This is a genomic window from Bifidobacterium italicum, assembly GCF_002286915.1.
GTDB lineage: Bacteria > Actinomycetota > Actinomycetes > Actinomycetales > Bifidobacteriaceae > Bifidobacterium > Bifidobacterium italicum.
The window spans coordinates 1-57,671 of the sequence record NZ_MVOG01000005.1 but is presented as its reverse complement, the minus strand read 5'-3'; the positions used below and the strand labels follow the sequence as shown (position 1 = coordinate 57,671).

44 protein-coding genes, 3 tRNA genes and 3 pseudogenes (1 of these 50 running past the window's edge) are annotated in these 57,671 nt (G+C 65.7%); 20 read left to right on the top strand and 30 right to left on the bottom strand.

The genetic code is table 11. The features are described from left to right. A protein-coding gene (locus tag B1400_RS01795) for a phosphotransferase enzyme family protein (protein WP_095612763.1) crosses the window boundary here: on the top strand, positions 1-4 show its final stretch. The gene continues 932 nt to the left of window position 1, outside the view; only the last 4 of its 936 coding nucleotides appear in the window; the start codon falls outside the window, past its left edge; the stop codon is at positions 2-4. Positions 5-95: 91 nt separating this feature from the next. Here the strand turns inward: B1400_RS01795 and B1400_RS01790 are convergent, their stop codons facing one another. Beyond that, positions 96-689 (bottom strand): NADPH-dependent FMN reductase, encoded by a 594-nt coding sequence (locus B1400_RS01790; RefSeq protein ID WP_095612762.1) that lies wholly within the window; start codon positions 687-689, stop codon positions 96-98. Between the two features lie 246 nt (positions 690-935). Here B1400_RS01790 and B1400_RS01785 point away from each other — a divergent pair, with 246 nt between their 5' ends. Continuing rightward, positions 936-2,684, top strand: coding sequence for an ATP-binding protein (locus tag B1400_RS01785; RefSeq protein WP_095612761.1), 1,749 nt, complete (start codon positions 936-938; stop codon positions 2,682-2,684). A 90-nt stretch (positions 2,685-2,774) separates the two neighbouring features. Next, the gene (locus B1400_RS01780; protein WP_162288159.1) at positions 2,775-3,578 is read left to right on the top strand and encodes a MerR family transcriptional regulator; all 804 of its coding nucleotides are present in this window, start codon (positions 2,775-2,777) and stop codon (positions 3,576-3,578) included. Positions 3,579-3,614: 36 nt separating this feature from the next. On the opposite strand, the gene B1400_RS01775 is transcribed toward B1400_RS01780, so the two are convergent. Beyond that, the gene (locus B1400_RS01775; protein ID WP_095612759.1) at positions 3,615-4,358 is read right to left on the bottom strand and encodes a M48 family metallopeptidase; all 744 of its coding nucleotides are present in this window, start codon (positions 4,356-4,358) and stop codon (positions 3,615-3,617) included. A gap of 151 nt (positions 4,359-4,509) precedes the next feature. Here B1400_RS01775 and B1400_RS01770 point away from each other — a divergent pair. Both B1400_RS01770 and B1400_RS01765 read left to right on the top strand, forming a co-directional pair. Continuing rightward, positions 4,510-4,583 (top strand) — tRNA-Ile (locus tag B1400_RS01770). A gap of 32 nt (positions 4,584-4,615) precedes the next feature. Then, positions 4,616-4,688, top strand: a tRNA-Ala gene (locus B1400_RS01765). A gap of 123 nt (positions 4,689-4,811) precedes the next feature. On the opposite strand, the gene B1400_RS01760 is transcribed toward B1400_RS01765, so the two are convergent. The 5 genes and pseudogenes from B1400_RS01760 to B1400_RS10105 form a co-directional block, all read right to left on the bottom strand. Beyond that, positions 4,812-5,612, bottom strand: coding sequence for a transglutaminase family protein (locus B1400_RS01760; RefSeq protein ID WP_095612758.1), 801 nt, complete (start codon positions 5,610-5,612; stop codon positions 4,812-4,814). A gap of 69 nt (positions 5,613-5,681) precedes the next feature. Beyond that, positions 5,682-7,781: pseudogene (locus B1400_RS01755) on the bottom strand (circularly permuted type 2 ATP-grasp protein); the annotation flags it as partial. 241 nt (positions 7,782-8,022) lie between these two features. Beyond that, positions 8,023-8,424: an ester cyclase gene (locus tag B1400_RS01750; protein WP_201260176.1), complete on the bottom strand. Its 402-nt coding sequence runs from the start codon at positions 8,422-8,424 to the stop codon at positions 8,023-8,025. Between the two features lie 62 nt (positions 8,425-8,486). After that, complete coding sequence (locus tag B1400_RS01745; protein ID WP_235607261.1) at positions 8,487-9,725, bottom strand: hypothetical protein; 1,239 nt, start codon at positions 9,723-9,725, stop codon at positions 8,487-8,489. Positions 9,726-9,743: 18 nt separating this feature from the next. Next, positions 9,744-9,827, bottom strand: a pseudogene (locus B1400_RS10105) (zinc ribbon domain-containing protein); the annotation flags it as partial. 597 nt (positions 9,828-10,424) lie between these two features. Here B1400_RS10105 and B1400_RS09575 point away from each other — a divergent pair. Further along, the gene (locus tag B1400_RS09575) at positions 10,425-12,650 is read left to right on the top strand and encodes a DUF2207 domain-containing protein (protein WP_095612755.1); all 2,226 of its coding nucleotides are present in this window, start codon (positions 10,425-10,427) and stop codon (positions 12,648-12,650) included. A gap of 133 nt (positions 12,651-12,783) precedes the next feature. Here B1400_RS09575 and mscL read toward each other — a convergent pair whose 3' ends face one another. Beyond that, positions 12,784-13,269, bottom strand: a complete 486-nt coding sequence (gene mscL / locus B1400_RS01735) for a large conductance mechanosensitive channel protein MscL (protein WP_095612754.1) — start codon at positions 13,267-13,269, stop codon at positions 12,784-12,786. Between the two features lie 534 nt (positions 13,270-13,803). Between mscL and B1400_RS01730 the strand changes: the two genes are divergently transcribed. The 3 genes from B1400_RS01730 to trhA all read left to right on the top strand — a co-directional run bounded on the left by B1400_RS01730 (position 13,804) and on the right by trhA (position 17,563). Beyond that, positions 13,804-15,033, top strand: coding sequence for an MFS transporter (locus B1400_RS01730; RefSeq protein ID WP_095612899.1), 1,230 nt, complete (start codon positions 13,804-13,806; stop codon positions 15,031-15,033). 226 nt (positions 15,034-15,259) lie between these two features. Further along, a complete protein-coding gene (gene gdhA / locus B1400_RS01725; RefSeq protein ID WP_095612753.1) occupies positions 15,260-16,606 on the top strand; it encodes an NADP-specific glutamate dehydrogenase in 1,347 nt (448 codons plus the stop codon). Positions 16,607-16,717: 111 nt separating this feature from the next. Next, a complete protein-coding gene (trhA, locus tag B1400_RS01720; RefSeq protein WP_095612752.1) occupies positions 16,718-17,563 on the top strand; it encodes a PAQR family membrane homeostasis protein TrhA in 846 nt (281 codons plus the stop codon). 540 nt (positions 17,564-18,103) lie between these two features. On the opposite strand, the pseudogene B1400_RS09885 reads toward trhA, so the two are convergent. The 8 genes and pseudogenes from B1400_RS09885 to dnaA form a co-directional block, all read right to left on the bottom strand. Further along, positions 18,104-18,499: pseudogene (locus B1400_RS09885) on the bottom strand (VanZ family protein); the annotation flags it as partial. A 354-nt stretch (positions 18,500-18,853) separates the two neighbouring features. Continuing rightward, positions 18,854-19,339: a DUF3566 domain-containing protein gene (locus tag B1400_RS01710; protein ID WP_235607278.1), complete on the bottom strand. Its 486-nt coding sequence runs from the start codon at positions 19,337-19,339 to the stop codon at positions 18,854-18,856. 152 nt (positions 19,340-19,491) lie between these two features. Next, positions 19,492-22,239: a DNA gyrase subunit A gene (gene gyrA / locus B1400_RS01705; RefSeq protein ID WP_095612750.1), complete on the bottom strand. Its 2,748-nt coding sequence runs from the start codon at positions 22,237-22,239 to the stop codon at positions 19,492-19,494. 73 nt (positions 22,240-22,312) lie between these two features. After that, entirely contained in the window at positions 22,313-24,364 is a 2,052-nt protein-coding gene (gene gyrB, locus B1400_RS01700) for a DNA topoisomerase (ATP-hydrolyzing) subunit B (RefSeq protein WP_407641058.1), read from the bottom strand. A 230-nt stretch (positions 24,365-24,594) separates the two neighbouring features. Continuing rightward, positions 24,595-25,101: a DUF721 domain-containing protein gene (locus B1400_RS01695; protein WP_201260178.1), complete on the bottom strand. Its 507-nt coding sequence runs from the start codon at positions 25,099-25,101 to the stop codon at positions 24,595-24,597. Next, the gene (recF, locus tag B1400_RS01690; RefSeq protein WP_095612747.1) at positions 25,101-26,252 is read right to left on the bottom strand and encodes a DNA replication/repair protein RecF; all 1,152 of its coding nucleotides are present in this window, start codon (positions 26,250-26,252) and stop codon (positions 25,101-25,103) included. Before recF ends, B1400_RS01695 begins: the two co-directional genes overlap by 1 nt. Before the next feature lie 83 nt (positions 26,253-26,335). After that, positions 26,336-27,460, bottom strand: a complete 1,125-nt coding sequence (dnaN, locus tag B1400_RS01685; protein WP_095612746.1) for a DNA polymerase III subunit beta — start codon at positions 27,458-27,460, stop codon at positions 26,336-26,338. Between the two features lie 462 nt (positions 27,461-27,922). Further along, positions 27,923-29,551, bottom strand: coding sequence for a chromosomal replication initiator protein DnaA (dnaA, locus tag B1400_RS01680; protein ID WP_095612745.1), 1,629 nt, complete (start codon positions 29,549-29,551; stop codon positions 27,923-27,925). Between the two features lie 350 nt (positions 29,552-29,901). On the opposite strand from dnaA, the gene rpmH reads away from it, so the two are divergent. The 5 genes from rpmH (at position 29,902) to B1400_RS01655 (ending at position 32,482) form a co-directional block, all read left to right on the top strand. Then, positions 29,902-30,036, top strand: coding sequence for a 50S ribosomal protein L34 (gene rpmH / locus B1400_RS01675; protein ID WP_095612744.1), 135 nt, complete (start codon positions 29,902-29,904; stop codon positions 30,034-30,036). A 23-nt stretch (positions 30,037-30,059) separates the two neighbouring features. Next, positions 30,060-30,410, top strand: coding sequence for a ribonuclease P protein component (rnpA, locus tag B1400_RS01670; RefSeq protein WP_095612743.1), 351 nt, complete (start codon positions 30,060-30,062; stop codon positions 30,408-30,410). 23 nt (positions 30,411-30,433) lie between these two features. Further along, positions 30,434-30,718: a membrane protein insertion efficiency factor YidD gene (gene yidD, locus B1400_RS01665; RefSeq protein ID WP_095612898.1), complete on the top strand. Its 285-nt coding sequence runs from the start codon at positions 30,434-30,436 to the stop codon at positions 30,716-30,718. 10 nt (positions 30,719-30,728) lie between these two features. Further along, a complete protein-coding gene (gene yidC, locus B1400_RS01660; protein WP_095612742.1) occupies positions 30,729-31,733 on the top strand; it encodes a membrane protein insertase YidC in 1,005 nt (334 codons plus the stop codon). 206 nt (positions 31,734-31,939) lie between these two features. Then, a complete protein-coding gene (locus B1400_RS01655) occupies positions 31,940-32,482 on the top strand; it encodes a Jag family protein (protein ID WP_095612741.1) in 543 nt (180 codons plus the stop codon). 112 nt (positions 32,483-32,594) lie between these two features. Here B1400_RS01655 and fucO read toward each other — a convergent pair whose 3' ends face one another. From fucO to B1400_RS01640, 3 genes are all read right to left on the bottom strand, one after another. Further along, positions 32,595-33,746: a lactaldehyde reductase gene (gene fucO / locus B1400_RS01650; protein WP_095612740.1), complete on the bottom strand. Its 1,152-nt coding sequence runs from the start codon at positions 33,744-33,746 to the stop codon at positions 32,595-32,597. Between the two features lie 115 nt (positions 33,747-33,861). Beyond that, the gene (locus tag B1400_RS01645) at positions 33,862-34,476 is read right to left on the bottom strand and encodes an HAD family hydrolase (protein WP_095612739.1); all 615 of its coding nucleotides are present in this window, start codon (positions 34,474-34,476) and stop codon (positions 33,862-33,864) included. 151 nt (positions 34,477-34,627) lie between these two features. After that, complete coding sequence (locus B1400_RS01640) at positions 34,628-35,383, bottom strand: aminotransferase class III-fold pyridoxal phosphate-dependent enzyme (RefSeq protein ID WP_157909608.1); 756 nt, start codon at positions 35,381-35,383, stop codon at positions 34,628-34,630. Here B1400_RS01640 and B1400_RS09790 point away from each other — a divergent pair. The 5 genes from B1400_RS09790 (at position 35,341) to B1400_RS01620 (ending at position 39,619) form a co-directional block, all read left to right on the top strand. Further along, positions 35,341-35,544 carry a hypothetical protein gene (locus B1400_RS09790; RefSeq protein WP_162288156.1) on the top strand — a complete coding sequence of 68 codons (204 nt, stop codon included), beginning with the start codon at positions 35,341-35,343 and terminating at the stop codon, positions 35,542-35,544. The genes B1400_RS01640 and B1400_RS09790 overlap by 43 nt on opposite strands. Positions 35,545-35,595: 51 nt before the next feature. Further along, on the top strand, positions 35,596-36,111 hold the full coding sequence (locus B1400_RS09570) for a hypothetical protein (RefSeq protein ID WP_157909607.1): 516 nt from the start codon (positions 35,596-35,598) through the stop codon (positions 36,109-36,111). A gap of 161 nt (positions 36,112-36,272) precedes the next feature. Then, entirely contained in the window at positions 36,273-37,046 is a 774-nt protein-coding gene (rsmG, locus tag B1400_RS01630; RefSeq protein WP_095612738.1) for a 16S rRNA (guanine(527)-N(7))-methyltransferase RsmG, read from the top strand. A 259-nt stretch (positions 37,047-37,305) separates the two neighbouring features. Next, positions 37,306-38,250, top strand: coding sequence for a ParA family protein (locus B1400_RS01625; protein WP_162288158.1), 945 nt, complete (start codon positions 37,306-37,308; stop codon positions 38,248-38,250). A gap of 1 nt (position 38,251) precedes the next feature. Beyond that, complete coding sequence (locus tag B1400_RS01620) at positions 38,252-39,619, top strand: ParB/RepB/Spo0J family partition protein (RefSeq protein ID WP_095612736.1); 1,368 nt, start codon at positions 38,252-38,254, stop codon at positions 39,617-39,619. A gap of 118 nt (positions 39,620-39,737) precedes the next feature. On the opposite strand, the gene trxB is transcribed toward B1400_RS01620, so the two are convergent. From trxB to B1400_RS01600, 4 genes are all read right to left on the bottom strand, one after another. Then, positions 39,738-40,688 (bottom strand): thioredoxin-disulfide reductase, encoded by a 951-nt coding sequence (gene trxB, locus B1400_RS01615; protein ID WP_095612735.1) that lies wholly within the window; start codon positions 40,686-40,688, stop codon positions 39,738-39,740. Positions 40,689-40,821: 133 nt separating this feature from the next. Beyond that, complete coding sequence (locus B1400_RS01610; RefSeq protein ID WP_235607259.1) at positions 40,822-44,793, bottom strand: murein biosynthesis integral membrane protein MurJ; 3,972 nt, start codon at positions 44,791-44,793, stop codon at positions 40,822-40,824. Further along, entirely contained in the window at positions 44,790-47,054 is a 2,265-nt protein-coding gene (locus B1400_RS01605) for a DUF6049 family protein (protein WP_095612734.1), read from the bottom strand. The genes B1400_RS01610 and B1400_RS01605 overlap by 4 nt, the downstream gene beginning before the upstream one ends. Position 47,055: 1 nt before the next feature. After that, entirely contained in the window at positions 47,056-47,721 is a 666-nt protein-coding gene (locus B1400_RS01600) for an NUDIX hydrolase (RefSeq protein ID WP_162288157.1), read from the bottom strand. 126 nt (positions 47,722-47,847) lie between these two features. On the opposite strand from B1400_RS01600, the gene B1400_RS01595 reads away from it, so the two are divergent. Continuing rightward, the gene (locus B1400_RS01595) at positions 47,848-49,272 is read left to right on the top strand and encodes a CCA tRNA nucleotidyltransferase (protein ID WP_095612732.1); all 1,425 of its coding nucleotides are present in this window, start codon (positions 47,848-47,850) and stop codon (positions 49,270-49,272) included. A gap of 174 nt (positions 49,273-49,446) precedes the next feature. On the opposite strand, the gene B1400_RS01590 is transcribed toward B1400_RS01595, so the two are convergent. The 7 genes from B1400_RS01590 to B1400_RS01560 form a co-directional block, all read right to left on the bottom strand. Further along, a complete protein-coding gene (locus B1400_RS01590) occupies positions 49,447-50,073 on the bottom strand; it encodes a LytR C-terminal domain-containing protein (protein ID WP_095612731.1) in 627 nt (208 codons plus the stop codon). Positions 50,074-50,119: 46 nt separating this feature from the next. Continuing rightward, complete coding sequence (locus tag B1400_RS01585; RefSeq protein WP_095612730.1) at positions 50,120-51,052, bottom strand: 4-(cytidine 5'-diphospho)-2-C-methyl-D-erythritol kinase; 933 nt, start codon at positions 51,050-51,052, stop codon at positions 50,120-50,122. Then, a complete protein-coding gene (gene rsmA, locus B1400_RS01580) occupies positions 51,049-52,047 on the bottom strand; it encodes a 16S rRNA (adenine(1518)-N(6)/adenine(1519)-N(6))-dimethyltransferase RsmA (RefSeq protein ID WP_095612729.1) in 999 nt (332 codons plus the stop codon). Before rsmA ends, B1400_RS01585 begins: the two co-directional genes overlap by 4 nt. Positions 52,048-52,153: 106 nt before the next feature. After that, on the bottom strand, positions 52,154-53,701 hold the full coding sequence (locus tag B1400_RS01575; RefSeq protein ID WP_095612728.1) for an aggregation-promoting factor C-terminal-like domain-containing protein: 1,548 nt from the start codon (positions 53,699-53,701) through the stop codon (positions 52,154-52,156). Positions 53,702-54,240: 539 nt separating this feature from the next. Further along, positions 54,241-54,314: transfer RNA gene (locus B1400_RS01570), tRNA-Thr, on the bottom strand. A gap of 132 nt (positions 54,315-54,446) precedes the next feature. After that, a complete protein-coding gene (locus B1400_RS01565; protein ID WP_095612727.1) occupies positions 54,447-55,406 on the bottom strand; it encodes a DsbA family protein in 960 nt (319 codons plus the stop codon). A 119-nt stretch (positions 55,407-55,525) separates the two neighbouring features. Next, the coding region (locus B1400_RS01560) for a serine/threonine-protein kinase (protein ID WP_106408290.1) at positions 55,526-57,671 on the bottom strand (2,146 nt) is incomplete at its 5' end.

The window sequence follows — 57,671 nt, the reverse complement described above, 5'->3', positions numbered from 1 at the left end:
GTAGTCGCTCGGAGAATAAGGCCGCAAGACGTTCCCATAAGCGAGACACGGTCAGCACGCGCTTTTCGACGGCGAACCGGGCCCATCCCGATGCGCTACTGCCCGACGACCATGTCAATGAGCGCGTCGGCCTGATTGCGGATCGAGGCCTTGGCTGCGTCGTCAAGGTCAAGCCTATCGCTGACGAACATCTCACGGTTCAACGCCACGCCGGTGAACGTCGCCGGAGCGATGCGCATCTTCAACGCCTTGAGCACCGGCAGCCACGTCGCGAAGCAGTCACGCGCGCAACTCGAGCCGGCGGCGCCGCTCATCGTCATCATCTTGCCGACGATCGGCGACGGCGAACCATCCTGCGCCGGCCGCGACAGCCAATCGAACAGATTCTTGAGCGGCCCCGGCATGCCATGGTTGTATTCGGGAGTCGCGATCCAGATCGCGTCGGCTTCGGCGACCTCAGCGCGAACTGCCGCCACTGGCTCGGGCGTCGGGAATTCCTCGTCCTGATTGAACACCGGCACCTCACGCCAGTCGAGCATGCGCACATTCGCGCGGTCGGCGAGCTCACCGGCGGCGAACTGCGCGAGCTGCCTGTTGAACGATTTTTCGCGCAGCGATCCGACGATCATCAGCACCGTGGGCAGGCTGCCGTCATGTTCCTCGATGCGCACCTCATTGATCGATTCCATCCTCGGATTCCTTTCATATGCTCACGTCGTATACTCATGACCGAAATAGCCGAATGGCTGTATTATCAGCCGTCGCATCGCACGCCGGCAACCCGTCACGCCCTCAGCTGACCGTGCGTAGACGACCACGGCTCGATTCCCTCATCACAGTCACACTGTCACATCACTGTCATTCACACTGTCACATCACTATCACATGATAGTGTGATGATAGTGTGATGACAGTGTGACAGACAGTGAGGCATTATGGCGATCATCGAAGAACCGCTTGCTCAAGCCATCGAACGGCTTCGGGACCAACACAATGACGATGCCGACTATGAAGCGAAAAGCTGTGCCACAGATCTGAGCAAAAGCGTCTGGGAGAGTGTGAGCGCGTTTGCCAATACCGACGGCGGCACACTGCTTCTCGGCGTCGACGAACGCGAGAATTTCACCGTTCCGCCGCAATTCGACGCGGACAGAACCATCAATCAATTCATCGACGGCATGGGTGACGGCAACCGGGACGGAGCCAAGCTGGTTTCGCCACCCAAATACTCCATTCATCGTGATACCGTCGACGGCGAACACATGGTGGCCGTGCAGGTGCGCGAGAACGCGCTCGCACAAAAACCCTGTTACGTCAAAACCAAGGGGCCGAGCTCCGGCAGCTACAAGCGCCAGGATGACAAGGACCTCCCATTGTCGCCGACAGAACTGTTCGAGATGCGCAACGTCTATGCATCGAGCGAAGCGGATCGCATATCCATCACCGATGCCGATCGCAGCGATCTCGATGATGCCACCGTCGCCGCCATCATCGACGCGTACCGCGGCATGAAAGCGCTGCGCGGTGCGCAAAATGAGACTCAGCAACTCGAACGACTGAACATCCTCGACAAAAGCGGCCATGTGCGCCTCGCTGGATTACTTATCGCCGGCATATATCCGCAGCAGTTCTTCCCTCGACTGTACGTGGATGTCGCCGTTCATCCGGGGATCGACAAAGCCCAGAATGACGAAGTCCGCTTCCTCGATCGCGTGCAGTGCGATGGCCGACTGCAGGAGATGGTCGATGACGCGGTAAAGGCTACGTTGCGCAATCTGCGCACCTATTCACTCATCGAGGGCACCGGAAGGCACGATGTACCCGAGATTCCTGCCGGGGTACTGCGCGAGGCAATCGCCAACGCTGTCGTTCATCGGGAATACGACGCATTGTTCCATAACGATCCGGTGAGCGTCGATATCTATTCCGACCGCGTGGAGATTTCAAGCCCCGGCGGATTGTGGGGCGGCAAAACGCTGCAGAATCTCACCGACGGCGTCTCCAAGTGCCGCAACGCAACCTTGATGCAACTGTTGCAGCATACGCCACTGCTGCGTGGCGACGATAAGGCAGGTCCTACCGTGGAAGGGCAGGGCTCGGGTATCCGTTTCATGATCAGCCAAATGAAAGACCGTTCCCTCGCACAGCCTGACTTCAAACCGGCCTTCGATCGTTTCCGCGTGGTTCTGTATCGCGGCGGCGCCGAACTCGCCATGAACCAGCAGTGGGTGCGCAACCATGTGGGGCACGATCTGCCGGGGCGCGAAAGCTCGGTGTTGCATACCGTGCGCGCGCTTGGACGGGCAAGCGTCCACGACATCCGGGATCGGCTCGGACATGATTCCGATGACATCCGTACAATGCTGTCCGCGTTGGCGGAGGACGGCCTCGTCAAACAGGTGGCCACAGATACGTACGAACCCTTGGAAGCACCGGCGACCACCGATGCCGACGACGCCCCAACGGCACCCCCCGCAGCGGCGACATCGAGCCGGCAAGCCATCATCGACGCAGTTCCCGCATCCGGCACAATCAGCGCACGCGAGATCGCGGAGACCACCGGTCGAAGCCTGCAGACGGTACGCCGCCTCCTGCGCGAGCTTGTGGACGACGGCACCATCACCGCAATCGGGAAAAAGCAGAGCCGTTCGCGCGCCTACACACGCGGACGCACCACCGAGTGACGCTCATCGCCAGCCGCGCACCACCCACCACTCCACCGACACGCCGTCGATGTTGACCCTCACATCATGTCAGGCCGTAGCGTGGCAGTCATGCGAACGAATCGAGGACAAACGGCAGCGCACGGCGCGATGCTGACGATCGGCGAAACGGCGTCACTGTGCGCGGTCAGCGTACGGATGCTGCGCCATTGGGAGTCGGTCGGCCTGCTGCGCCCCGAACGGGACGGCAACGGCTACCGGCTGTACGGCGAGCGCGACATCGCACGTATCCGACGGATCCAGCTGTACCGCGACCTCGGTCTCAACTCTGAGCAGATCAGCGCCGTCCTCGGACAGCCGACGAAGGAGACGCTCGCACTGCTGCGCGCACACCGCGACCGCATCGAACAGCGCATCGCCGAACTACAGGAGACGCTGCAGGACATCGACGCACTGAGCGGGCACGCGCGGCACGACACCGCATCAACGCAATCAACGGACAAGGAGAACGGCATGCACGATCCAACCACCGACGAAGCACACGAACGTTGGGGAGACAGCGCACAATGGATGGAGTACGCCGAGTACCGCACCCGCACCGACGACGCGCAGCAGCAAGCGGACCGCGACGCGATGCAGACGGTCGAACGCGAACTCGCGCAGGCGATGCGCCGCGGCGTCGAGCCGGGCAGCGACGAGGCGAACGAACTCGCGTTGCGACATCGGGAATCGCTCACGTGGTATCACGTGACGCCGTCGATGCACGTATGCCTCGCGACGATGTACACCGCCGATCCGCGATTCCGCGCGCATTACGACGCCATCGAGCCGGGACTCGCCGATTGGCTGCGCGCGATCATCGAAACGCAGGCCGCCACGGAGGGCGTCGACGTGGAGCATGCGCGCTGGGAGTGACTCAACGCAGCCATGATGCCGCGTTCAGCGCCGCGCTCAACGCTGCACTTGCGGCACCTCGAAGATCGTGCAGCGATTGAGCTCGCGACGCAGCTCCCTCCATTTGGGCAGCGCGTCGGTCATCCTGGTCTGGAAGGCGGCGCCGTGCCCATGCTCCCACAGATGCGTCATCTCATGCACGAGTACATATTCGAGGAACTTCGGGTCCATCAGTCCGAGTTGCAGATTCAGGCGGATCCGCGACGTCTTCGGCGTACACGAACCCCATCGCGACGTCATCGCACGCACGGTGATCTTCGACGGCGAACGGCCGATGATCGGCGTCCACTTCTCCAGCAGCGCCGGAATCCGCTGTTCGATCGAACGCCGCGCCTTCTCGACATACCGTTCGTTCCACGTGAAACCAGCGGCGGTATCGACTGCCTCGCGCGCGACGGAGACCTCGGTTCCGGTGGCGGCGATTGACGGCGACGGCACTGAAGGATCCACATCCGCCGACGCGAAGGTGCGCGAGCGCGCGACCGCCATCTTGCGCAACGCATCGTCGACCCACTCACGGCGGTCGCGCACGAAATCGACGATCGTCCGTTCGGGCATGCGCGCGGGGGCGGTCACCTCGACGGCGCCATACGGCGGCTTGATGCGCAGATACATGTTGCGGTTGTTTTTGCGCAGCACCGTCACCTGCAGCCCGTCGACGTTGAGCGTCTCGCGCGAGATCAGCGCACGCTGCGACGGCCTGGAGAACGAACGGGCACGGGGCATTCCACGAAACGACATACGAGCATTATCGATATGCATTCGGACATATGTTCGAATGCATATCGGACGAAAGACGCAGCCCGCGACGACACGCCGAACGATGATCAATTTGCGCAAGTACACTCCGAAGAGTATTCTCTTTATCTGTTGCGTCTAGCGCAATCGGATCGGGCCCGTAGCTCAGGTGGTTAGAGCGCATCCCTGATAAGGATGAGGTCGGAGGTTCAAGTCCTCCCGGGCCCACGTGGGGAGCATTCTCACGTGTTCCCCCGTTCGGGGCTATAGCGCAGCTGGTAGCGCATCTGCTTTGCAAGCAGAGGGTCCCCGGTTCGAACCCGGGTAGCTCCACTCGCGGTAACCGTTGAAAACATTGGGTTTTCAGCGGTTTTTCTGTTTTATCCGGCAGCTGCGAGGCCTGTTCGGGCAGACTGCGACGGCGCAAGCATCACGCTCACGCTGCGCACAACCGCCCTACACGAGGCTCTCATGCACGGACGCGTTCACCCACTGGGTCTGCGCCACATTGTCGCCGGAGAAGACGCCGATGTCGAGCATGCAGTCGCGGTAATCACGGCCATGCGCGATGGTGATGTAATTGTCGTCGACCATACGGTTATGCGTGGGGTCCAGACCGACCCAACGGCGGTCGCGATACACCTCGACCCACGCATGCGTCGCCCCTTCCCCGTCGAGCAATCCCGCGATATAGCGGGCGGCGATGCCAAGGTCGCGGCATACGGCGAGCATCACATGCGCATAGTCCTGGCAGACGCCCTTGCGTTGCGCGAACGCCTCTTCGGCGGTCGTCTGCACCGTGGTGGATCCGGGAGTGTAGTCGAACGACCGATACACCTCATCCATGATGACACTTGCACGGTCCAGCTCATCGGCGCCATCCCCCAATGCATCGATTCGGGTGCGGCAGCGCACGATCAGCGCTTCGATCGCCGGCCCCGGCTTCGTCAACGCGGACGGGAAGCGGTACAACGGCTTGAACGGCTCCTCCTTGATGTTCGCGTTGTCCACGAACGCGATGCCGGTCACACGATAGCCGAACTCGCTGTGCGCCTGCGGCATGTAGCCGGTCATGACGAGCGAACCGAAGGAATCGATCGTCGACTCGAGCTCCACCTGCGGCTCCATCTGCACATCGACGTCGATGACCTGCTGACGAGGACCGGTCACCGGGGCGCAACGCAACTGGAAACGGTGTTCGGTCACCGGCGCGCTGAACGTCAGTTTCATCTCATACGCAAAGGTCAATTTCTTCACGCGACACACCTTATATCATGCACACAGATGCCCAGTCGAATCGGTCCGCAGACCAGACAGCATGGCGGCCAAAGCCTCGGAAATCGGCGCGTAGCCGCGCACCGAGGTCTGTTCGACGAGCCACACCAAACCGGATTCAAGGCATTCGGGCATCTGCAGACCATCCAGCACCTGCACATAGGTGGTCATCTTGCGCAGCGGCGCGTCGAGCTCCTGCGCCGAAAGCCCGAAACGCGTATACAGATCCACCCGTTCCAGATACTTGCCGAGGAACAGCAGCGCCTTGAGCGGCGCGTCGATCTGCGAATCCTCGATGCCGCCCCAGAAGGACAGGATGAGGTCGGCGAGGTCGCGATGATCATACAGATCGTCGGCATGCGAGGAATGCGCGGCGGCCTCGTCGATCCCACCCATCGCCAGCTCGATGTACTGCAACAGCCGCGAGCCGAGCTCCGGACGCAGCGGCACGGCGTTCGTGAACGCGCGGCGGATGGCGGAGCGAATCGAGTCGGGATTCTCGCCGTCATAAAGGAACGACGTGATGAACGTGTCGAAATCAGCGAAATCCTGCGGAAGGTCGAGCGCGCTGGCGAACGGGCGGAACGCGTCGACGTCGGTGTCCATGACACGGTCATAGAACGGCAGGAACGTGTTCAACGTCGTGAACACGCGCTCGCTGTAGCGGCCGAGCCAATATAAGTTCTCCACTTTCGACTTCGTGATGAGGGCGCTCGAACGCGCGGCGGCCGATTGCGCGGACGTGCGGACGCTGGCCGGCTTGATCAGTTCGACATGCGGCGACGTGTCGTACTCCACACCAGTGTCCTTCGCGAGCACCCATGTGTCCTTGAATCCGCCGCCCTGCGACGAATTGACGATCATCTGCCCCGGCACGGACGAGTAACGGGTGAGACCGGAATACCAGACATGCGTGTTCTGCCCTGTGAGCACGAACGCGCGCAGATCGCATTTTCTGGGCGTGCGCTCGCCCGTGTCGGGATCGATGACGTCGATGTCCTTGAATTGGATGACTTCCTGCGCGATGAAACGGCGTGGCTCCTCGGCGATCTTCGTGGCGAGGTCGCGACGCTGCCCGCGGTCGAGCGACGAACCGAACACGACGCCGTAGCCGCCTGCCTCGGCGACGTCCTTGATGACGAGCTCGCCGAGTCGGTCCATGATCTCCTTGCGATCCTGTTCGAACAGCGGCATGTAGGTGGGCGCGTTGTTGAGCAATGGCTCCTCATGCAGGTAATAGCGGATCATCTGCGGCACGAAATAGTAGATCGCCTTGTCATCGGCAACGCCGTTGCCCGGCGCGTTCACGATGGCCACATTGCCGGCGCGGTAGGCGCTCAGCAGCCCGGGGACGCCGATCACCGAATCAGGGTTGAACGCAAAGGGGTCAAGGAACTCGTCGGACAGACGTCGGTACAGGACGCCGACGCGGTGGCGACGCCCGGCGTAATCAAGGAAGAACAGCCGGTTGTCGACGACCTCGAGGTCTTCGGGGAACACAAGCGTGGCACCGGTCTTCTCGGCGAGATACGCGTGTTCGAAGAACGCCGAGTTGTAGCGGCCCGGCGACAGCACGACGGCCATGCCTTCGGTCGAGACGAAAGCCATCGATTTGCGCAGCAACCGCGGATAGTCCCGGTTGTCGCGCACGCGCACGTCGCGAAACAATCGCGGCGTGGTGCGGCGCTCGATGTCACGGGCGAACAGTGGATAGCTGGCGCCGGAGGGGATGCGCAGATTGTCCTCGAGCACCCACCAGGCGCCGTCCTCGCCCTGTACGAGATCCTCGCCGGCGATGTGCGCGAAGACGCCGCCGGGAGGCGTCACGCCGTTGACCTGCGGGAAATAACCGGAACAGGTGTAGACGAATTCCTCGGGAATGATGCCGTCGCGCACGATGCGCTTGTCCGAATAGATGTCGCGCAGATAGGCGTTGAGTGCGTTCACGCGTTGCTTGAGACCGGCTTCGAGCTGATCGAACTCATCGGAGCCGAGGATGCGCGGGATCGGATCGTAGGGAAAGAGCTGATCCTGGTATTCACCGTTCTTGTAGATGCCGAACCGTACGCCGTTGCGCGCCAGTTCGCGATTGAGCGCGTCGCGCCTGTTGACGAGTTCGTCCGCCAATTGCTGTGCCGCTGAAATGACCATGGCCTTCTCCCATCCATTCCATATTTATGCATGTACATGCCCTCTGTATGGATTATCGCGTCCTGTAGTAGTGCTGCGTTCCGGTATAGGAAGAGGAAATTACCTGTAACCATTGATTTTGTTACGGTTATGCTTCGCCGTCATGGGCGTCTGCATGAGCCAGGACGCGCACGGAGCTAATCTGTGAGCGATATCCAATGCGCGGATGCCGCCCAACGGCCCCGGCATCGACGACCGTCGTCTACTCGGTGAGCATCGCGACGATCTGCGCTTCGGGCCAATATCCCCACGACTCCACGATCATCCCGTCGACGACGCGGAAGTTCTCGAGCGCCTCGAACGCGATCCGGCGTCCGGTCGGCGCGACCCCGCAGCATTCGCCGATCTGACGGCCCTCATACCGGATGCGCGTGGACACCATCGCACCGTCTGCGAACACGTCCTCAAACGTCAGCCGCAAATCGTTGAACATACCCTCGACGACGCGCAGGATCCCCACGGCATCCGCGTTGCTGCGCGCTCCAGCAGGACTGTGATCCACATAGTCCTGCGCCACGAGATCCATTACACGGTCATAATCGTGATCGATATATCCCGCGGTGAAGAACTCGCGCACCACCGCTGTTGTTTCATCCATCGCCATATCGTCCATCCTTACTTTATGCCTCACTTTATGCGTATTCGGCATCCCTATCCGCGCAACCCTCATCTGTCCGCGCCGCCGCGGGCATACGGTGCCGTCAGCGTCGGCGCCGTCTCCTCCAGAATCGGGTCGCATGAGGCATGGTTGGTCTCCGGATACGTTAGTTCGATCATGCTGATGGCCTTCTCCCCGATGACCTCCCTCACGTAATGCACATCGCCGTCCTGCGCCCAGGTGGCGACCATGACGTCGCCTTTGACAAGACTGTAGCTGACGTCATGCTCGCTCTTGTACATCGCGAGCTGCTGCTGCGGCGTCGTGTCCAGAGTGTTATGCATCGCGCTGACGGTGATGCGCATGTCCAGATCCTTGTTCACGAACGTCCGGCCGGCTCCGTTGTCCGGGGCGGGCGTCACGATCGCGAAATCCTCGGGGATCCGCACGCCGAATCCGTAGCGCGCGTTGATGTATTCCCGCTTGCCGTCCTTCGGATAGGACAGCCAATCCCCGTCGATGTTCTCGCCGTCTGCGCGCGTAGACGAAGTCGTCGATTCCTGATCGTCGTTCGTCCGCTGCGCCTTGCGCGCCTCCTCTTCGGCCGCCTGCCGCTCCTCCTCTCGCTTCTCCTCGGCGGCTGCATCGGCGGCTTGCTCATCGGCTTTCTGCTGCGCCTTGCGCGACGCCTTCACCGCCTCGGCCGCCTGGGCGACGGCCTGCGCATCCTTGCGCTGTGCGTCGGCGCGCGAACGCGCCTGCTGCGTCACGTAGTCGAGCACGTCCTTATGCGCGTCCGCCGCGCAGGTCAGGCCGATTTTGTCTCCGGAGAGCTTGTGATAGCGATCGATTGCATCCTTGAGTTCCTTGACCGTATCCTCGTCTGCCACATCATCTGCCGACAACGTTTCCAGTTCATGCGCCTCATCGACTTCCCGTTGTGCGGCCGCATACTGGTCCTCGAGTTCCCGCACGGCGGCGTTGCAGGACTCGCGTGCTTGCGACAATTCCGATTGATGCCGCCGATTCCAGATGAAACCGCCGACCGTCCCGATGACGATGACGACGGCCGCGATGATCGCCGTGATGATGACGGCCTTTCCGGCGCCACGCGCATGCCGACCGTCATGAGGCGGTTCAGGTTGCGGCGCCGGGGCCGGCACATTCACGACTGGCGGCGCGGACTGTGTGGCCGGCGTGGACTGTGCGGGCGGCGCCGACGGTGCAGGCGGCACCGACGGCACGAAGGTCGCCGTCTCATCCATGAAGGACGTCATGCCCGTCGCGACACGCGTCCGATCCGGCATCGGCGCATCCTCAAGCGGCATCCCGCAATTCGTGCAGACTGCGGCATCCGCCGAGACGTTCATGCCGCAATTCGGACACGATTCCCATTCCGACTGCACCATCCTTGTCCCCTTCCCTATCCGTTCGCGGCCTGCTCACCACGACAGCCTCCGCTCCTTCCCGCCAATATACCGCCGTTCCAACCCATCAAGCCTCCGCCGTCCCATCCGTCTCCGTCCCACTTCATCGACCACCTCGACGATTCCACCCACGGACCGGTCTGTCCGCGTCCCAACTCATCGGCACCATCGACGAACCGACCCGCAAAAGACCCCATCTCCGACCCAATCCGTCGAACCTCCCGATGAACCGACCCACTGCGTCCCAGCCCATCGACACCGCCGACGAATCCACCCACAACCAAGCCCATCTCCGGGCCATTCCGTCGAACCGTCCGACAAACCGACCCACTGCGTCCCAACTCGTCGGCCAACCCGACGAGCCCACCCGCAAAAGACCCCATCTCCGACCCAATCCGTCGAACCTCCCGACAAATCGACCCACGCGACCACCTTGCGCCTACAACGGCATTCTCAGGAGATGGACTTGCAGCCGCGCTCCGCTCCCCCGTATGCCACAATCTTCATCATTTACAACATCGAACGTCCACACGAGCAGAGGCCGGGCATGCATACCCAAGAAAGGCGCCGGCAACCATCATGAGCAGCAGCACACATTCCCGGCGGTCATGCAAGCACAATCTTCTGCTGGCCGTCGTCACGACGATCCTCACCGCCCTCCTCCTCGGTTTCGCCGGCACCGTCATCCTCGCCGGTATCGCGAACAGCGGCCGTGACGCGCGCATGGCCTACCGCACGCTCGACTACGACGTCACCGTGCAGGACGACGGCAGCCTGCGCATCGTCGAGACGGTCGACGTGCGGCTCGACAAGCAGAAGAACCACAAGCCGTGGCGTCAGATCTACCAGCGCTACACGCTCGACTCCAACCAGCTGACCGGCATCAGCGGCATATCGGTGGAGCATCTCGACACCGGCGACATCTACACGCAGGGCGACATCGTGCAGCCGAAGGACGTGCGCCGCGCCCACGGCTGGAACAGCGAGCACGCCGGCACTTGGTACATCGCGAACGTCGAGAATCCGAAGTCGAAGCAGTCGCCGCTGACCGGGTACACATCGATCGCACCGACCGACAACGTGGCCGATCCGCATAGGCAGACGGTGGAGATCGGCTGGAACATCCCGGAGACGAAACGCGCGTCGAGCATGCGTTTCCGCGTCGAGATGACCTTCGACAACGTTGCGACCTCCTACGACGACGTCACGAAGTTCCAGTGGGAGCCCGTATCGAAGGACAACTCGGTGCCGATCGGCACGCTCACCGCACGCATCCACTACCCGCAGCCGCTCGATGACGCGAATTCATGGGCTTGGCTGCATTTCGAGGGTCCTGATTCGTCGATCGGTCGCATCGACGACGGTTTCGAGTTCCGCGCGCACGACGTCCGCTCGCGCATGTACGTCGACTATCTGAGCATGACCGCGAACGATGTCACGCCGTACGTCATGCGCATGGCGGACACGGCGACGAAGGACGCGACGATCGCCGCCGAAGCGCAGGCGCGCGCCGACTGGGACAGCAGACGCACACGCGACGCCCGGCTCACGATCGCCGGCATCGCCATCGGCGGCGCGCTGTGGCTCGTCTGCGTCGTCATGATGGTTCTGCAATGCCTGCGCATCCTGCGCGGCATCCGCTACCGCGGTCCGATCGAATACTGGCGCGGCGCGCCGGCGATCAGCCCGGGCGCGGCGGCGCGGCTGTACAACATCGTCGTCGACTACGGCAACGGCGAGGCCGCGACGGCGCCTGCGATGGCGGCCACGCTGATGGCGCTCGTCAACAAGCGCATCATCGCCGTCTTCCCCGGCAAGGTCTCGCTGTACAACGGCGAGGACGGGCGACCGCCGCTCGACCTGACGTCGGCGACGCCGTCGATGGCAATGGCACGGCTCAACGCGCTCGACGAGGAGCATCGGAGCAAGGCGATGAAACGGTGCACCTTCGTGCTGCTGCCCGCCGCCTTCGACCAGCGTGACCCCTACACGACGCGGCTGTGCGCGTCAGAACGGGCGCTGCTCGACATCCTGGTGGAGATCGGCGAGCGGACGGGGAGCAACGTCTTCGACACGAAGCAGATGAACAAGGCGGTGCGTAAATGGAAGCAGGCGCGCAAGCGTTTCCAGCAGTTCACGCAGACCTGCCGCGGCGAACTGCAGCATGTGCATGCCGTCAAGGTGTCCGATCGCGCGCTGCACTGGTGGGGCGCCGGCGCGATCGCGTCGCTGCTGTTCGTCTGCGTGCTGCTGTGCTTCGGCGTCGGAGAGGTCGTGTTCACCGGCATCGTCGCCTGCGCCGCGTTGGCGTTGACGCTGTTCCCGCTGATCCGCGCGCCGAAGTACACGCTTGATCCGCAGGGTGCGAAAGTCGCCGGCCAGGTGGAGGGGTTGGCGCGCTATCTGCTTGATTTCAGCCATTTCCAGGACCGTACGATGCTCGATGTGACGTTGTGGGGCGAGTATCTGGTCTATGCGACCGCCTTCGGCATTTCGAAGGACGTCGTCGCGCAGTTCGCGAGCGCCGCCGCCGAATTGCGCGACGCCGCATGGCTCGACGCCCACGCCGACATGGCCCCGGTCCTCTACTGGTCGATGTGCACGACGACGTCCGGCGCCGCGTTCACGAACGATGGCGGCGCAAGCGTCGGCGGCGCGTCGTTCTTTGATTTCGGCGCGCAGATGGGTTCCAATTTCTCATCGATGATGTCGGCGGCCTCAGGCGGTGGATCATCGTCGGGCAGCGGTTTCGGCGGTGGCGGTGGCGGTGGCGGCGCCGGCGGCGGATCGTTCGGCGGTCGCTGACCGCGCCTCCCTCCCCCGGCCTCGCGCGGCGATCGGCCGCATCAGGGATATGGCATGGGCAGGCGCCCGCGTTCGGGGCGCCTGCCCATGCAATGCGGCCGCATATGCGGCCTGTACGGCGAAAAAGCGGCAGTTACTTGGTTTCGGCCGCTGCCGTGGACGTGGCGGCGGTGCCGGCGTTCTGCTGCGCGGCGAGCGAGTTGCGGATGTCCTGCAGCAGGATGACCGTCTGCTCTTCGGGGCTCAGGTCGGGCTCGGAGGCGGCGACGTCCTCGTCGTTCTTCTTCACCTTCGCCATCGCCTTCTCGCTCATGTCGCGCAGCTTGTTGATCGGCACGACGATGCAGAAGTAGACGGCGATGGCGATGATCAGGAAGTTGAGCAGCGCGTTGAGCACGGCGCCGAAGGAGATGACCGAGTTCTCGCCGGCCCAGTTGGTGATCGTCCAGTTCCATGTCTTGCTCAGGTCCGGCTTGCCGAAGATGGCGGCGACGAGCGGATTGATGATGCTGTCCACGAGCGCGTTGACGACGCCCGTGACCGCGGCGCCCATGACGACACCGACAGCCATGTCGACCATATTGCCGCGCGCAATGAATTTCTTGAATCCGTCCAACATGATGCTGACTCCTTTTTCAGTGTTCCGACGGGTGATGGCCGGACATCCGTCGGCGCCCCGCCTCACGACGCGGGGAAGGGCGGGAATCGGCGCAATGACGACCACGTACTGCCATAGTAGGCGACTCGACCACGGGAACATGTCCATATCGGCGGAATCGCCGCCGACTTCCGCGTTGCGCGCATTGTCGCCGATGTACGCAACAATCCCGGATTCATGAATCCGCCGGCGCCGGATCGCGCGACGGCGACTGCCGTGTCAGGCGCATCGCGAACAGCACGGTCGCCGACGCCCCCTGCGCGCCTACAATAGCGACGCCGCTCTGCATGACGCCACCGACTCGATCGGGGCGCCGGGTTCGTCATCGCGATCGGTCGCGCTTACGGCCGTGCTTGCCGAGGCGGCGCGGCGGCGGCCCCGGATCCGCGCGGTTTGACGTCCATCGGGCGTCCGTCGAAAGGAAGCTTCCATGTCCCATGCATCCAAGTGCGCCGTCGTCGCGCCGACGGACGACGCAACGAACGGAGGTCGTCGATGAGCGGGCGCGCGCCGTCCGACGGCTATACGCGGCGCGACGGCGACGGCCGCAAGGAGCGTCTGATCACGCGCGACGTGGCGCTCATCATGGCGGCCACGTTCTTCTTCATGACGGCGAGCATGATGAGCGGCCCGATCATCGCCGGCTTCGCGCACACGCTCGGCGCGAACGGCGCCTTGATGGGGTTCATCGCCGGCGCATTGTCGCTGGCCGCGCTGTTCTGCCGCCCGGTCGCCGGACGGCTGTCCGACCGTACGAGCAAACGCGTGCTCGCGGTCGTCGGCGGCGCGCTGTACCTGATCACGAACGTCTGGTACGCGTACGCGTCGAATCCAGCGTCGCTGCTCGCCGCACGCATCGTCAACGGCGTCGGTTTCGCCTGCATCTCGGTGTGCCTGTCCACATGGCTGTCGACGCTGCTGCCGTTGTCGCGCATGGGTGCCGGCATGGGATTGTACGGGACGATGAACGCGTTGGCGCAGGCCTTCGGCCCCGATCTGGGCATCCGCATCTCGAAGGCGGTGAGCTACCGCGCCGCGTTCCTGACGGCCTCGGCGATGGCGGTGCTCGTCGTCGTCTGCGTGCTGTGCATCAGGGACGCCGGCCGCCCATACGCCGCGCGGACGGCCGAGAAGGGACGCCGTCTGCGGCTGAGCGCGCTGTTCGAACCGAAGGTGATCCCGATCGCGCTGATCTTCATGATGTTCGGCATCCCCTACTTCGCGAACCAGTCGTTCATCGTCGACTACGCGGCCCATATGCAGGTGCCGTTCGGCGTCTCCGTGTTCTTCCCGATCTACGCGCTCGTGCTGCTCGCCGTCCGCATCGTGCTGCGCAACTGGTTCGACACGAAGTCCTTCCTGTTCTTCCTGATGCTGTGCACGGTCGGCGACGTCGCGATGCTGCTGTCGCTCGCACACCTGCGCAGTTTCTGGATGCTCGCGCTGGCGGCGGTCATGACGGCCGGCGGCTACGGGCTGATGAGCTCGGTCACGCAGGCGAAGGCCGTGCTCATCGCCGGCAAGGCACGCAGCGGCATGGCGAACACGACCTACTACGCCGGCATCGATCTGGGCATGTTCCTCGGCCCGCTCATCGGCGGCTTGCTGTTCGGAGGCGTCCCGATCGCCTGGTTCTACCCCGCGCTGCTCGTCACGATGCCGATCGCGTGGGCGATCTACCTGCCGTTCCGCCGCACGATCAACGGCGCGCTGCCCCGATCGTGACGGTCGCGTCCGTCTCTCTCCCCCCCCCCCGCATCGCGACCAACCGGGGCGCGGCGCATATCACTCCCGTCCGCGTTCCCCGTCGCCTGCAACCAACCCGGACGCCGCGACGGATGACAGCGTTGGCAAAATCACCTTCCAAAACATGAAACATGCTTGTGTGCGCGTTTTCGCTGTCTTTAGAATGATGCTGTTTTGTCCGTATCCGACATCAGAAAGAGGAACAATGCTCACCGATGAGTATGTGAAGCGCGTCTATGCCAAGGTCGAAGAACGCGACCCCGACCAGAAGGAGTTCCTGCAGGCCGTGCAGGAGGTGTTCGAGAGCATCGAGCCGGTCTTCGCGAAGCATCCGGAGTACGAGGCGGCGGGCGTCCTGCAGCGCTTCGTCGAGCCGGAGCGCCTCGTCAAGTTCCGTGTGGCCTGGGTCGACGACAACGGCGACGTGCAGGTCAACCGCGGCTACCGCGTCCAGTTCAACTCGGCGATCGGCCCGTACAAGGGCGGCCTGCGCTTCCACCCGACCGTCACCGAGAGCGTCATCAAGTTCCTCGGCTTCGAGCAGATTCTGAAGAATTCACTGACCGGCCTGCCGATGGGCGGCGGCAAGGGCGGCGCGGACTTCAACCCGAAGGGCCGTTCCGACGCCGAGGTCATGCGCTTCTGCCAGGCCTTCATGACCGAGCTGCAGCGCCACATCGGCCAGTTCACCGACGTGCCGGCCGGCGATATCAACGTCGGCGCCCGTGAGGTCGGCTACCTCTTCGGCCAGTACAAGCGTCTGCGCAACGAGTTCACCGGCGTGCTCACCGGCAAGGGCCTCGAGTTCGGCGGTTCCCTCGCCCGCACCGAGGCGACCGGCTACGGCCTGTGCTACTACACGCAGGAGGCGCTGCGCGTGCTGCGCGACGATTCCTTCGAGGGCAAGACCGTCGCCGTCTCGGGCTCCGGCAACGTCGCGATCTTCGCGATCGAGAAGGCCACCGAACTCGGCGCGAAGGTCGTCACCTGCTCCGATTCGAACGGCTACATCTACGATCCGAACGGCATCGACCTCGACGTCGTCAAGGACATCAAACTCGGCCACCGCGGCCGCATCAAGGAGTACGCGGACCGCGTCGCCGGCGCCGAATACCACGAGGGCTGCAGCGGCGTGTGGACCGTCAAGTGCGATATCGCACTGCCGTGCGCGACGCAGAACGAGATCGACGGCACGTCCGCGCAGACGCTCGTCGACAACGGCTGCACCGTCGTGTGCGAGGGCGCGAACATGCCGTCGACGCCGGACGCGATCGCCGTCTACCAGAAGAACCATGTGCTCTACGGCCCGGCGAAGGCCTCGAACGCCGGCGGCGTTGCCGTCTCCGGCCTCGAGATGAGCCAGAATTCGTACCGTCTGTCGTGGACCTTCGAAGAGGTCGACGAGCGCCTCAAGGACATCATGAGGAACATCGTGTCCGAGTCGCTTGACGCGGCGAAGGAATACGGCCATGAAGGCGACCTGATGTTCGGCGCGAACATCGCCGGCTTCGTCAAGGTCGCCGACGCGATGGTCGCCCAGGGCATCTTCTAAGACCGCCCGCGACGCGTCGCATCCATACGCGAACCACCCGTATGCGCGGCCGTTCCCCGTCAGAGGAACGGCCGCGCATTTTTTCCCGTGCACGAACCTATGCTAGGAGGCATGGTCGGCGAGAACAGCAGAAAACGGAGGAATCAGGTGCGCGCGGTCTCCCAGAGCCACCGCCCCATCTACAACATCCCACGCTCGGACGATGACGAACCGCGTCGTCCGCGGAAGACGGTCACGGCGAAGAAGCTCAACGAGCAGAAGCGGCGCACCGTGAGATTCAGCGAATGGCGCGAGCGCCGGCGGAGCCTGCGCGCGAAGCCGAAGCTGCGCGGCTGGCTCCATCTGGTCGCGTTCCCGTTCTCGATCGCCACGTCGGTCATCCTCATCTGCCTTGCACCCGCCGGTTGGATGAAGGTCGGCATCAGCGTCTACGGCGCCACGATCATGCTGCTGTTCGGCAACAGCGCGGCGCTGCATCTCGGGCATGGCCATTTTCCCAAGCGCGTCGACGATGTGCTGTGCCGCATCGATTATTCGAACATCTTCCTCGTGATCGCCGGCACCTGCACGCCGTTCCTGTTCGCGCTCAACAACAAGCCGTTGTGCTGGACCTACATGGGCATCCTGTGGGTGACGGCCGCGGTGGGCACGATCGTGCATCTGCTGTATCCGGTCGGCCTCGATTGGCTGTTCACGATCGTCTACATCATCCTCGGGCTCGCGCCGATCACGATCATCTACTTCTTCTGGACGTCACCGTTCATCGGCCCCGTGCCGACGATTCTCGTCATCTGCGGAGGAGCCTGCTACATCGCCGGAGCCGTGTGCTTCGCGCTGCGCAAGCCCAACCCCTTCCCGCGCTGGTTCGGCTACCACGAGCTGTTCCATCTGGGCACGATCGGCGGATACGTGTGCCACGTCATCGCGCTGTTCGTGGTCGTGCTGCAGATGCGCTGACGGCACGGCCGTATCGCCGGGCACGAGATCCCACGGCATCCGGTGCATGACGATCCACCAGAGCACAAGCGCGGCCGTCAGATACCAGAACCAGCGGTCGGCTCCGGTGTTGAGCAGGACGAACCAGGCGCCGAGCACAAGCGTGCGGACGGCGTAGAACAGCATGCGACGCCAGCCGGTACGCGACGTCGTCTCGATCGTCATGCGCGTGTACGCGCCGCCGAGCGTGCGGCCGTCATGACGCCACGGACGCCACACTTCGAAGACCAGGAACAGGGCGCCGGCGAGGATGCCGGGCACCCAGCGCACGCTGTCGCTCGAGATGAGCAGCGCACCGACCGCATAGTGCGTGTCGTCGAGCGCGACCGCGCACTTGTAGAACACATAGGTGAGCAGCAGCACGAGCGCATACAGGATGACGTCCATGATGATGACGTCGATCGCGAGCGCGACCGCACGGTGGATGAAGCCCGGATGCGTGTTGACGCCGCCGGTCTGTTTCACGCGCCTGGGCACGAGCTTCGTGTAAAGGACGGCGAGGACGTAGCCGAGCATCGCGCCGATCGTGTTCGTCAGCATGTCGTCGACGTCGAAGTAGCGGTAGGCGCAGGGGTAGAGGCCCCAGATGCCGGTGAGCTGCGTCGTCTCGATGAAGATCGAGCAGGCGAGGCCGGTGCCGGCGGTCTGCCAGAACCTCCAGCCGGCCCAGCGGCCGAGCATGAAGCCGAGCGGCAGGAACAGCACGACGTTCATGACGAGCTGCAGCACGCCGGACAGGCCGCTCTGCGCGTCCTGGATGAAGCGCAGCAGGTCGAGCTGCGGTCCCAGATGGTGGGTGCGGCAGTAGGCGGTCGGATCATCGGGCATCGGGTACATCGTGAACGCGATGAGGCCGAGCGCGTAGAGCACGGCCACGTAGGCGCTGAAGGCGCTCATGAAGCTCAGCCGATGGTTGCGGTGGTAGATGATCGCGACGATCGGCAACGTCAGCAGGAAGGACACGAACGGCCACAGCATGACGGCGAGCATGAACGACTGACTGAAATACCCGAGATATCTGAACACGGTCTTGAGTTTACCGGCCGCCGCGACGCCGCAGCATGGTCCGTATGGATGATTTTCCGTCCGCGATCGCTTCCACCACATTGTGCACCGCCGACGTTCGCAAAGACGATGCTCTGCGAACGCTGCAGCCGCACGCCGCACCCGAACCGATCACAGCGATAGACGGAAAGGCGGCCTGCGGACGATCACCGTCCACAGACCGCCTCCGCAGCGAATATCGGAGGATCAGTCGTCGCCGAGCGTCACATGGACGCCGCCGACGAGCGAACAGACGACGTTGTACAGCAGCGCGAAGATCGTGACGAGGATCGTGACGAGCACGATCTCGGCGATCGAAAAGATCGTGACCCCGCTGAGGATCGTCGGCAGCGAGAAGACGTTCGCGAGATTGATGCCGCCCGCGTCGAGGCCGGCCGACGAGACGATCTGCGTGACCTGGTCGAAGACGCCGACGACCTTGAGCAGCGACCACAGCAGCGCGACGGCGATGATCTGGATGAGCGCCCCGGCGATCGACAGCATGAACGTGACCTTCGCGACCGACCAGGCGTCCAGATGCGTCAGCGAGAGCTTCATGCGACGTGCGCCCGGCTTCTTGCGACGCTTGATCGGGCGGACCGGCTTGTTCTCCTCGGGACGGTCCTTGTCCGCGATCAGCGGGCTGTTCGAGGCGGAACGGGCGACACGCGGCGCATGCTTGTCATGCGTCATCGAAGCGGTCGTATGCTCCAGTGGATTGGCCTCGCGGGGGTCGCTCATGCTCTGCTCCTTGAAATGCTCATGGCTTTGAGGTCGAGATTACCAACGTTCGGGGACGTGCCGACGGCCGCACATGGCCGTCGGCACGTCCTTCACGGACGGGGTCACGCGGCGTCGGCGCCCGGTTCGTCGGTGCGTTCGATCGCCGCCGAATCCTCCTCGATGACCGGCGTCGGCTGGTCGCCGTCGGCGCGCACCGTGAAGACCGGTTCGCCCTCCGCCGGCTGGACGCTCGTGCTGCCGGACGAGGAATCGGTCGTCACTGTGTCGCCGTCGGCGTCGTCCTCGGTCTCGGCGTTGCGCGCGATCGAGACGATCTCGTCATCCTTGTCCGGCTTCGCGAAGGTGACGCCCTGCGTCGTGCGGCCGGTGCGCTTGACTTCGCTGACATCCGAGCGGATGACCTTGCCGGACTTCATGATCGCCATGATCTGGTCCTCCTCGGACACGACGAGCGCGCCGACGAGGAAGCCGCGGCCTTCGACGAGCTGCACGGCCTTGACGCCGTAGCCGTTGCGGCCCTGAAGGCGGTATTCGCCCAGCTGCGTGCGCTTCGCGAAACCCTCGTTCGTCACGACGAAGAGGTCCTTGTCGGTGTCGCCCCAGACGACGTCCATCGCGAGCAGTTCGTCGCCGTCACGGAACTTCATGCCCTGCACGCCGGCGGTCTGGCGGCCCATCGGGCGCAGCTGCTCGTCGTCGGCGCGGAACTTAAGGCTCATGCCGCGCTTCGAGACGAGGATGATATCGTCCTCGGCGTTGCACAGGTTCGCGCCGATCAGCTCGTCGCTCGTCCCGCCGTCCTCGCTTTGCATCAGGCGCACCGCGATGAGGCCGCCCTGACGCGGCGAATCGTATTCGGACAGGCGCGTCTTCTTGACCTTGCCGGAGCGCGTCGCGAGCACGAGGTACTTCGCGACCTCGTAGTTCGGGATCGACAGCACGGTCTGGATCTGCTCGTCGGGCTCGAACTGCAGCAGGTTCGCGACGTGCTGGCCCTTGGAGTCGCGCGACCCCTCCGGCAGCTCGTACGCCTTGCAGCGGTAGACGCGCCCCTTGTTCGTGAAGAACAGCAGCCAGTTGTGCGTGCTCGTCAGGAAGAAGTGGTCGACGACGTCGTCCTCGCGCAGCTTGGCGCCCTTGACGCCCTTGCCGCCGCGGTGCTGCGCGCGGTACTCGTCGGCCTTCGTGCGCTTGATGAAGCCGGCGTGCGTCACGGTGACGACGACGTTCTCCTCGGCGATGAGGTCCTCGACGTTCATCTCGCCGGAGAACGGCAGGATCTTCGTGCGGCGGTCGTCGCCGTAGCGCGCGACGATCTCGTCGAGTTCGTCGCCGACGATCTTGCGCTGGCGTTCCGGCTTGGCGAGGATGTCCGCGTAGTCGGCGATCCTGCGCATGAGCTCGTCATGCTCGTCGAGGATCTTCTGGCGTTCGAGCGCGGCCAGACGGCGCAGCTGCATCGCGAGGATCGCGTCGGCCTGCACGTCGTCGACGTCGAGCAGGTTCATCAGGCCGGTGCGCGCGATCTCGACGGTCGCCGACGAACGGATCAGATGGATGACCTCGTCGATCATGTCGAGCGCCTTGAGGTAGCCCTGCAGGATGTGGTCGCGTTCCTCCGCCTCGCGCTTGAGATAGGCGGTGCGCCGCGCGATGACGTCGAGCTGGTGGGCGACCCAGTGGCGGATGAAGGCGTCGAGGCTCAGCGTGCGCGGCACACCGTCGACGAGCGCGAGCATGTTCGCGCCGAAGGTCTGCTGCAGCTGCGAATGCTTGTACAGGTTGTTGAGCACGACCTTCGGCACCGCGTCGCGCTTGAGCACGAGCACGAGCCGCTGGCCGGTGCGGCCGGAGGTCTCGTCGCGCATGTCGGCGATGCCCTGGATCTTGCCGTCGCGCACGGCCTCGCGGATCGAGACGACGAGACGGTCCGGGTTGACCTGATACGGCAGCTCGGTGACGACGAGGCACATGCGGCCGTGAATCTCCTCGGTGTTGACGACGGCGCGCATCGTGATCAGGCCGCGGCCGGTGCGGTAGGCCTGTTCGATGCCCTTGTGGCCGAGGATCGTCGCACCGGTCGGGAAGTCCGGCCCCTTGATGCGGGCGATGAGCGCGTCGAGCAGCTCCTCGCGCGTCGCCTCCGGATGGTCGAGCGCCCAGTGCACGCCGTCCGCGACCTCGCGCATGTTGTGCGGGGGGATGTTCGTCGCCATGCCGACGGCGATGCCGGAGGAGCCGTTGACGAGCAGGTTCGGGAAGCGCGCGGGCAGCACGGTCGGCTCCTGCGTCTTGCCGTCGTAGTTCGGCACGAAGTCGACGGTGTCCTTGTCGATGTCGCGCACCATCTCCATCGCGAGCGGCGCCATGCGGCATTCGGTGTAACGCATCGCGGCAGCCGGGTCGTCACCGGGGGAGCCGAAGTTGCCCTGGCCGTCGACGAGCAGGTAGCGCATCGACCACGACTGCGCCATGCGCACGAGCGTGTCGTAGATCGCCGAGTCGCCGTGCGGATGGTACTTGCCCATGACGTCGCCGACGACGCGCGAGCACTTGTTGTAGCCGCGGTCGGGGCGGTAGCCGCCGTCGTACATCGCGTAGACGACGCGACGGTGCACCGGCTTCATGCCGTCGCGCACGTCGGGCAGCGCGCGCTCCACGATGACGGAGAGCGCGTACGAGAGGTACGACTGGCGCATCTCCTCCTGCAGGTCGACCGGCTGCACGCGCGTGCCGACCATCAGGCCGTAATCGGTGTTGTCCGCTTCCTGCGGGCTCAGCGGCTCCAGCGAGCCGGAGAGGTTGTTGAGCTCGTCGTCCGAGCCGTTGTTGGTGGGTTCGTCTGCCACTTTGCTTCCTTTGCCTTCGCCGCGTCTGGGCGGTCACGTCTTGTTGCGGGTGGTCTTGCCGGTGTACGTCCGGTCAGGCGTCGATCCAGCGGGCGTTGTGCGCGTTGCGCTGGATGAACAGACGGCGGGGCTCGACCTCGTCGCCCATCAGCATCGAGAAGGTCTCGTCGGCCTGCAGCGCGTCCTCGATGTGCACCTGCTTGAGCACGCGGTTGTCCGGATCCATCGTCGTCTCCCACAGCTCCTGGTAGCTCATCTCGCCGAGGCCCTTGTAGCGCTGGATGCCCTCGCCCTTCGGCAGCTGGCGTCCGGCGGACCTTCCTTCGGACAGCACGCGGTCGCGTTCCGCGTCGGTGTACACGAAGTCGTGCGGGCCCTTCGTCCACTTGATCCGGTACAGAGGCGGCATCGCCACATAGACGTAGCCGGCGTTGATCATCGGACGCATGTAGCGGAAGAACAGCGTGAGGTTGAGCGTCGCGATGTGCGCGCCGTCGACGTCGGCGTCGGCCATGATGATGACCTTGTGGTACCTGACTTTGTCAAGGTCGAAGTCCTCGCCGTAGCCGCCGCCGATCGCCGTGATGAGCGATTCGATCGTGTCCGACTTCATCATGCGGTCGAGACTCGCGCGCTCGGTGTTGAGGATCTTGCCGCGCAGCGGCAGGATCGCCTGCGTGTTCGGGTTGCGTCCCTGGATCGCGGAGCCGCCTGCCGAGTCGCCCTCGACGATGAACAGCTCGCACTCGCTCGGGTCGTTCGACTGGCAGTCCTTGAGCTTGTCCGGCATGCCTGCCGATTCGAAGATCGACTTGCGGCGCGTGTTCTCGCGAGCCTTCTTCGCGGCCATGCGCGCGCGGGACGCCTCGATCGCCTTCTGGATGATGTTCTTCGCCTCGTTCGGATGGGCGTCGAACCAGTCGCCGAGCCGGTCGTTCATGATGCGCTGCACGAAGGTCTTCGCCTCGGAGTTGCCGAGCTTCGTCTTCGTCTGGCCTTCGAACTGCGGATTCGTGAGCTTGACCGAGACGACGGCCGTCAGGCCTTCGCGCACGTCGTCGCCGGAGAGGTTGTCGTCCTTGTCCTTGAGGATGTTCTTCTCGCGCGCGTAGCGGTTGACCATGCTCGTGAGCGCCGCGCGGAATCCCTCCTCGTGCGTGCCGCCCTCGGTCGTCGCGATCGTGTTCGCGAAGGTGTGCACCGACTCCGAATAGGCGGTCGTCCACTGCATCGCGATCTCGGCGGAGACGCCGATGGAGAGGTCCTCGGCCTCGATGTCGATGACGTCCGGCTCGATCGGCTGCGCCTTGCGCATCTTCACCATGTACGCGACGTAGTCCTTGATGCCGTTCGCGTACTGGTAGGTGACGCTCTGGTGCAGCTCGTCGCTCGCGTCGCTTTCGCCGGTGACCTCGTCGCCGGTCGGCTCGGTCTCGCGCATGTCGGTCAGCGACAGCTTGAGCCCCTTGTTGAGGAACGCCATCTGCTGGAAGCGCGCGCGCAGCGTCTCGAAGTCGTAGATCGTCGTCTCGAAGATCTTCGGGTCCGGCCAGAACGTGACCGACGTGCCGGTGGACTCGCCGTCCTCCATCGCGCGGCCGCGCTCAAGCGGCGCCGTCGGATGCTGGTTGATGTAGGTCTGCGTCCAGTAGTAGCCCTGGCGGCGCACCTCGATGTCGACGCGCGTCGAGAGCGCGTTGACGACCGAGATGCCGACGCCGTGCAGACCGCCGGAGACCGCGTAGCCGCCGCCGCCGAACTTGCCGCCCGCATGCAGCTTCGTCATGACCGTCTCGACGCCGGAGACGCCTTCGCCGGGGACCTCGTCGACCGGGATGCCTCGGCCGTCGTCGACGACGCGGATACCGTTGTCCGGCAGGATCGTCACCTCGATGTGCGTCGCGTAGCCGGCGAGCGCCTCGTCGACCGAGTTGTCGACGATCTCGTAGACGAGATGGTGCAGGCCGCGCGGACCGGTCGAGCCGATGTACATGCCCGGGCGGATGCGGACCGCCTCAAGGCCTTCGAGGACGCGCAGATCGCTCGCGTCATAGTGTTCGGGGGAGAGGGTGTCGTCCAGTTGGCCGTCGATGACCTGACCGTCATCGTTCGAGGATGCGTCCACCGCATCAGCCGTGAGATCTGCCACAGAGTATCCTTTCTGTGCTCGTCGCGAGGGCGTTTTCGCGATGCGATATGCCCTATAACACGAATAAAACGCCCTTGTGGGCGTTTGAGTACACTACTGGATATCTTACTTATGCATAGGGACGGAATGCAACAGCGGCCCGTTATGCGCCGTTGTTCTCCTGAAGCGAACAACGGCGGCATCGGGAGCGGCTGTGGGCGCGTGGACTAGCCGTGCGGATGGGGCCGTCTCGTGTTCCGCTGCACGTATTTCATCATGCGCACACCGCGGCCGTGCGTCTGCGGTCCGGTGACGCGCACCTCGTCGATTCGCAGGCCGCCGAGGCGTTCGCGCAGCGTCTCGGTGAGCGTCGGCGCGATCGCCGTGAGCTGCTGCGTCCACGACGGCGAATCGGCGGCGATCGTCAGGACGCCGTCCACGTAGCTCGCGACGCGCGAATGGCGCGCGTTGACCTCGCCGACGACCGACGCCCAGTCCGATTCGAGCGACGCCATCCTCAGATGCGGCCCCCACCCCGACTGTTCGACGATCTTCGCGAACACGTCGCCGAGTTCGTGCGGATCGCGTCCCGGCTTGCCGAAGTTGTCGAGCGCCTCCTCGCGGCGCACCCGCAGTTCCCTGATGAGGCCGGCCTTCGCCGCCACCCGTTCGAATTCCTCGGCGCCGAGCTTGCGCTCGTCGAGTTTGAGCGTCACACAGATCGGTGTCTGCATCACAGGATCTCCTCGTCGTTGCGTGCGCGCAGCGCGGCCACGTCGACGATCCGCGCGCCGGCGAATGTGCCGTCGTCGGGAATGTCGCCCGCGGCGGCGACGGTGATGAGCACCTGCCGCTGCGCCGCGGCGAACCGCAGGATCTGCGCGCGCCGCGTCTCGTCGAGCTGCGCGAAGACGTCGTCGAGGATGACGATCGGCTGCGTGCCGAAGCGTTCCTCGAGCAGCCGGTAGACGGCCATCTTGAGCGCGAGGCCGAGCGTCCACATCTCGCCGTTCGAGGCGAACTCGCGCGCCGGGAACCCGTTGAGTCCGATGAGCAGGTCGTCGCGCTGCGGGCCGATGAGGTTGCGTCCGCGCGCCACCTCGCCGGCGTAGAGCCGCCGGAAATGCTCGCTGATGAGCCGCGGGGCGTCGTCGCCCTGCATGATTTCGTCGAAGGAGGGTTCATAGTCGAGGGTGGCGTCCTCGCCGGCGCCGGCGAGCTCGTGCACGAGCTCGCGGAACGGCGCGCGCAGCCGGTCGACGACGGCCATGCGGTCGCGCGTCAGTTGCAGGCCGAGGTCGATGTACTGGCCGGTCCAGATCTCGAGGCCGCTGAGCGCCGCATCGCGGGCGGCGTCGAAGCCGTCGGCCGCGCCGAGCTGCTTGAGCAGCGCCGCACGCTGCTTGGCGACATGGGAGAAACGCTGCAGCGTATCGGCGTAGCCGCGCACGAGCAGCGACGCCGTCTGGTTGAGGAACTGCCGTCGCGAGGCCGGATCGGCCGAGACGAGCCGTTGGTCGTCGGGCGTGAACGCGACGAGCGGGATGTCGCCGACGATGTCGCGCAGATACGTCGACGGACCGCCGTTGACGCGTGCGCGGTTCGCCCCCTTCGCGCGGATCGTCGCCTCATAGGTCGTCACATGGCCGGACGTCTCGCCGTTCACGTTCGCGCGGATCGTCGCCTTGTCGAAGCCGCGTTCGACGAGCGGCGCCGATGATGAGGCGCGGTGGCTCGAACCGGTCGCGAGGAACTCGATGGCCTCGACGATGTTCGTCTTGCCGAGTCCGTTCGCCCCCTGCAGGATCGTCACGCCGGGCGTGAGGTCGAGCAGGCAATGGTCCCACGAACGGAAATGGTCGAGGGCGAGGCGGGAGATGAACATCGGTTTCCAACGGTTCGGTGGTCGGCGGGAAAGGTACGGGGGGCCGTGGCGTCCGCCGTCCGCGGGGACGCCACGGCCACGGATCAGCTGTTGAAGCGCATCGGCACGAGCAGGTAGCGGTAGGCGAGCGACTCCTCGGAATCCGCCTCCTGCTGGCCGTCGAATTCGACCGGCTTGACGGCCGTCGTCATCTTCATGCGCACATACGGCTCGGTGATCGCGCTCAACCCCTCGCGCAGATAGTTCGGGTTGAACGCGACGGTGATGTCCTCGCCGTCGAGGTCCACGTCGAGCACCTCGCTCGCCGAGGCCTCGTCGGCTGCGCCCGCCGTCAGCGTGACCTCCTGGCCCGTGAAGACCATGCGGATCGGCGCGTTGCGTTCGGCGACGAGCGCGACGCGCTTGATCGCATCAAGCAGGTTCTGCTTGTCGAGCACGGCGTGGATCGGATAGGAGTCGGCGTACAGGCGGTCGACGGCGGGGAAGTCTCCGTCGATGAGCTGGACTGTGGATATGCGCCCGGCGTTTTCCACACCGAGCAGCGTCGGGTTCTCGACGTCGAAATACAGGTTGACGTTCTGGCGTTCGTCGAGCGAACGCGAGATGTCGCGCAGATGCGTGCCCTTGACGAGCGCGACGGCATCGAGGCCGTCGTTCGCCGGCGACCAGTGGAAGCTCGATCGCGACAGGCGGAAACGGTCGGTCGACGACAGCGTCACCGCGTCGCCTTCGAACTTCATCTGCACGGCCGTGAGCACCGGACGGTCGTCGGTGCGTGCGATCGCGACGGCGGCCTGGATGATCGACTGCGTCAGCGTCGGCGCGTCCACCTGACCGAGCAGCGGGGGGAGCTGCGGCAGATCCGGGTATTCGCTTTCCGGCATGAGCTGCAGTGTGAACGTCGATTTGCCCGAGGAGATGCGCAGCGTCGAGCCGTCGGTCTGCAGGTAGGTCTTCTCGAAGGGCAGCGACTTGCTGATCTCGGCGAGCAGTTTGCCTGGCACGACCGCGGCGCCGGCCTCGTCTACGCCCGCTTCGATGTGATCGCGTGCTGACAGCTCGTAGGTGAATGTGGACAGTTGGAGCGCGCCGTCCCGAGCCTCGAGCTTGATGCCGGAGAGCAGCGGGTTGAGCTGCTTGGCGGACAGGATGCTGGTCGTCCAGGACACGGCATCGGCGAACGAGGTGGAATTGACTTCTACTTTCATGCGTTTTCCTTGGCTGTTGACGATTGTGTGAGTCTGGCACTCATTCTAACTGCTCTTTGCTTGCTTCGTCGAGGTGACGCACAGGGCGCAGCGAACGGTCGTTGATGGTCATGATGAGAGCTTAAGTAGGAAAGGTTTCATCACCATTATAAGCACGGTGGATATGTGGAAAACCTGCGAAAGCCTTACGCGGCGGCGGGTTATCCACATTTGCGGGCTGTGGATAACCTCTGCATCGAATGTGGATAACAAGCCGGGTTTTCCACAGGCCGATGGGGGACGATTCTCCGTCCACATTTCAGCTGCCCCTCTCCACGGGTTATCCACAGCCGATTTCGGCGTTTTCCTCGCGATATCCACCGTCTTTGCCAACAATTGTGGATAACCATGTGGAAAACTTTGCGTCGAAATCGGCATGCTCGGGTGTGTCGCATCCGCGCACCGTCCACATCTCCCGGACGGCTATTTGTTGTTGCGTTGGCGCAGCAGCACAGTCAGCTCGGTGACGTAGTTGTAGATCTCCTGCTTCTGCTTCATGCCGTCCGAGATGATCTTGATGTTGTGCATGACCGTCGTATGGTCGCGTCCGCCGAAGACCTGGCCGATGTTGACGAGGCTCATGCTCGTCAGGTCGCGCGTCAGGTACATCGCGATCTGACGGGCGAGCGTGATGTTGCGGTTGCGCTGCGGGCCGACGATGTCGTCAAAGGTCAGATGGAAGTATTTCGCGACGCGGCCGATGATGTCGGTCGGCTTGACCTCGATGTCGGTCGAGAAGAAGTCCTGCAGCGTCTGCTCGGCGAGCGCGACGGTGACCGGCTGGCCGTTGAGCGAGGCGAGCGCCGTGACGCGGTTGAGCGCGCCCTCGAGCTCGCGGATGTTCTCGGTGAAGCGCTCGGCGATCAGGTCGAGGACGTCGTAGGGCACGCGCATCCCCGAGTTCGATGCGATCATCCGCAGGATCGCGATGCGCGTCTCGAGATCCGGCGGCTTGACGTCGACGGTGATGCCCTGCTCGAAGCGCGAGATGAGGCGCGACTCGAAGTCCTTGAGGTTCTTCGGCGGCACGTCGGATGCGATGACGATGCGTTTGTTCGCCTGGTACAGGCTGTTGAAGGTGTGGAAGAACTGCTCGAGCGTCTCGGTCTTGCCGCCGAGGAACTGGATGTCGTCGATGAGCAGGACGTCGACCTCGCGGTATTTGCGGTTGAACGCCGTCACGCGGCTCGAGCCGGACTTCGTGCCGGCGTCCATGCGCAGCGAGTCGATGAACTCGTTCGTGAACTCCTCGCTCGTCACATAGCGCACACGGGCGCCGGGCTGCTTGATCAGCGAATAGTTGCCGATCGCGTTGAGCAGATGCGTCTTGCCCAGGCCGGATCCGCCGTAGACGCACAACGGGTTGAAGTCGCTGCCGCCGCCTTCGGCCACGGCGAGCGCGACGGTGCGCGCGAAACGGTTCGAGTCGCCGGGCACGAAGGTGTCGAAGGTGTCGGAGGGGTTGAGATGCGTTTCAGGGTCGATCATCGGCTGCGGGGAGCGGCCGAAGCGTCCCTTGAAGACGTCGGCGGCGCCGCCGAGCGTCGTCGACATCGCTGCCGCCGCCGACGGATCGAGGTCGTCGCCCATCGAATCCTCGAAGGTCTGCACGACGGCGTCGTCGTAATGCGTCGTCTTCGGCGTCTGCTGCACGACGACCGGTTCAGGCGCGGGTTCCGGCTCGGGCAGCGGCTGGCGTTTGCGCGTGTCGCCGCGCGGGGCCTCCTCGCTCAGCGCGGTGACCGGCAGCACCGGCTGTTCGGGCTCGTTCGCACGCACCGTGATCTTGAAGGCGGGGAAGAGGTCGACGCCGCCGTTCGCGATGCGCAGCGCCTGCAGCAGCTCGTCGTTGAGCTCCGTCTGCAGCACATGCTGCGTCTCGCTGTTCTCGACGGCGAGGATGATGTTGGTGCCGAAGAGCGCCTCGGGGACCACGCCCTCGAACCACCCCTTCTCTCGGGCGGTCAGCGACGAGTTCTTCCGAAGCAGTTCGAGCGCGTTCGACCATATGACGGCCGTCGCGGCCGCCGGGTCGTTGGTTGCTTCGCTCATGGTTTCGTCTCCATCGGTTGGATGCACATGCGTAACAGGTCATTTTTACTCTGACTGATGGAAGTTATCCACAAGCTCGCGTGTTGGAAATGCTTGGTTTTGTAATTACAGCGGTGTGGTTTGTGCATAACTTTCCGGGCTTTTCCCCTGTATTCGCGACGGCTCTGTGGACGTCGCCGCGGCCCCGTCCACGGCGGCTGCCGGGCGTGTCGGGAACGTTCCGCGTACGGCCTCGCGCCGGCGGCGGCCGTGCAAGGTATAGGGGTATCGGTAAATTGGTAGAGATTGTCTCAAGCGAAGCCATGCATGAACGCATGGCCCACCGACCTACCTAACGGGAGCATGAAACTATGAAGAGGACATTCCAGCCGAACAACCGTCGTCGCCACATGAAGCACGGCTTCCGCGCCCGCATGCGCACGCGTTCCGGCCGCGCGCTGATCAACCGCCGCCGCGCCAAGGGCCGCAAGGCCCTCTCCGCCTGAGTCTTCGTTTCAGTCGGACGAACGTGGAACGGCTCAGAAGCCATCGCGATTTCGTCGCCGTGCTGCGCCGTCGCCGGAAGGTCTCCGGCGACGACCTCGTCGTGCATTATCTGATGCCCGACGACACGGACGGCGCCGGCGATGCGTCCAGGCATGTGGGGCTGGCCGTTTCCAAGGCGGTGGGGAACGCGGTCGTGCGCAACACGGTGAAACGCCGTTTCCGCGTGCTCGCGCAACGCTACGAGGACGAGCTCCCCGAGCGCTGCAGCGTCGTGCTGCGCGCCAAGCCGAGCGCGGCGCATGCGTCCTTCGCGTCGCTCGACGCGCAGATGGCGCAGCTGTTCCGCGCGGTGCAGCGCAAGACGGCGCGTTGATGACGGGCCATGCAGGGCGGGCGATGATTCGCTGCATCCGCTGGTATCAGCGGCGGATTTCAGCGAACACCCCGCCCTCATGTCGTTATTACCCCAGTTGTTCGAACTATGCGATCCAGGCGATACGCCGCTACGGCGCCATGCGCGGCGGCGTGCTCGCCGCGTTGCGCCTGCTGCGCTGCCGCCCGTGGAGTTCGGGAGGCATCGACGACGTGCCGCAGCGGTTCTCCCTGTTCTACAGATTCTCTTGGTCGCGCGCGCACGAAGAGCCGCGGCTGACCCCTCTGCCCCACGACGAGAAGGAGTGAATGGCCGGATATGACGGATAATTTCTTATTGGACAGCGGTTTCTGGGGGTGGCTGTACAAGCTGCTGACCCCGGTCGAGTGGCTCATGACGCAGGTCATGTACTGGTTCCACAAACTGCTCACGCTCATCGGCATGCCGGCCGTGGGCCTTTCCTGGGTGCTGTCGATCATCTTCCTCGTGATCGTCGTGCAGGCGTGCGTCTTCCCGCTGTTCTACAAGCAGATGAAGTCGATGCGCGGCATGCAGGCCATCCAGCCGAAGATGATGAAGATCCAGAACAAGTACAAGGGCAAGAACGATCCCGCGAGCAAGGAAGCGATGCAGCGCGAGATGATGAAGCTCTACAAGGACAACCACGCCAATCCGGCGGGGTCGTGCCTGCCGATGCTCATCCAGGGCCCGGTCTTCATGTGCATGTTCTATGTGCTCTCGGCGATCCCGTACATCGCGCGCGGCAAACGCGCCCCGCTCGGCGCCTTCGACGTTGCGACCGCGCAGGAGTTCTCGGCGACGACCTTCTTCGGCACGAAGGTCTCCGACACCTTCACGACCGCCGGCACGAGCGGCAAGGTCGTCATCGCGATCTTCGTGTTCGCGATGTGCGCGTGCCTGTGGTACATGCAGTGGAACACGATGCGCCGCAACACGGCGCCTGCGTCGATGAACAAGCAGACCGAGCGCATGCAGAAGATGATGCTGTGGATCTTCCCGATCATGTATGTCTTCTCCGGCGTCGCGATGCCGTTCGCCGTGCTCGTCTACTGGCTCGCGAACAACATCTGCAACCTGCTGCGCTCGTTCTGGCAGCTGCGTGAGTTCCCGACGCCCGGTTCGCCGGCCGCGCTCGACAAGGAGAAGCGCGACCACGACAACGAGAACAGGAAACGCGCGCGCGAGGGCCGTCCATCGCTCGAGGAGGAGGAGCTCATCGAGGCGAAGAAGGCGGCGGAGCGCAAGGCGGCGCAGGGTCATCAACGCCAGCAGCCGCAGCGCAAGAACCGCAGGAAGAAGTAGCGGTTCCGACCTGTCCCATCCCGATTCCCACGACCGTCCGACGGCCGTGGGAATCGTCGTATCCGGCCGCCGCGCGCGGCCGTCGTGTCGGGTGGCGGGGGACTGCCCTACACTGGTGTCCTAGGCGTGTATGTCCGGCGGAACGCTCCCCGGACCGAACGATTTTTACAATGTTGAGAACATTCCAATGCATGCAAGGAGTGCGTATGGTGCAGGACGAAGAACGAAGCGTGGAGCAGCTGGACCGCGAGGCCGACATCGCGGCCGACTACCTCGAGGGTCTGCTCGACATCGCCGACTACGAGGGCGACATCGAGATGGGCGTGCGCAACGGCCGCCCGATGGTGCAGATCGTGGCCGACGACGACACCGACATCAAACATCTGATCGGCCGCAACGGAGAGGTCGTGGACGCGCTGCAGCAGCTGTGCCGCCTCGCCGTGCAGCAGGAGACCGGCGAGCGATCCCACCTGATCGTGGACGTCGACGGCTTCCTCAAGCGCAAGCGCCAGATCCTGCGCGACATGGCGCTCGACGCCGTCGACGATGTGCGTGAGACCGGCGAGCCGGTCGATCTCAAGCCGATGAACTCCTTCGAACGCAAGATCATCCATGACGTCGTGCGCGACGAGGGCCTGCGTTCGCGTTCGCACGGCGAGGAGCCGAAGCGCTACGTGACGATCTACCTCAAGCACAACGACGCCGACGACGAGGAGCTCGAGGACGACGAGTACATCGTCGAGAACTGATCGCCGCGCCGGAGAGCGCCGACGGTCGTCTGGATGAGTGCGAGGGGCGCGCGAACCATACCATCTATGGTTCGCGCGCCCCTCGCGCTCGTGCCGTCGACGTCGTCGGCGGTCACATGAGGCCGCGGTACAGCTCGAGGATGTCCTCCTTCGTCGCCGGACGCGGATTGCCCGGCGTGCAGACGTCGGCGAAGGCATCCGCGGCGAGCGCGTCAAGATCGTCCTCGGTCGCGCCGACCTCGCTGATCGTCGTCGGGTTGCCCAGCTCGCGCGTCAGCCGGGCGACGGCCTCGACGGCCTCGTCGCGCACATGCTCGAGATCCCCGGTGTAGGCGTCCTCGACGCCGAAGGCGTCGGCGATGTCGCGGTACTTCTCTCCCGAATAGTCCTTGTTGTACGCCATGACCGGCGCGAGCAGGATGCCGTTGGCGACGCCGTGCGCGACGCCGAGGCGTCCGCCGAGCGGATGCGCCATGCCGTGCACGAGGCCGAGGCCGACGTTCGAATAGGACATGCCGGTGATGTACGAGGCGTAGGCCATCTGCTCGCCCGCGTCCCGGTCTCCTTCGACGCTTTTGGCGAGGTTGTTCGCAATCATGCGGATCGTCTGCATCGACAGCGCGTCCGACAGACTCCACGCGCCCGGCGTGATGACGCTCTCTATCGCGTGCGTGAGCGCGTCCAGGCCGGTGGCGACCTTCAGGCCGCGCGGCATGCCGTCGGTCAGGTCGGGGTCGACGAAGGCCGCGACCGGGATGTCGTGAGGGTCCACGGCGACGAACTTGCGCTTGTTCGCCGTGTCGGTGACGACGTAGTTGATCGTCGTCTCGGACGCGGTGCCGGCCGTCGTCGGCACGCCGAAGATCGGCACGCTCGGGTGCTTCGTGTCGGCGACGCCCTCAAGCGAGAGCACATCGGAGAACTCGGGGTTCGCGGCGACGATGCCGATGCCCTTGCAGGTGTCCTGCGGGCTGCCGCCCCCGAGGCCGATCAGGAAATCGGCGCCGGACTTCCTGAACTCCTCGACGCCGTGCTGGATGTTCTCGACCGGCGGGTTCGGCTGGACGTCGTCGTAGATCGCATAGGGGATGCCGGCGGCGTCGAGCACGTCGGTGACCCTCTTCGCGGTGCCGTTCTTGACGAGCACCGGGTCGGTGACGATGAGGGCCTTGTGGAAGCCGCGGGCCTTCGCCTCCTTCGGGATCTCTTCGATGGCGCCACGGCCGAAATAGGCGGTCTGATTGAAAATCATGCGGTAGACCATAAAGCTACGCTTCCTTTCGTGCGTTGCGGCCACAGCGTCGTGGCCACATGCATCTCAGCGTAGTCGGGCCGGTGCGGGGCGGGCAAATCGCCGGTTTCCCGCCCGTCGTGCCGTCTCAGCGCGCGTCGCGCACGGCCTGCAGCGCCTGGCCGGCGTCGATGAACTGCACGCCGTGCAGGCCGATCTCGGTCGCGGCGCGCGCGTTCTCGAACTTGTCGTCGAAGAACATCGCCTGCTCGGGCCTGAGGCCGAAGCGTTCGATCGCGATCTCGTAGATTTGCGGATCGGGCTTCGCGCAGCGCTCCTGAGAGGAGACGATCGTGCCGCCGAGCAGATGCATCGCCGGGAACTCGGCGTGCGCGAGCGTGACGAACGGCGTGCTGAAGTTCGTCAGGCCCCACAGCCGGTAGCCATGCTCGTGAAGCTCGTGCAGCAGGGCCGGCATGCCGGGCATCATGCCGGCGAAGGCGCGCCGGTAGTTCGCGAAGTACAGGCGCATCGCCTCGTTGAGGGCGTCGTCATGCGGATGGCGGCGGCGGAAGTCCGCGAGGACCTGTTCGGGGCTCCAGCCGAGGTCGCTCATCAGGTCGTAGTGCCAGAAGCCGTAGGGGTCGGCACGGTCGAGCACGCGCCGGATGACCGGCGTCGGCACAAGCCCCTCCATCGTCAGTTCGGGGCGCCAGTCTAGCAGCACTCCGCAGTAATCGAATACGACGTCGGTGATCGGCATGGTTCCCTCGGCTTTCCTGTTTGCGCGTCCATGGGCCTTGTGCGGGAGGGGGATTCTGCTCCTGCGGTTGGACGTCTGCGGCATTCACCATCCTAACGCCTGCCTCTGCGACTCATCCTCGGGATCGTCCGCCCCGCGTGGACGCCCCGGATCATTGCGTGCGCGTGGCGGAGAGGCGCACGAAGCCGGAATGATGCATCGTGAAGCGCATGCGGTCGGCCAGGTAGGTGTCGACCGCGCGCTCGCATGGCACGCCATACGCGTCGGCGGCGATACGGTGGATGCACAGCAGCGGCGTCCCCTCCGCGGCGCCGAGGAGGGCCGCCTGATCCGTGTCCGCGGCGGTCACGTCGAGCGTGGCCTGCGCGGCCGCCATGCACACCGGGTTGCCGCCGAAGGTGTTGAAATACGGGATGGAACCGGCGAAGGGTTCGAGCACCTCGTGGCGCGCGACCATCAGCGAGGTGGGCAGTCCGTTCGCCATCGGCTTGCCGCTCGTGACGATATCCGGCACGATGCCCTGCCGCTCGAAGCCCCAGAACGCGTCGCCGGTGCATTGGAACATGACCCGATCGATTTCCTCGGGCATCGTGGAGAGGATATCCTCCGCGTAGTTGAGGATGTTCTCGTGCAGGTAGTGCGTATGCGTGTTGAGCGCGGCCGCCTGTCGGGTCATCGCGTCCACGACGCGTGGGTTCGCGTGTCCCACCGATGCGACGTTGTTGTACACGTCCAGGTATTCCGTGCCGTCCGCATCCCACAGGCGCGCGCCCCGCCCGCGCACGAGGTGCACCGGATTGCGGTAGAACAGGCGGTAGGCCGGCCCGAGCACGTTGCGTTCCTCGGTGAGCCGGCGCGTGCGCCATGACCGAGAGCGCCTTGTCGAGCGCGGCCCCGCAGATCCCACGCTGCAGTTCGTTCAGTTCCGCGGTCTTCCAGCGGCCCCAGCGCGGCGAGACGCCGATCATGTCCGACAGCCTCCAGTTGAACCGCTTGAATCCGTACGGCTTCCTCCATGTGCGCGACTGCGCGTGGAACCTCGCCGCCCATGAGCCGATCGTTTCGTAGTACGCGCTCGGGTTCGCGAGGTCCTCGAGCACCGTCCCCTCCACGAATTTCGTGGAGACGACCATCCAGCTCACGCCGTTGAGGTCGCGGATCCTCGTGACGAACATGCCGCGCACGGTGGGCACCGGGTCGATCAGGTGGACGCCGTCGATCTCATGCAGCGCGTTGAGCCACGCGATCTCCGAGGCGACCGCTTCCGGACCGCCCACATACCCGGGCTGGGAGACGCGCACGACGCCTTCGGGCCGGCCGTCGATGATGAGCACGAAGGTCGCGTTTTCGGAGACGGTGATGAGGTCGAGCCGCGCGCGTTCCCTCTCGATGCCCCATGCGCCGCACACGCCGCGGAACAGCCAGTACGGTGCCGGTGATCCTTTGGCGAGCGAGCTGAACGTGTTGAGCGACGCGGACGCGACGGGGTCGTCGAGCAGCGGTTCCAGTTCGGTGTCCTGTTCCTGCATGGCCGTATCTCCTTTCCTGAGGTTGTCTTCGATTGTGCGCGACCGCGGATTTCCGCGCGCCCATCCGCCGTTACGCCCCAGTAAACAAACCGTCCCGGTTGATTAATGGCGCGTTACATGCGCCGGCGTATGTACCGCGCCGACATGTGATGGCGGCGCGGTATGCGCGTCGAAGAATGTTTCACGTGGTGGGATGATGGTTTCACGTGAAGAAAAGTGCGAGGCGGCGGGGATGTTGCATGCGGAAACGGTATAGGATGGTGCGTTATGAGTGACGAGATCCATACCGACGACCAACTCGCCGATTCCCCGGTGCTTGAAGGGGTGTTCGGCGACGCGCTGGATGCGCTGAAGGTGTTTCACGGGAAACTTGCGCAGGAGGGCGAGCCGAGGGGGCTCATCGGGCCGCGCGACGTGGACATCCTGTGGGAGCGGCATCTGCTCAATTCCGCGGCGATTGTGCCGTTCGTCCGCGAGGCGACCGAAGGGCGGCAGTTCAAGACCGTCGCCGACATCGGCAGCGGCGGCGGCTTCCCGGGGCTTGTGGCCGCCGCGATGCTGCCCGACCATGCATTCACGCTCATCGAGCCGATGGAGCGCCGCTGTGAATGGCTTGACGAATGCGTCGAGGCGATGGGTTTGCGGAACGTGACCGTCGTGCGTGCGCGCGCCGAGGAGGCGATCGCCGCGCTCGACGAACGGCGGCCGGCGACGAAGCGCCATGTCAGGGCCTCGGTCGTCGTCCCCGACGAGGTGCGCGAGACGATCCGGCACCCCTTCGCCGCCGTGACCTGCCGGGCCGTCGCGCCGTTGACGAAGCTCGCCGGCTGGACGTTGCCGCTCGTCGAGCCCGGCGGCGAGCTCATCGCGCTCAAGGGGCGTTCTGCGCCGGCCGAGATCGACAAGGCGCGCAAGGTCATCGCCCAGTACGGCGGCGTGCGTCCGCGGGTCGTGACGGCGCCGGTCGCCGACGGCCTCGAGGATACGCGCGTCGTCATCATCAACAAGAAGGCGGCCGGCAAGAAGACCGCAAAGCGGTAGATTATCCACATCGTCCGGCGATCCGGAAAAGTTATCCACAATGCCGATGTGGATAACTTGACGACCGCTGACCGCTTGAAAATCAACGGTTTCCACAATGGAGACGCCGTGGACGGAAGAGAAGTTATCCACAATCGTCCACAGGTTATCCACAACGGGACGGGGCGCCCGTCCTGTCCATACGGCTACACAGACTTGAAGACACTGCGACTCAACTAGGAGGACAGTCCTCGTGACAGATCAAGGGAACATCCCCGGAATGGAAAGCACCACGGAGACGCTGGCGCGCATTTTCAAAGGCAGCGACTCCGGCGTCGGTTCGCAGATCGCCGACGAATCCACGCGCTACGAACGCATCAACGCCGCGGAATTCAAGCGTCCGGCGAGCACGCGCCGCATCGCCGTCGCCAATCAGAAGGGCGGCGTCGGCAAGACGAGCACCGCCGTCAACGTGGCCGCCGCGTTCGCGCAGACCGGCATGAACGTGCTCGTCGTCGACATGGATCCGCAGGGCAACGCGTCGACGGCGCTCGGCGCGAAGCACAACTCCGGCGACCCGTCGGTCTACGACGTCATCGAAGGACGCGCGACGATCGCCGACGTCATGCAGACCTGCCCCGACTACGAGACGCTGCACGTCGTGCCCGCGTCGATCGATCTGAGCGGCGCCGACCTCGAGCTCGCCGACATGCCAGACCGCAACAACCGGATGCGCCACGCGCTCGACGACTTCCTCGCCGACAGCGACGTGCACTACGACTACGTCTTCGTCGACTGCCCGCCGAGCCTCGGCCTGCTCGTCATCAACGCGATGTGCGCGGTCTCCGAGATGCTCATCCCGATCCAGGCCGAATACTACGCGCTCGAAGGCCTCGGCCAGCTCATCAACACGATCGGCCTCGTCCAGTCGAACTTCAACCCCGAGCTGCTCGTCTCGACGATGCTCGTGACGATGTTCGACCGCCGCACGCTGCTCAGCCGCGAGGTGTACGAGGAAGTGAAGACGCACTATCCGAGCATCGTGCTCGACACGACGATCCCGCGCACCGTCAAGATCTCGGAGGCGCCGAGCTTCGCGCAGACCGTCGTCAGCTACGATCCGCGCGGCATGGGCGCGATCGCGTACCGCGAGGCCGCGCTCGAAATTAACAACCGGTCGGCCGTGGTGCTGGAGACCATCGCATCGAGAAGAAACGAGGAGTGACATGGCATCGAAATCACGTTTGGGCCGAGGACTCGGTGCACTGTTCCCCTCGCTGCCAGGCGAACAGCCCGCGGCGCCGGTGACGCCGACCGAGCAGCCGAAGAAGACGGCGAAGCCGAAGAAGACCGCGAAGGTGACGAAGGCGGCGCCCGGGAAGCAGAAGCAGCCCGCTGCGCCGACGCAGCCCGTGACGGGCGAGCAGGCGGCCGCGCCGGTCTCCCCGCTGAGCTCGACGATCCCGTCAATGGGCGCGATGACGCGTCACGGCGCAACCGTCTCGAAGCTCGCCGCGCCGATGACGCTGCAGCCGGAGGCCGCCGAGCACCGTCCGCCGGCGCAGGACGCCGCCGACGACGCGGACGCCCCGACGCCGGCGCCGAAGCGCGCGACGATGCCGGCGATCGGCGACATGGCGCATCCGAGCGACATGTTCTTCGACGGCACGCCGATCGTTGCGAAAGACGACGCCAAGGCGCGCAAGGACACGGCCGAGGACGGCCTCAAGCCGGTTGAAGGCGGCTATCTCGTCGAACTCGAGGTCACGCAGATCGGACCGAACCTGCATCAGCCGCGGACCGTCTTCGACGACGAGGAACTGCGCGAGCTGTCCGAATCGATCAAGGAAGTCGGCGTGCTGCAGCCGATCGTCGTACGCAAACGCCCGGTCGAGCAGATCCGGGCCGCGCATGCGCAGCCGAAGCAGTCGACCGGTGATCCGTTCGCCGACCGCATGGACAGCGAATACGAGCTCATCATGGGGGAGCGCCGCTGGCGTGCATCGCAGATCGCCGGACTGACGAAGATCCCGGCGATCGTCAAGACGACGGCCGACGACTACATGCTGCGCGACGCGCTGCTCGAGAACCTGCACCGCGTCGCGCTCAACCCGCTCGAGGAGGCGGCCGCCTATCAGCAGATGATCGACGAGTTCGGCCTGACGCAGATGCAGCTCGCGCGTTCCGTCTCGAAGTCGCGTCCGCAGATCGCGAATACGCTGCGCCTGATGAACCTGCCGGCGAGCGTGCAGAAGACGGTCGCCTCCGGCAGGATCTCCGCGGGGCACGCGCGTGCGTTGCTCGGACTGCCGGACGCCGCGTCGATGGAGGCGCTCGCCAGGCGCATCGTCGACGAAGGCCTGAGCGTGCGCAGCGTCGAGGAGATCGTCTCGATGCAGGCGAGCGACCATCCGAAGAAGCCGAAGACGAACAAGCACAATCCGTGGGCCGGCTCGCCGATCCAGGTCAGCCTCGAGCAGCGCTACGGCACGAAGGTCTCGATCAAGGGATCGGAGAACCACGGCCGCATAGAGATCGTGTTCTCGTCGCCCGAGGAGATGGAGCGCATCATCGGCCTGCTCGATCCGCAGTGACGACGGCCGTCGAATGATCCCGGCGCAGCGTCGCCGCGTCTACGCAAAAGGGGCCGTGCGGACCGGAATCGGTTCGCACGGCCCCTTTTGCCGCATTCGTTCGGCGCGGTATGACGCCTCAGTCGCCGGCCTCCTCGGCGAGCGATTCCAGATACATCTGCACGTCGATCGCCGCGCGGCAGCCGGTTCCTGCAGCGCTGATCGCCTGCTGGTAGACCGGGTCCGCGCAGTCGCCGGCCGCGAACACGCCCGGCACGTTCGTGCGCGTGCTTGCGCCGTCGACGATGATGTAGCCGTGGTCGTCGAGCGCCAGTGCGCCGCCGAGGAACGCGGTCTGTGGAATCTGCCCGGCCGCGATGAACACGCCGTTCGCGTCGAGCTCGCGCTGCTCGCCGGTGCTCACGTCGCGTACGCCGACCGACGTGACGGCCCTGCCGTCGCCGTTGATGCCCGTGACGACGGTGTTCATCATCACGTCGATCGCCGGGTTCGCCAACGTGCGGTCGACCATGATCCGCGACGCACGGAACTGGTCGCGCCTGTGCAACAGTGTCACCGATGAACCGAAACGGCTCAGGAACCCGGCCTCCTCCATCGCCGAGTCGCCGCCGCCGACGACGACGATCGGCTTGCCGCGGAAGAAGAAGCCGTCGCAGGTCGCGCAGTACGAGACGCCGCGCCCGGCGTACTCCTCCTCGCCGGGCACATCAAGGTGACGGTAGTACGAGCCGGTGGCCACGACGATGGCGCGGGCGCGGTAGACGTCGCCGCCGCTGCAGCGCACCGTCTTGACCGTCTCGTCGAGTTCGACCGATTCGACGTCGTCGTAGACGAGTTCGGCGTCGAAACGCTCCGCCTGACGCTGCATCGACTCCATCAGGTCGGGGCCGAGCACACCGTCGGGGAAGCCGGGGAAGTTCTCGACCTCCGTCGTGTTGACGAGCTGTCCGCCCGGCGTGAGCGCGCCTGCGATGACGAGGGGCCTCAGTCCCGCCCGTCCCAGATAGATGGCCGCCGTGTAGCCCGCGGGGCCGGAGCCGATGATGATGACGTCGCGAATTTCATTCATGCCTTCACAATAGATGCGCCCCGCCGATTATTTCGGCGCATCTCTCTGTGGGCACATGAGCGACGGCGCACCGGAAGACGCGAAGGCCGCGCGGATCGTGCCGCGCGGCCTTCGCATCGAGGTGCGGACGGCCCTAGAACGCCTGCACCGAGTTGATGTACAGCTGGTTGCCGGGCAGGCTGTCGAGCGGCACCCACATGATGATGTCCTGCGTCTCGATCGGCTTCGAGAACTTGACCTCGGTCGTGCCGCCGTCGGCGAAGGTGAACTCGGCCATCTTCTCGCCGCCGGTCGGGTTGTCGGCCGTCGCGTTCGCGTAGACGACGCCCTTGCCGCCGGACGACTGGATCTTGACGACGAGACGGTCGACGTTCTCCTTGTTCTGCAGATGCAGATAGTAGCCATAGCCCTGCTGGCCCGCCGGACGGTCGAGGAACTGCTGCGAGGCTACCGGGTATGCGGTGTTGTTCGGCGCCTTCGACGGCGTCGGCGTCGGCTTCGGCGACTCGGTCTGCCGGTTCGAGGCCTCCGGCGCCTTCACATCGCCGCCATTGCGTTCGCCGAAGGGGACGTCGGACAGATCGGAATCCGGCCAGTACGTCGTGTCCTGTCCGCCGAAGCCGAACAGCGACCCGCTCGTCGCGATGCTGTGCACGGCGAAGCCGAGCGCGACGAGGATGGCAATCACGCATACGACGATCGCGGCGCGCTTCTTGTGCTTCTTCGGCTTCGGTTCGGCGAAGCTCGACGTCGACTGCGTCTTCGGGCGCTCCTGCGGCGCGAAGCTCGGAGGCAGCGCCGGCGCGCCCATGACATAGGTCGCGTCGATGTCCTCGCGTTCCTTGCGCAGTTCGCGCTGCGACTGCGAGCCGTTGGGCACGATGTTGCCATCCTCGTCGATCGCCGGCAGATGGCCGGTCGACGACGTCGACGACGTCTCGTCGACGGTGCCGTCGCGCATCGAGGACACGTCGAGCGGCACCGTCATGCGCGACGGCGTCATCGGCGTCTCCTGGACGGCGTTCGGATCGAAGGCCGTGAACATCTCGGTCGCGTTGTTCGGCGAGATCTCCGGGATCTTCGCGGCCGTCTCATCGGTGCCTCCCATGATCGCCTTGCTCTTGTTCCACAACGCCTTGAACGAGCGGGCGGCCGCCGCGTCGTCGTCGGCGTCCCCGCTCGTCTGCTCGGACTCCTCCTCGAGTTCGGCGAGCGACTCCGGATCCAGCTGTTGCGCCGGGAACATCATCGACGGCATCGTCTGCGACGAGACCATCGAATCGGGGATCGGCAGGATGTCGCCGGGCAGCGCCGGTTGGATCATCGCGCGCACGATCGAGCATTCGCAGTCGGCGCCGGTCAGGCGCAGGTCATGGCGCGTCAGCGCATGCAGCGGTTTGCGCGCTCCGAGCAGCGCGTCCATCTCGGCCATCGTCACAAGCGGCACCGTCGGCTTGTCGCCCTCGTTCAGCTCGAGGCCGCGCTTGACGATGAGGCGGAACTCGATTGGCGTGTCCTGCGGCAGCCTGTCGAGCGAGAAACGAGGATGCATCGTCGACGGCGTGCGGGTGAGCATGCCGTAGAGGACGCCGGCGAGCTGACGGATCGCACGGCGTTCGTCGTTGTATGAGGCCGGCGTGTTCGCCGTGTCGGCGAGCGCGGCGCTCACCGGGGTGTCGGCGAGCTGAACGCCGTTGCGCGTCAGGCGCACCGTGTCGGTCGACAATGCGCGGTGCGTCAGGCGGTCCTTGTGCAGGAAGCGGATCGCGTCCATCGTCTCGCCGATGATCGTGCGCATCGCCTCATAGCTGAGCGGCGGCGCGCCGGGGCCGTCGTCGCGCATGTATTCGCTTATCGAGACGCCGCCGTCGAGTCGGGTGAGGATGACGGCGATGTCGCCGTCGTGCTGCAGCTGGATGACCTGCGTGAAACGCGGGTCGCGCGACGCGGCGAGCGTGCCGGCGAGCGCGTTCGTGCTCGGCAGGACGGCGCGGTTGTTGACGATGAACAGCTGGCAGTCGCGTGACAGGACTCGGTCGTTCGACTTCCACACCTGCAGGCCCGCCTCTTCACGCAACGGCGATACGAGCGTGTAGCGGTTGAGAATCGTATCTCCCAGATGAGGCTTCATGGTCACCCCTGATTCATAAGACCGTGCGGATGTGTGCACCGTCATTCTACTGTCCGCGGTGGTCGTCGGCGCCGGCGTGCGAGACCCGTCGGCGCCCAGCGCAACCGGTGGTTCGGCCAGTGCCGCCGGCACCGGCGGATCAAGCTGCGCGAGCTCGTCGATCGGCACCGCCGGCGCGATGCGGCTCAGTTCAGGGATGACGCGCGTGCTGTCGTCGTCATCGTCGGCGAGGCCATGGGCGGCGTCGTAGGCGCGTTCCTCGCCGTCGACGGCGTCGACGAGCGCCGCCGCGGGCGCTTCGGCGCCGACGGGCGCCGCGCGGCGCGAAAGACGGCGGCGCAGCGCGGCGACCCCCTGCGTGAGCTCCTCGCAACGCAGCACCCACAGCACGGCCAGATAGACGGCGACGATGACGACGAACAGCATCGCCGCCGCGCCGACCGACTGCAGCCAGCCGACGACGCCGGTGCTCGACGGGTCGTCGACGTGCAGCAGACGGTAGACCGGACGCTGCAGCCCGAAGCCGATGACGACGCTCACGACCATCGCCGCGAAGGCCTTGGCGTAGGTGAGCGCGATGCGCCGGCCGTCGAGCGAGCCCTCGAAGCGCCTGCGCAGCATGTGCACGAGCGGGATGAAGGACAGCAGGTAGCTTGCCGAGGCGCACAGGCCGACGGCGGCCGCCCAGTCGGTCGGCGGCAGCAGGCGCGTGCACAGCAGGCACGCCGTCAGCTGCAGCGCATACATGATCGCCATGAAGATGAACGGGGAGCGGCCGTCCTCGAAGGCGTAGAACGTGCGTTGGATGATCAGGTACGCGCTCGCCAGCGGCAGGCATGCGCACAGGCCCATCAGCGGCCCGCAGATGAGGATCGCCTGGTTGACGGAGACGGTCGGCAGCAGCGCGCGCGTGATCGCGAGCGGCATGACGAGGAAGAAGGCCGTGAACAGGAACATGATCGCGCCGACCGTGCGCAGCGCGCCGCTCAGGTCGCCGCGGGCGCGCTCGATGTCGTCGTCGGCGATCGCCGACGAGATCTGCGGGAAGATCGCCGTGGCGACCGAGACGGCGATGAGCGAATACGGCAGGATGTAGATCGTGTACGCGTTCTGGTAGGTCGCGTTGCCGGCGACGTCGAACTCGCTGAGGTGCATCGTGCGTTCGGCGATGCCCGGCGCGCCCGTCAGGATGCGCGTGATGACGATGTTGGCGATCTGGTCGATGGCGACGATGCCCATGCTCCATGCGGCGATCGGCCCCATCGTGCGCAGGCCGATGCCGCGCACGCCGAAGCGCGGCCGGAAGCGGAAGCCGGCGCGCAGCAGCGGCACGAACAGGATCAGCGCCTGAAACGTGACGCCGAGCGTCCACATGCCGGCCGTCAACGCGATCTTCGACGTCGTCCACTCGCCGGCGGACGACTGCGCATGGTTGCCGTAGAGCACGATGAACAGGACGAAGCCGAGACAGCTGATGAGGTTCGCGCCGACCGAACTCCACGCATAGGCGCCGAACTTGTTCTTCACGGCGAGGATCTGGCCGAGCACCGTGTACAGGCCGTAGAAGAAGATCTGCGGCGTGCACCAGAGCGTGAACGCGCAGGTCAGGCTGATCAGCTCGGGGCTGCCGCTGACGTACAACCGCGTGATCCACGGCGTGAGCGCGGCCATCAACACGGTGACGCCGAGCAGCAATGTGACGGCGAAGGTGACGATCTTGTTGAGCTGCTCCTCGGCGTTGTCGCTGTGCAGCGTGCGCACGATGTGCGGCACGAGCACGGCGTTGAAGATGCCGCCGGAGACGAGCGTGTAGATGACCTGCGGGATCATCGAGCCGGCCTGGTACGCGTTCGCCGCCAGACCGGTCGTGCCGATCGCCGCTGCGAGCAGGATCGTGCGGATCTGGCCGGTGATGCGGGACGCGGCCGTGCCGGAAGCCATGATCAGCGAATTGCGGCCTACGGAAGAACTCATTCGTCGGGATCCTTCTTGCGGTGGAACTGCCGCCACAGGCCGAGCAGGCCGAGCACGACGGCGATGATGATGATGATGAGACCGCTCTTGTCGCTGATCTGCAGCGAACTGGTGATCGAGGTCTGCTGCACGGCGCCGAAGGGGACGCCGTCCCTGTCGACGAGCTGTTCGCGCGCGACCGCCGTGCCGGAGGTCGTCACACGGATCGAGATCGACGCCTGCGCCTCGCCGTGCGCGGGCACCGTGATCGGGGTCATGCGGGCCGTGACGATCTCGATCGCGTCGGTGCGCGATGAGACGTGCACGTCGATCGGGAACGGCAGCCCGTTGCTCACCGTGACCGGCATCGACGCCGTCTCCGACAGCACGCTGATGTTGCCGGACGGACTCAACGTGATCGCGCCGAGCGCCGCGTCCGCGAGCTCCTGGGTGGCCTTGCTCATCGACGTGCACAGGGCCGTGTCGCCCTGCAGCGCGAACAGCGCGAGCGTGTCATGGGCGTCAAGCAGCCGTCGTGCATACGCGGACTCGGTCAGTCGCGAGCCGTCGGACGCCTCCGGCGGCGCCGACTGCGCGTCCACGGTCGCATTCGCGGTCGCGGACGCCGTGGGGGAGGAGGCGCCCGTCGCGTCCGCGTCGCCCTCGTCGTTTGCGTCGTCCTTCGGCGCGCCGCCGGACTTCGTCGCGGCGCCGTCCCTTCCGCCGAGGATCGACGAGGCGAGCCGTGACAGGTCGTCGCGGCTCGCGCCGAGCTGCACGAGCGTCTCGCGGACCGTCTCTGCGCGGCCGTCGGAGAGGCCGACGTTCTCGTCGATCAGCTGCGGCGTCAACGCGGAGTCGATGAGCGTGTCCTGACCCGTGAGGTCGGCGAGCGACTTCAGATCGATCCAGCTCGCGTCGCCGAGCGCGTCCATCAGCATCCTGACCTCCTGCGCGGTGGCGTCCTCGCCGAAGCAGACGAGCAACGTGCGCTGCGCGTAGGGCTGCTCCATCTGGTAGAACGCGCTCTGCGCGATGAAGCGCGCGATGCGTCCCGCGTCGGTGCGTTCGGCGCGCGCATGCTGCGACGAGGCATGCGCGTTCGCGAGCGCCGTGAGCGTCGGCTGCGCGCCGAGCACGGTGACGTCGCCATGCTCGGTCGGCACACGGTAGACGAGCGTCTGCGCCGTCGAATCGTCGGCGATGTTGAAGTCGCCGGTCGCGATCACCGTGTCATAGCCGGCCTCGCGCGCCGCGTCGAGCGCATCCATCGTCCAGCTGTCGGAGCCCTGCCATGCGATCGTCGGCGCGTTCGCTGACGTGTCGCCGATCGTGCCGCGCAGCTGCGCGAGCGCGCTCTCGGCGCTCCAGATGTCCTTGCCGACGCCGGCGCGCGCATAGGCCTGCGGGTCGTCGGCGCGCGCGTAGGCGGTGATGTCGAAGCGCGCCGGCTGCATCAGCGCCGTCAGATGCGGCGTGCCGAGCGTTTTGAGCACGCTCGGGTCGGCGACGACCTGCAGCTGCGGATACTTCGTGCTCAGCTGGTCCTTGTCGTGCAGCGCCTTGCGTTCGTCCTCGCCGAGCGTCGCGATGGCCGAGGCCGGCACGTCGCTTGCGTTCGACGTGATGAGCCGCTGGCGCGCCTGTGTGTCGACGCTCCAGCCATGCGACGTGAGTGGCATGACGACGCTCATGCCGATCGACGGCGTGCGCTCGCCGGCCACGCCGTCCTGCGAGCGCGTGATGTAGGTGTTGAGCGCCGCGCCCGTCGGCTGCGCGCCGTCGGCTGTCTGCGCGGTGTAGAGGATGCGCAGCGGCCGCGGTCCCCATGTCGTGAGCGCCGCGAGTGCAGAGTCGTGGGGGGAGAGGTCTGCGTGCACGGAGACGCGGCCACCGGCCGGGATCGACGCGACGTCGGCATGCACGAGCTCATGCGTCGTGTCGATCTGCGCGACGCCGTCGGCCCACTCCTGCACGTCGGTGCGGGAGACGAAGTTGTAGTCGGGATTCGTCAAGATGTCGATGACGCCGGCGGGCATCGTCTGCGTCGTGCGGTTCTCGACGGTGAGTGTCGCGGAGAATCCGGAGGTCGCCGTGACGACGGCCGTGAGCGATTCGACGGAGAGCGCCACGCCTGGCACGTCGGTCGTCGCGGCGTCGCCTTCGTCCGCGGCCGCCCGGGGCGTCTGCACGTCGAGCACCGTCGCGATCGCCATGAGCAGCACCAGCAGCGCGCACCAAGCACGACGCCGGACGTGCGGATTGGTGTGACGTCGGTTCACGTTAGCCCTGCCTGTTCAGTTTCCTTGCGTACAGCCAAGCTATCTTACGCTCGTTGGGGTAACTGAGCACGTCGTCCAGATCGGCGAAGTCCACCCAGATGGCGTCCTCGGCCTCATGGTCCGGGTCGCCCTCCACCGTCAGTTCTCCGCCGATCTGGCGCAGCGCGAAGTGGTGGACGAGTTTGTGGACGCGTTGGCTGGTTCCAGTGAACCAATAGTCTATCGTGGCGATCGAATCGACGACCTCGCCGAGGATGCCGGTCTCCTCGTGCACCTCGCGCACGGCCGTCTGCTGGGGCGTCTCCCCTTTTTCTATATGGCCCTTCGGCAGGCACCACTCGAGGTGGCCGCTGCGTGAGTGACGCGCGATGATTGCGACGCGGCCCCGCGCGTCGAAGACGAGGCCGCCGGCCGAGTATTCGCGCACGATCGGCAGTTCCTGCGCGTCGAGCGATGCGAAGGTCGTCGGGCGGTCGCCGGTGCGGCGGCGCGGCATCATCGCCGGCGTAGGCGTGCGCGGATCGGGTTTCGCGCGCGCCTCGTCCGTCGCGATGCGCAGCGTCTGCGACTGCGACGTGTACATGAGCGCGTCCGGCTCGAGCGGATTGCGGGCATGGTTGACCGCAGCGTTGGCAAGCATGCGTGCAACGTCTGCGGGTGTGGTCATGTAGTCCACCTTACTCATGTTTTGCCGCCGATGGGATACGGGTATGCTTGAAGGGCAGAAAAGTACCGGCGGAAACGCCGATGGGACGCGCGCGACGCGTGAGGACGATTGCCGGAAAGGGAGCCCGTGAACTTCGAAGTGTGGCCGGAAGCCATTGAGCTGGGAGAGATGTTTGCCGATGCCGGGTATGAGCTCGCGCTCGTCGGGGGTCCCGTGCGCGACCTGCTGCTGCACCGGCCCTCGCATGACCTTGACTTCTGTACGTCGGCGCGGCCCGAGGAGTTCGAGCCGATCCTCAAATGGTGGGGGCATGACGGTTTCTGGGACATGGGACGCAAGTTCGGCACGCTCGGCGCGTTGCGCCGGCGTCCCGACGGCACCGAGGTCAAGGTGGAGGTGACGACCTACCGTTCGGACGTGTACGACCCCGAGTCACGCAAGCCCGAGGTCAGCTACGGCGATTCGCTCGAAGGCGACCTGTCGCGCCGTGATTTCACCGTCAACGCGATGGCGCTGCGTGTGCCGCAGCTCGAGTTCGTCGACCCCTTCGGCGGCGCGAACGACCTGCAGCGCAAGGTGCTGCGCACGCCCGTCGACCCGCGGCAGTCCTTCGACGACGACCCGTTGCGCATGATGCGCGCCGTGCGGTTCGTCGCGCAGCTCGGCTTCTCGATCGAGCCGGAGACGGCCGAGGCGATCTGCGACATGGGCTCGCGGCTGGAGATCGTCTCCGCCGAGCGTGTGCGCGACGAACTGACGAAGCTACTGCTGTCCGACCGGCCGCGCGCCGGCGTCGAGGCCTTCGTCGACTCCGGCCTCGCCGACATCGTCTTCCCCGAGATTCCGGCGCTGCAGCTGGAGATCGACGAGCACCACCGCCACAAGGACGTCTTCGAGCACACGATGATCGTCATCGACCGTGCGGTCGCGCTCGAGACGGCTCCCGACGGCCCGGTGCCGGGGCCCGACCTCGTGCTGCGCCTCGCGGCGCTCATGCATGACATCGGCAAGCCGAAGACGCGCAAGTTCGAGCCGGGCGGCAAGGTCAGCTTCCACCATCACGACGCCGTCGGCGCCAAGCTCACGCGCAAACGGCTCAAGGCGCTGCGCTTCGACCATCACATCGTCGATGACGTCAGCGATCTCGTCGATCTGCATCTGCGCTTCCACGGCTACGTGGACGAACCGTGGACCGACGCGGCCGTGCGCCGCTACGTCAAGGACGCGGGCCCCCTCTACGAACGGCTCAACCGGCTCACGCGCGCTGACGCGACGACGCAGAACCGCCGCAAGGCGCTCGTGTTCAGCTCGGCGATGGACGAGATGGAGGAGCGCGTGCGCAGGCTCAAGGAGCAGGAGGACCTCAAGGCGATCCGCCCGGATCTCAACGGCGATGAGATCATCGCCGAGCTGGGGCTCGAGCCGGGGCCGGAGGTGGGCGCCGCATACCGGCACATGCTCGACTACCGCCTCGACCACGGCCCGGTCGAGCACGACGTCGCCGTCGCCGAGTTGCATCGTTGGTACGAGGAGCGCACGGCCGCACGGTGACGGCCGGTTTGAGAACGTTCCGGGTGTGTGATGTGCATGTGGTGATCGCGCGAAGGCCGGTTTGCGAACGGCGTGGGTGCGGTATGCGCCGATGGTGATCGCCAACACGCCGGTTTGCGAACGCCCCGCACACGTATCGTGTGCGGGGCGTTCGCAAACCGGCGTGTTGGCGATCTAGCCGACCGCCGTATGGTCGGGTGCCTTCGGCAGCGACGTCATCTTGTCCGGAGCCTTGCAGCCTTCGATGTTCGGGATGTCGGAGCCGGTCTTCGGCAGGTCCTCGGTGGGCACGAGATCCTTGAACGTCGCGCCGAGCACGACGTCGACGAGCTTGTCGGGACGGTCGTCCATGACCATCTGCGCGTCGCTGAAGTTGCTTGCGAGCGTATACGCCTGCGGGATCGCGTTCTTGCCGAAGATGATCAGCGTGCGCTCCACCTTCGAACTGTCGTAGTTGTCGACGCCCTGCACGACGAACTCGCGGTTCTCGAGCGCCTCGGCGACGGCCTGCGCGAAACCGGAGAACTGCGTGCCGTTGAGCACGCGCACCGTCACCGAACGGTTGTCCACGTACTTCGGCGTCGAGCCGTCGGCCGCCGGGGACACGCATGGCGCGGTGCGGCCGTAGTTCGCCGACTCCTTGCTCTGCGCGGTCTCGCCGAGGCCGCCCACATGGAAGAACACGAGCGTCGAGATGACGAGCGCGACGACGAGCACGACGCCAATAATGCCGAACACGATCGACTGGCGCTTGCGTACGTATGCCTTGCGGGCCTCGCGCGCCCCGTTGTTCTGTGCCATACCCAATCCCTTGTTGACGAGGTGTGTGTGGTCTCACCTTATCCCATTATGCTGACGCTGCGGGGCCGTTGGCGCCCCCGTCCGGCCGGTGTTCCAGCGCATGCACGATCGGCGCGACCGGCGCCTGCGCCACGAAGAGCCGGTCGACGGCCTGCGCGTCGAGCCATGCCCGTTCGACGGCGCGCGCGGCGGCGTCGTCGGGTACGAAAGCGCACACGGACGGTCCCGAACCCGAGACGAAGGCGCGCGTCGCGCCGGCGGCCGTCGCCAGCTCGATCGCGACGCCCGAACGCGGGTGCAGCGACACGGCCGCGGCCTGCAGGTCGTTCGGCGACCCGTCGCCGCCGAGCACGTCGAAGGCCGCATACACCTCCGGCGTGCTCAGCTGCGCGCGGTAGGCGCCGACGAGCACGCGGCCGTCGTAGCCGTCGGCGCGCAACGCCGCGATGCGTGGATCGTCCGCCGCCACCGATGCGACGATCTCGCCGTAGCCCGATCCGTGCGCGTAGCCGCCGACGAGGCAGAACGGCATGTCCGCGCCGAGCGTCGCCGCGATCGGCGCGAGCCGTTCGAGCGGCCAGTGCAGATCCCACAGCGCGTTGAGCCCGAGCAACGTGCCGGCCGCGTCCGCCGAGCCGCCCCCGAGGCCGGCGCCGACCGGGATGTTCTTCTCGATCGTCACGGCCACATCCGGTTCGCGTCCGCAGGCCTGCGCCATCGCGAACAATGCGAGCATCGCATGGTTGCGCAGCATGTCGCTGCTCGACGCGGCGAGATCGCCCAGATATTGTCCGGAGATCTCGAGCGAACAGCCCGTGCCGTCGGCGCGTTGTTCGAGCGTGACCGTGTCGTAGACGCCGACGGCGCAGTACATCGTGTCGAGCGCGTGGCGGCCGCCCCATGCCTCATGTCGTTCGCCGACGTGCAGCGTCAGGTTCGTTTTCGCCGGGCAGTCGACGCTCACGATTTGGGCGCTCATGCGCCAAGCTCCTTCGCCGCGTCGGCGAGCCGCACGAATTCGTCGACGGTCAACGTCTCGCCGCGGCGCGTCATGTCGATGCCGGCCTTGGCGAAGGCGCCCTCCGGAACGACCTTCCTCAGCGCGGCGTGCAGCGTCTTGCGTCGCTGTCCGAAGGCGGCGTCGATGAGCGCGAATGCGGCCTCGCGTCCCGCCTTCGCGTGCGCGGCCGGTCCCTCACCCGGCGCGTGGCGGTCGAAACGCACGAGCGCGGAGTCGACGTTCGGCGCCGGCCAGAAGACGTTGCGGCCGATCGTGCCGACCGATTTCGCGACGCCGTACCATGCGAGCTTCACGCTCGGCGTGCCGTAGATCTTCGATCCGGGCTGCGCGGACAGACGGTCGGCGACCTCCTTCTGGACCATGACGAGGAACGATCCCAGATTGTCGAAGCGTTCGAGCAGCGTGAGCAGGATCGGCGTCGCGACGTTGTACGGGAGGTTGGCGACGAGCGTGAACGACGCGTCATCGTCGAAGTCGGGGAGGTTGCTCGGTGTGAGCGTGAGCGCGTCGGCGCGCACGACGCGCAGACGGTCGGCCGCCTGCGGCATGAACTCGGCGATGGTGGCCGGCAGCCGCTGCGCGACCGGCGGATCGATCTCGACGGCCGTCATCCGCGCGCCGGTCTCGAGGATCGCGAGTGTGAGCGAGCCGAGGCCGGGGCCGACCTCGAGCACATGGTCGTCGGCGCCGACGCCGGCTTCGCGCACGATGCGGCGCACCGTGCCCGGATCGATGACGAAGTTCTGCCCGAACTTCTTCGTCGGGCTGATGCCGGCGTCGGCGGCGATGCGGCGGATGTCGGCGGCGCCCAGCAGATGGCCGCCGGCCGATGGGGCGCCCGCGGTGGTTTCGACGGCGGTTGTCGTGGATGTGGCATCGGTGGAGGCCGCCGATGCGGCTGCCGTGGACGTCGCGGCGGTTTCGGCGGCGCGGTGTTCGTCGTGTGCGCTCATGCGGATATGTCGTCTTTCCCTTGGAATCGGAATCGTCGGTGTTGATGGATGGCTGCGGATGCGGACGGTCGGCGCGGGCGCCGCCGATGCGGCGTCGGCGCGGGTTTTAGTACCAGCCGACCCGTTCGGAATGCTCCCAGGCCTTCATCGGCGAGCCGTAGCGGCCGGCGATGTAGCTCAGGCCCCAGTCGATCTGCACGGCGGCGTCGTTGCGCCAGTTCGTGCCGAAGGCGGCCATCTTGTCGCCTGGCAGTGACTGCGGGATGCCGTAGGCGCCCGAATACGGGTTTTCGGCGTTCCATCGCCATCCCGATTCGCGGTTCCACAGCTTTACGAGATCGCTCCAGTTCTGTCCGGTCCAGCCGTATTGCGCGGCGGCGCCGGCGGCGTAGGCCTGCGCCGCGGAGGCCGACGGACGGCACAGGCGGCAGTTCTCCGCCGGCGTGCTCGGCTGTGTCGGCTGTGGCGTCGGCTGTGGCGTCGGCTGTGGCGTCGGCGTGGGCTTGGGTGTTTGCGTCGGCTGTGGCTGCTGTGTTGGCTGTTGTGTCGGTTGCGGCGTGGGCTTGGGTGTCTGCGTGGGTTGTTGTGTCGGTTGCGGCGTGGGCGTCTGTGTGGGTGTCTGCGTCGGCTGCTGCGTCTGCGTCGGTTCGTCGCTCGGTTGTGCCGACGGCTGCTGCGTCGGTTCGTCGCCCGGCGTCTGCGTCGGCGCGTCCGCGTCGTCGTCCGCGTCGCCATCCGTGTCGTTGCCGGTGTTCGCGTCGCCTGCGGCCGCGCCGGCCGTGCCCTCCTGCGGCAGCTCGACCTTCTCCGGGCCGACGGCGACGACTTCGTCGAGCGCCGTCTTCGTCACGACCTCGTTCGTCTGCGTCGTCTCCACCGGCACGCCGTCGACGTAGGTGATGCGGTAGGTGATCTTCTTCTCGCCGTTCTCGCCGGTCATGTCGACGCGCCGTGCGCCCGGCTCGAGCGCGTCGTCGAGCACGGTGCGCGTCGTATACGGGATGACGACGGTCTCCGTCTTGTCGCCGTAGGTCACGCGCTGCACGCGCAGGATCGTCTTGCCGCCGTCCTTCTGCACGCTGACGCGGTCGTCCTTGCCGAGCGTGATGCCCTTCGAATCAAGGATCGACGCCGCCGGCAGCTTGCCGTTCGGCGCGATCGACGTCTTGCCGTCGGCGATCACCGTGACCGGGCCGTCGGCGTTGATGACCATGCCGCCGGTGAGCTGGTTGTAGACGTTCTTGATGTCGACGGTGATGCGCGACGCGGCGACCTCGTTCTGTTCGAAGAAGTCGAGCAGCTGCTCGGCGCTGTCCGCGACCGTCCAGAACGGCATCTGCTGTCCGTCGATCGTGATCGTCGTCTGGTAGGCGCTTTTCACGGTGACGACGTCGTTGTCGACGAGCGTGCCGTCGCCGGTGTTCTGGACGAGGTCGTGCGTCTTGACGTCGACGCCCTGTTCGCGCAGCAGGCCGCTCACCGTCGTCGCGTACGTCGTCAGGTGGCGCGTGTCACCGTTGACGTCAAGCGCGACCGACTTGCGTGCCGTGCACGCGAACGTGAGGCACGACGCCAGCACGATCGCGACGGCGCAGGCCATGACGCGGATGCGACGCAACGTCACGGTACGTCGCGGTGACCATCGCTTGGGCATAGTTCCCCTTTTCCTGCTTTCCTGCACATTGCTGTCCTGTCACGATTGTACTGACGCGCGCCGCCATTTTCGCCGTCGGTGTCCGCGTCGATGTCCACGGCCGCGCCGCCTGCGTTCCTTCGTCTCGGTTTCCCTGGATTCTCGGTCACTCATCGCGTCCCGTGACCAGTTCGATGGTTCCGCCCGCGGAAGCCCCGTTTCGCGGGTCGAACCGTCGATGCGCATGACGGGACCGACCGGTGGACGGCCGGGGCGCGGATGTGCGGGCCGCGCACGGGGCGTGGAGGACAAGAAAAACAGGAAACCCTGCGGCCAATGGACGCAGGGTTTCCGTTGGAAGGGGTGGGGGCGAGAGAGAAGGGGATGTTCTCGCCCCCCGCGGGCGAAGCTGGTTGGGGGGATGCTTCACCCGCACCTGAAGGCTATGGTTGGGGGAGCCTTCAGGATTTGCTTACTCGGAGGTAAGTATTCCTTTGCATGAGGCCAAACTTCTCATACACATAATGAGTATATGGATTCTTCGTCCTCAATGCAAATCGAGCCTCCTGTCGGGATCGAACCGACGACCTGCCGCTTACAAGGCGGCCGCTCTGGCCATCTGAGCTAAGGAGGCTGACGCTGTCGCGCCGGGCGCGTCGCGCGCCGACCGTGAACAGCATAGCAGTTCATCTGGAACGGTCAAGGCGTCGGACACGTCGGGCGCCGAACGCACACGGCATCTTCACGTCGCGCGTCCGGCGCGTCGTCACGGGATGAGCGCGTCGCCCTTCGCGCCGATCGACGGCAGATCGCCCTTGACGCCGATATCCGCCGGCTTGAGCCCGATCGCGTCGCACAGCGCCTCGGTGAGCGACGCCTTCGACGTGACCTTCGCGTCGTGGATGTCCCAGTACTTGCCGTTGATCGTCACCGTCGGCGTCGACATCGACCCCTTCATCGAGCCGCTCGTGCTCCACAGCTCCTCACGCGTCGGCGTGTAGGTGTTGACGGCGTCGAGGTAGTCGTCGTACTGGCGGGTGATCGCCTTGTTGGCCACGTCCTTGTCCACGCCGGCGTCGACGGCGCGTTCGGCGATCTTCTCGTCGCTGATCGGCACGTAGTTCGATTCATCCGGCTGGAAGTCGGCGGCGTAGAGGTTGGACATGAACCTGAGCAGATGGTCCGGATCCGGATCGTGGTCGGCGATGTACAGCGCCGTGTTCGCCGTGCGCGTCGAGTACTCGTCGCTCGAGAAGCGGTCCATGAAGGACATGAAATGCAGGTCCAGATTGATCTGGCCGGCGTCGGCCATCTTCACGAGGTCCTTGTCAAGGTTCTGGTTGAGGCTGCCGCAGCCCGGGCACATGAAGTCCATGTAGATGCCGATGGTCGGCACGTCGGCGACCGGCTTGGCGTACCCGTTCGCCGAGATGAGGATGCCGCCCTGGTCGTCGGCGACCGACGGTTTCGACGGGGACGTAGCGAGCGTCGTCTTCGCGTCCTTCGCCTCCTCGGTCGTCGTCGTGGACACGTTGTCCGCCGTCGGATGTGTGCTGCGCCAGACGGCGATGCCGGCGATGACGATGAGCACGACGAGCACGGCCGCCACGATGGCGCCGATGATCGTCTGCTGCCTGCGTTCCTTCGCCGCCTGTGCCGCCTGCGCCTGCCGCGCGGCGGCGTCGGCCTCGCGACGGTCGCGTTTGGATGGGTTGTTTCGAGCCATCGGGGTCCTTTCCTGAATCTGTCTCGAGTGTAGGTTGCCGTGCCGCCAAAATCCACCGTTCGCGCACATCCGTCACGAAGCGCGCACATCAGGGCGTCGCGCCGAGACGACGGCCGCGGCTACCACGGCAGCAGCGGCCACCACGCGACGGCCGGCGACACCTCGATGTTGATCGCGGCCGCGCACACGCCGATGACGGCGAGCGCGAGCCACACCCACTGCCACCGGTTGTGCCGCGGCGGCAGCTGCGCATGTTCGCGTTCGCGCCGCGTCAGACCGAGCAGATGCCCGGCGCCGAGCCGTATCGGCGACGACCATGGGCCGAGCGCGGCGAGCAGCCAGCCGACGGCGAACGCGATCGCGCAGCTCGCGCCGGTCGGCGACGCCGGCGCCGCGTCCGGCACGGCGACCGTCAATGAGCCGCCGAGGAGCGGCAGCGGCGTCTCGTAGCACGGCAGCCGGCAGACGAACGTCGCGAGCGCGACGACGAGCGCATCCGCGAGCCACAGCGCGAGCGTCGCCGGGATGACGAGCACGATCGATTTGAGCAGATGCCACGGGAACGAGATCGCGCGGACCGCCGCGTCGCTGCCGCGGCGTGCGCCCTGACGGCGCCGGATGCGTGCGGTCTGCGCGTCCGCGTTGTAGCCGACCGCCATCAGCATCCACAGCATGGCCGACGCGACGATGGGCGCGACGACCGGCAGGCTTGCGGCGAGCGCAGCGAGCGGCGCGAGCGGCAGCAGGCAGGCGAGCCGTCCGCGCGCCGCGTAGTACGGCGTCGCGTCCTGCGGCGGCTGGGCGAAGGCCGGCTGCGCATACATCTGGGGCGCCTGCTGTTGCGGCTGCATGTCCGATTGCGGCTGCGGAGACTGCACGCCCTCCTGCGTCCGCACCGTCCGCCACGACGGCGCGGATGTCGCCGGACGCAGCGCCTGCGTCGCATCCTGCCCGGGCTCCGCGGCGGATCGCGTCATCGTGGGTTGTGCCGCCGCCTGTGTCATCGCCCCCTGTGCCGTCGCGTCGTGCATCGCGGTGAGCGCGACCGTCGGCTGTTCGATCGGTCCGATCACCTGCGTCGCTTCGGCGTCGGCCGCGGCTGTGTCGGCATTGGTCGGCAGCATGCGCGTCGCCGCGGGTGCTGGCGTCGCCGCGGGCGGCCGCAGCGACGTCGTGGCGGCCGTGAGCGGACGTGTCGCCGTCGGCGGACGTGGCGGATCGAGCGACACGTCGCCATGCGTCCGCATGCCGTCGCCGGATCGGCCGCCTTCATCCGACGGTGCGGCGGCGCGCGGGCGGCCGCCGGGAAACAGGATCGAAGCGGTCGGCATCGACTGCGCGCGCCACAACGTGCGCGGGTTGTTCACGCTCTCGTTCTTCCTGAAGGTCGCTCCGGTGGCCGGGGCGGCTGGCTCAAAAGGGAGGTGCGATTCCGCCTCCCATGCGTCCGCCGATATCGCGTCGAGCAGTTCGTCGGGCGTGCACCGTTCCTCGGGATGTGGCGAGAGCGCCGCGCGGAACGCCTGCAGCGTGCGCGGCGGCAGCCCCTGCAGGTTCGCGTTGCCGGCCGCCTCGCGTTGCAGCACGGCGAGCATCGGCTGCGTGCCGAACACCGGCGCGCCGGTCGCCGCGAACGCGAGCACCGAGGCCGCCGACCACCAGTCGGTCGCCTCGGTCGCTTCCTGTCCTTCGATGATCTCGGGGGCGATGAATCCCGGTGTGCCCATGACGAGGCCGGTGCTCGTCACATGGCTTTCGCCCTCGCCCATCGCGATGCCGAAGTCGACGAGGATCGGGCCGGTGACCGAGACCATGACGTTCGTCGGCTTGATGTCGCGGTGCACGATGCCGGCCGCGTGCACCGCGTGCACGGCGGCGATGAGCTTCTCGGCGAGCCGTTCGAGGTCGCTGCCCACGTAGCGGCCGTTCTGCGCGACGTCCTGGCGCAGGTTGTCGCCTTCGATGAGTTCGGTGACGATGAACGCGAGCGAATCGTCGAGCTCCATATCGACGATGCTGCACACGCCCGGATCCTTGATCCGCTTGAGCGCCATCGCCTCGCGGCGCAACCGTTCGCGCGCCGTCGTCTGCGCGCGTCGCCCCTCCGCATCCGCGGCTTCGTCGTTGAGCGAATCGCGCAGTATCTTCATCGCGTAGCTGGTGCCGCCGCCGTCCGTCACACGCCACACCGACCCCATCGCGCCGGCGCCGAGGCGCGCGTCGAGCGTGTATCCGCCGACGCGATGTCGACGACGTCGCCCGACG

What these genes read in the sequence shown, in the direction of transcription:
- B1400_RS01790 (WP_095612762.1), bottom strand. Translation starts at nt 689, where the DNA reads ATGGAATCGATCAATGAGGTGCGCATCGAGGAACATGACGGCAGCCTG.
- B1400_RS01785 (WP_095612761.1), top strand. Translation starts at nt 936, where the DNA reads ATGGCGATCATCGAAGAACCGCTTGCTCAAGCCATCGAACGGCTTCGG.
- B1400_RS01780 (WP_162288159.1), top strand. Translation starts at nt 2,775, where the DNA reads ATGCGAACGAATCGAGGACAAACGGCAGCGCACGGCGCGATGCTGACG.
- B1400_RS01775 (WP_095612759.1), bottom strand. Translation starts at nt 4,358, where the DNA reads ATGTCGTTTCGTGGAATGCCCCGTGCCCGTTCGTTCTCCAGGCCGTCG.
- B1400_RS01750 (WP_201260176.1), bottom strand. Translation starts at nt 8,424, where the DNA reads ATGGCGATGGATGAAACAACAGCGGTGGTGCGCGAGTTCTTCACCGCG.
- B1400_RS01745 (WP_235607261.1), bottom strand. Translation starts at nt 9,725, where the DNA reads ATGCCGGATCGGACGCGTGTCGCGACGGGCATGACGTCCTTCATGGAT.
- B1400_RS09575 (WP_095612755.1), top strand. Translation starts at nt 10,425, where the DNA reads ATGAGCAGCAGCACACATTCCCGGCGGTCATGCAAGCACAATCTTCTG.
- mscL (WP_095612754.1), bottom strand. Translation starts at nt 13,269, where the DNA reads ATGTTGGACGGATTCAAGAAATTCATTGCGCGCGGCAATATGGTCGAC.
- B1400_RS01730 (WP_095612899.1), top strand. Translation starts at nt 13,804, where the DNA reads ATGAGCGGGCGCGCGCCGTCCGACGGCTATACGCGGCGCGACGGCGAC.
- gdhA (WP_095612753.1), top strand. Translation starts at nt 15,260, where the DNA reads ATGCTCACCGATGAGTATGTGAAGCGCGTCTATGCCAAGGTCGAAGAA.
- trhA (WP_095612752.1), top strand. Translation starts at nt 16,718, where the DNA reads ATGGTCGGCGAGAACAGCAGAAAACGGAGGAATCAGGTGCGCGCGGTC.
- B1400_RS01710 (WP_235607278.1), bottom strand. Translation starts at nt 19,339, where the DNA reads ATGACGCATGACAAGCATGCGCCGCGTGTCGCCCGTTCCGCCTCGAAC.
- B1400_RS01695 (WP_201260178.1), bottom strand. Translation starts at nt 25,101, where the DNA reads ATGCAGACACCGATCTGTGTGACGCTCAAACTCGACGAGCGCAAGCTC.
- recF (WP_095612747.1), bottom strand. Translation starts at nt 26,252, where the DNA reads ATGTTCATCTCCCGCCTCGCCCTCGACCATTTCCGTTCGTGGGACCAT.
- dnaN (WP_095612746.1), bottom strand. Translation starts at nt 27,460, where the DNA reads ATGAAAGTAGAAGTCAATTCCACCTCGTTCGCCGATGCCGTGTCCTGG.
- dnaA (WP_095612745.1), bottom strand. Translation starts at nt 29,551, where the DNA reads ATGAGCGAAGCAACCAACGACCCGGCGGCCGCGACGGCCGTCATATGG.
- rpmH (WP_095612744.1), top strand. Translation starts at nt 29,902, where the DNA reads ATGAAGAGGACATTCCAGCCGAACAACCGTCGTCGCCACATGAAGCAC.
- yidD (WP_095612898.1), top strand. Translation starts at nt 30,434, where the DNA reads ATGATTCGCTGCATCCGCTGGTATCAGCGGCGGATTTCAGCGAACACC.
- yidC (WP_095612742.1), top strand. Translation starts at nt 30,729, where the DNA reads ATGACGGATAATTTCTTATTGGACAGCGGTTTCTGGGGGTGGCTGTAC.
- B1400_RS01655 (WP_095612741.1), top strand. Translation starts at nt 31,940, where the DNA reads ATGGTGCAGGACGAAGAACGAAGCGTGGAGCAGCTGGACCGCGAGGCC.
- fucO (WP_095612740.1), bottom strand. Translation starts at nt 33,746, where the DNA reads ATGGTCTACCGCATGATTTTCAATCAGACCGCCTATTTCGGCCGTGGC.
- B1400_RS01645 (WP_095612739.1), bottom strand. Translation starts at nt 34,476, where the DNA reads ATGCCGATCACCGACGTCGTATTCGATTACTGCGGAGTGCTGCTAGAC.
- B1400_RS09790 (WP_162288156.1), top strand. Translation starts at nt 35,341, where the DNA reads ATGACCGAGAGCGCCTTGTCGAGCGCGGCCCCGCAGATCCCACGCTGC.
- rsmG (WP_095612738.1), top strand. Translation starts at nt 36,273, where the DNA reads ATGAGTGACGAGATCCATACCGACGACCAACTCGCCGATTCCCCGGTG.
- B1400_RS01625 (WP_162288158.1), top strand. Translation starts at nt 37,306, where the DNA reads ATGGAAAGCACCACGGAGACGCTGGCGCGCATTTTCAAAGGCAGCGAC.
- B1400_RS01620 (WP_095612736.1), top strand. Translation starts at nt 38,252, where the DNA reads ATGGCATCGAAATCACGTTTGGGCCGAGGACTCGGTGCACTGTTCCCC.
- trxB (WP_095612735.1), bottom strand. Translation starts at nt 40,688, where the DNA reads ATGAATGAAATTCGCGACGTCATCATCATCGGCTCCGGCCCCGCGGGC.
- B1400_RS01610 (WP_235607259.1), bottom strand. Translation starts at nt 44,793, where the DNA reads ATGAGTTCTTCCGTAGGCCGCAATTCGCTGATCATGGCTTCCGGCACG.
- B1400_RS01600 (WP_162288157.1), bottom strand. Translation starts at nt 47,721, where the DNA reads ATGACCACACCCGCAGACGTTGCACGCATGCTTGCCAACGCTGCGGTC.
- B1400_RS01590 (WP_095612731.1), bottom strand. Translation starts at nt 50,073, where the DNA reads ATGGCACAGAACAACGGGGCGCGCGAGGCCCGCAAGGCATACGTACGC.
- B1400_RS01585 (WP_095612730.1), bottom strand. Translation starts at nt 51,052, where the DNA reads ATGAGCGCCCAAATCGTGAGCGTCGACTGCCCGGCGAAAACGAACCTG.
- rsmA (WP_095612729.1), bottom strand. Translation starts at nt 52,047, where the DNA reads ATGAGCGCACACGACGAACACCGCGCCGCCGAAACCGCCGCGACGTCC.
- B1400_RS01575 (WP_095612728.1), bottom strand. Translation starts at nt 53,701, where the DNA reads ATGCCCAAGCGATGGTCACCGCGACGTACCGTGACGTTGCGTCGCATC.
- B1400_RS01565 (WP_095612727.1), bottom strand. Translation starts at nt 55,406, where the DNA reads ATGGCTCGAAACAACCCATCCAAACGCGACCGTCGCGAGGCCGACGCC.